48 protein-coding genes, 1 tRNA gene and 1 pseudogene (1 of these 50 running past the window's edge) are annotated in these 57671 nt (G+C 48.8%); 22 read left to right on the top strand and 28 right to left on the bottom strand.

Annotated elements, in window-relative coordinates; genetic code table 11:
* Together pbpC and ACI351_RS00955 are read left to right on the top strand one after the other, a co-directional pair.
* A protein-coding gene (gene pbpC, locus ACI351_RS00960) for a penicillin-binding protein 1C (protein ID WP_439733388.1) crosses the window boundary here: on the top strand, positions 1–645 show its end. It extends 1464 nt beyond the left edge of the window; only the last 645 of its 2109 coding nucleotides appear in the window; its start codon lies beyond the left edge, outside the window; the stop codon is at positions 643–645.
* A gap of 103 nt (positions 646–748) precedes the next feature.
* The gene (locus ACI351_RS00955) at positions 749–1291 is read left to right on the top strand and encodes a type IV pilin protein (RefSeq protein WP_439733387.1); all 543 of its coding nucleotides are present in this window, start codon (positions 749–751) and stop codon (positions 1289–1291) included.
* Between the two features lie 68 nt (positions 1292–1359).
* On the opposite strand, the gene ACI351_RS00950 is transcribed toward ACI351_RS00955, so the two are convergent.
* Positions 1360–2337 carry a class II fructose-bisphosphate aldolase gene (locus ACI351_RS00950; RefSeq protein WP_439733386.1) on the bottom strand — a complete coding sequence of 326 codons (978 nt, stop codon included), beginning with the start codon at positions 2335–2337 and terminating at the stop codon, positions 1360–1362.
* A gap of 164 nt (positions 2338–2501) precedes the next feature.
* On the opposite strand from ACI351_RS00950, the gene ACI351_RS00945 reads away from it, so the two are divergent.
* The 5 genes from ACI351_RS00945 to ACI351_RS00925 all read left to right on the top strand — a co-directional run bounded on the left by ACI351_RS00945 (position 2502) and on the right by ACI351_RS00925 (position 8278).
* Positions 2502–3551: a M42 family metallopeptidase gene (locus tag ACI351_RS00945; protein WP_439733385.1), complete on the top strand. Its 1050-nt coding sequence runs from the start codon at positions 2502–2504 to the stop codon at positions 3549–3551.
* A gap of 18 nt (positions 3552–3569) precedes the next feature.
* Positions 3570–5918 carry a hypothetical protein gene (locus tag ACI351_RS00940; RefSeq protein ID WP_439733384.1) on the top strand — a complete coding sequence of 783 codons (2349 nt, stop codon included), beginning with the start codon at positions 3570–3572 and terminating at the stop codon, positions 5916–5918.
* Positions 5919–5937: 19 nt separating this feature from the next.
* Positions 5938–6366 carry a PPC domain-containing DNA-binding protein gene (locus tag ACI351_RS00935; RefSeq protein WP_439733383.1) on the top strand — a complete coding sequence of 143 codons (429 nt, stop codon included), beginning with the start codon at positions 5938–5940 and terminating at the stop codon, positions 6364–6366.
* Positions 6367–6624: 258 nt separating this feature from the next.
* The gene (locus tag ACI351_RS00930) at positions 6625–7833 is read left to right on the top strand and encodes a hypothetical protein (RefSeq protein ID WP_439733382.1); all 1209 of its coding nucleotides are present in this window, start codon (positions 6625–6627) and stop codon (positions 7831–7833) included.
* A gap of 109 nt (positions 7834–7942) precedes the next feature.
* Positions 7943–8278 (top strand): lipocalin family protein, encoded by a 336-nt coding sequence (locus ACI351_RS00925; protein WP_439733381.1) that lies wholly within the window; start codon positions 7943–7945, stop codon positions 8276–8278.
* A gap of 78 nt (positions 8279–8356) precedes the next feature.
* Here ACI351_RS00925 and ACI351_RS00920 read toward each other — a convergent pair whose 3' ends face one another.
* Complete coding sequence (locus ACI351_RS00920) at positions 8357–9232, bottom strand: hypothetical protein (protein ID WP_439733380.1); 876 nt, start codon at positions 9230–9232, stop codon at positions 8357–8359.
* A 12-nt stretch (positions 9233–9244) separates the two neighbouring features.
* A complete protein-coding gene (locus ACI351_RS00915) occupies positions 9245–9706 on the bottom strand; it encodes a hypothetical protein (RefSeq protein ID WP_439733379.1) in 462 nt (153 codons plus the stop codon).
* Positions 9707–9851: 145 nt separating this feature from the next.
* Here ACI351_RS00915 and pyk point away from each other — a divergent pair, with 145 nt between their 5' ends.
* Entirely contained in the window at positions 9852–11273 is a 1422-nt protein-coding gene (gene pyk / locus ACI351_RS00910) for a pyruvate kinase (RefSeq protein ID WP_439733378.1), read from the top strand.
* A 226-nt stretch (positions 11274–11499) separates the two neighbouring features.
* Here the strand turns inward: pyk and ACI351_RS00905 are convergent, their stop codons facing one another.
* The 20 genes from ACI351_RS00905 to fabG all read right to left on the bottom strand — a co-directional run bounded on the left by ACI351_RS00905 (position 11500) and on the right by fabG (position 32004).
* Positions 11500–12003 (bottom strand): type IV pilin protein, encoded by a 504-nt coding sequence (locus ACI351_RS00905; protein WP_439733377.1) that lies wholly within the window; start codon positions 12001–12003, stop codon positions 11500–11502.
* Between the two features lie 130 nt (positions 12004–12133).
* On the bottom strand, positions 12134–13498 hold the full coding sequence (locus ACI351_RS00900) for an MFS transporter (protein ID WP_439733376.1): 1365 nt from the start codon (positions 13496–13498) through the stop codon (positions 12134–12136).
* A 472-nt stretch (positions 13499–13970) separates the two neighbouring features.
* Positions 13971–18452: a hypothetical protein gene (locus ACI351_RS00895; RefSeq protein WP_439733375.1), complete on the bottom strand. Its 4482-nt coding sequence runs from the start codon at positions 18450–18452 to the stop codon at positions 13971–13973.
* Positions 18453–18676: 224 nt separating this feature from the next.
* Positions 18677–19810, bottom strand: coding sequence for an AMP-binding protein (locus tag ACI351_RS00890; RefSeq protein WP_439733374.1), 1134 nt, complete (start codon positions 19808–19810; stop codon positions 18677–18679).
* Entirely contained in the window at positions 19800–20579 is a 780-nt protein-coding gene (locus ACI351_RS00885; RefSeq protein WP_439733373.1) for a beta-ketoacyl synthase N-terminal-like domain-containing protein, read from the bottom strand. The genes ACI351_RS00890 and ACI351_RS00885 overlap by 11 nt, the downstream gene beginning before the upstream one ends.
* Positions 20572–21771: a beta-ketoacyl synthase N-terminal-like domain-containing protein gene (locus ACI351_RS00880; protein WP_439733372.1), complete on the bottom strand. Its 1200-nt coding sequence runs from the start codon at positions 21769–21771 to the stop codon at positions 20572–20574. The genes ACI351_RS00885 and ACI351_RS00880 overlap by 8 nt, the downstream gene beginning before the upstream one ends.
* On the bottom strand, positions 21771–22031 hold the full coding sequence (locus tag ACI351_RS00875; protein ID WP_439733371.1) for a phosphopantetheine-binding protein: 261 nt from the start codon (positions 22029–22031) through the stop codon (positions 21771–21773). Before ACI351_RS00875 ends, ACI351_RS00880 begins: the two co-directional genes overlap by 1 nt.
* Positions 21998–22924, bottom strand: a complete 927-nt coding sequence (locus tag ACI351_RS00870; protein WP_439733370.1) for an LpxL/LpxP family acyltransferase — start codon at positions 22922–22924, stop codon at positions 21998–22000. The genes ACI351_RS00875 and ACI351_RS00870 overlap by 34 nt, the downstream gene beginning before the upstream one ends.
* Positions 22917–24062: a glycosyltransferase family 2 protein gene (locus ACI351_RS00865; RefSeq protein ID WP_439733369.1), complete on the bottom strand. Its 1146-nt coding sequence runs from the start codon at positions 24060–24062 to the stop codon at positions 22917–22919. Before ACI351_RS00865 ends, ACI351_RS00870 begins: the two co-directional genes overlap by 8 nt.
* Positions 24059–24532 (bottom strand): acyl-CoA thioesterase, encoded by a 474-nt coding sequence (locus ACI351_RS00860; RefSeq protein WP_439733368.1) that lies wholly within the window; start codon positions 24530–24532, stop codon positions 24059–24061. Before ACI351_RS00860 ends, ACI351_RS00865 begins: the two co-directional genes overlap by 4 nt.
* Positions 24529–24885 (bottom strand): hypothetical protein, encoded by a 357-nt coding sequence (locus ACI351_RS00855; protein ID WP_439733367.1) that lies wholly within the window; start codon positions 24883–24885, stop codon positions 24529–24531. The genes ACI351_RS00860 and ACI351_RS00855 overlap by 4 nt, the downstream gene beginning before the upstream one ends.
* Complete coding sequence (locus ACI351_RS00850) at positions 24876–25289, bottom strand: hypothetical protein (protein WP_439733366.1); 414 nt, start codon at positions 25287–25289, stop codon at positions 24876–24878. The genes ACI351_RS00855 and ACI351_RS00850 overlap by 10 nt, the downstream gene beginning before the upstream one ends.
* Positions 25277–27547 carry a hypothetical protein gene (locus ACI351_RS00845; protein ID WP_439733365.1) on the bottom strand — a complete coding sequence of 757 codons (2271 nt, stop codon included), beginning with the start codon at positions 27545–27547 and terminating at the stop codon, positions 25277–25279. The genes ACI351_RS00850 and ACI351_RS00845 overlap by 13 nt, the downstream gene beginning before the upstream one ends.
* The gene (locus tag ACI351_RS00840; protein WP_439733364.1) at positions 27544–28179 is read right to left on the bottom strand and encodes a LolA family protein; all 636 of its coding nucleotides are present in this window, start codon (positions 28177–28179) and stop codon (positions 27544–27546) included. The genes ACI351_RS00845 and ACI351_RS00840 overlap by 4 nt, the downstream gene beginning before the upstream one ends.
* Positions 28176–28631: a hypothetical protein gene (locus tag ACI351_RS00835; protein ID WP_439733363.1), complete on the bottom strand. Its 456-nt coding sequence runs from the start codon at positions 28629–28631 to the stop codon at positions 28176–28178. Before ACI351_RS00835 ends, ACI351_RS00840 begins: the two co-directional genes overlap by 4 nt.
* Entirely contained in the window at positions 28628–29008 is a 381-nt protein-coding gene (locus tag ACI351_RS00830; protein ID WP_439733362.1) for a hypothetical protein, read from the bottom strand. Before ACI351_RS00830 ends, ACI351_RS00835 begins: the two co-directional genes overlap by 4 nt.
* Positions 29005–29733: a lysophospholipid acyltransferase family protein gene (locus ACI351_RS00825; protein ID WP_439733361.1), complete on the bottom strand. Its 729-nt coding sequence runs from the start codon at positions 29731–29733 to the stop codon at positions 29005–29007. The genes ACI351_RS00830 and ACI351_RS00825 overlap by 4 nt, the downstream gene beginning before the upstream one ends.
* A 1-nt stretch (position 29734) precedes the next feature.
* Positions 29735–30001: a phosphopantetheine-binding protein gene (locus ACI351_RS00820; protein ID WP_439733360.1), complete on the bottom strand. Its 267-nt coding sequence runs from the start codon at positions 29999–30001 to the stop codon at positions 29735–29737.
* Positions 29998–31224, bottom strand: a complete 1227-nt coding sequence (locus ACI351_RS00815; RefSeq protein WP_439733359.1) for a beta-ketoacyl-[acyl-carrier-protein] synthase family protein — start codon at positions 31222–31224, stop codon at positions 29998–30000. Before ACI351_RS00815 ends, ACI351_RS00820 begins: the two co-directional genes overlap by 4 nt.
* A gap of 42 nt (positions 31225–31266) precedes the next feature.
* Positions 31267–32004, bottom strand: a complete 738-nt coding sequence (gene fabG / locus ACI351_RS00810; RefSeq protein ID WP_439733358.1) for a 3-oxoacyl-ACP reductase FabG — start codon at positions 32002–32004, stop codon at positions 31267–31269.
* 39 nt (positions 32005–32043) lie between these two features.
* On the opposite strand from fabG, the gene ACI351_RS00805 reads away from it, so the two are divergent.
* The 3 genes from ACI351_RS00805 to ACI351_RS00795 all read left to right on the top strand — a co-directional run bounded on the left by ACI351_RS00805 (position 32044) and on the right by ACI351_RS00795 (position 38485).
* Positions 32044–33135 (top strand): class I SAM-dependent methyltransferase, encoded by a 1092-nt coding sequence (locus ACI351_RS00805; protein ID WP_439733357.1) that lies wholly within the window; start codon positions 32044–32046, stop codon positions 33133–33135.
* Between the two features lies 1 nt (position 33136).
* Positions 33137–34522, top strand: coding sequence for an MFS transporter (locus tag ACI351_RS00800; protein WP_439733356.1), 1386 nt, complete (start codon positions 33137–33139; stop codon positions 34520–34522).
* 153 nt (positions 34523–34675) lie between these two features.
* Positions 34676–38485 (top strand): hypothetical protein, encoded by a 3810-nt coding sequence (locus tag ACI351_RS00795; RefSeq protein WP_439733355.1) that lies wholly within the window; start codon positions 34676–34678, stop codon positions 38483–38485.
* A 66-nt stretch (positions 38486–38551) separates the two neighbouring features.
* On the opposite strand, the gene ACI351_RS00790 is transcribed toward ACI351_RS00795, so the two are convergent.
* Both ACI351_RS00790 and ACI351_RS00785 read right to left on the bottom strand, forming a co-directional pair.
* Positions 38552–38968 (bottom strand): FKBP-type peptidyl-prolyl cis-trans isomerase, encoded by a 417-nt coding sequence (locus tag ACI351_RS00790; protein ID WP_439733354.1) that lies wholly within the window; start codon positions 38966–38968, stop codon positions 38552–38554.
* A 112-nt stretch (positions 38969–39080) separates the two neighbouring features.
* Positions 39081–39620 (bottom strand): LemA family protein, encoded by a 540-nt coding sequence (locus tag ACI351_RS00785; RefSeq protein WP_439733353.1) that lies wholly within the window; start codon positions 39618–39620, stop codon positions 39081–39083.
* Between the two features lie 157 nt (positions 39621–39777).
* On the opposite strand from ACI351_RS00785, the gene ACI351_RS00780 reads away from it, so the two are divergent.
* Together ACI351_RS00780 and ACI351_RS00775 are read left to right on the top strand one after the other, a co-directional pair.
* Positions 39778–41376: a solute:sodium symporter family transporter gene (locus tag ACI351_RS00780; protein ID WP_439733352.1), complete on the top strand. Its 1599-nt coding sequence runs from the start codon at positions 39778–39780 to the stop codon at positions 41374–41376.
* A 221-nt stretch (positions 41377–41597) separates the two neighbouring features.
* Positions 41598–42101: a type IV pilin protein gene (locus tag ACI351_RS00775; RefSeq protein WP_439733351.1), complete on the top strand. Its 504-nt coding sequence runs from the start codon at positions 41598–41600 to the stop codon at positions 42099–42101.
* Between the two features lie 81 nt (positions 42102–42182).
* Here the strand turns inward: ACI351_RS00775 and asnS are convergent, their stop codons facing one another.
* Positions 42183–43481, bottom strand: a complete 1299-nt coding sequence (gene asnS / locus ACI351_RS00770) for an asparagine--tRNA ligase (protein ID WP_439733350.1) — start codon at positions 43479–43481, stop codon at positions 42183–42185.
* 245 nt (positions 43482–43726) lie between these two features.
* Between asnS and ACI351_RS00765 the strand changes: the two genes are divergently transcribed.
* Both ACI351_RS00765 and ACI351_RS00760 read left to right on the top strand, forming a co-directional pair.
* Positions 43727–43799 (top strand) — tRNA-Ala (locus ACI351_RS00765).
* A gap of 362 nt (positions 43800–44161) precedes the next feature.
* Positions 44162–44251 (top strand): annotated as a pseudogene (locus tag ACI351_RS00760) (type II secretion system protein); the annotation flags it as partial.
* Between the two features lie 99 nt (positions 44252–44350).
* Here ACI351_RS00760 and ACI351_RS00755 read toward each other — a convergent pair.
* On the bottom strand, positions 44351–45517 hold the full coding sequence (locus tag ACI351_RS00755) for an aminotransferase class V-fold PLP-dependent enzyme (protein WP_439733349.1): 1167 nt from the start codon (positions 45515–45517) through the stop codon (positions 44351–44353).
* 101 nt (positions 45518–45618) lie between these two features.
* On the opposite strand from ACI351_RS00755, the gene ACI351_RS00750 reads away from it, so the two are divergent.
* The 6 genes from ACI351_RS00750 to ACI351_RS00725 all read left to right on the top strand — a co-directional run bounded on the left by ACI351_RS00750 (position 45619) and on the right by ACI351_RS00725 (position 54946).
* Positions 45619–47730: a hypothetical protein gene (locus ACI351_RS00750; protein WP_439733348.1), complete on the top strand. Its 2112-nt coding sequence runs from the start codon at positions 45619–45621 to the stop codon at positions 47728–47730.
* 418 nt (positions 47731–48148) lie between these two features.
* Positions 48149–49378, top strand: coding sequence for a histidine--tRNA ligase (hisS, locus tag ACI351_RS00745; protein ID WP_439733347.1), 1230 nt, complete (start codon positions 48149–48151; stop codon positions 49376–49378).
* Complete coding sequence (gene aspS, locus ACI351_RS00740; protein ID WP_439733346.1) at positions 49375–51123, top strand: aspartate--tRNA ligase; 1749 nt, start codon at positions 49375–49377, stop codon at positions 51121–51123. The genes hisS and aspS overlap by 4 nt, the downstream gene beginning before the upstream one ends.
* Positions 51124–51288: 165 nt before the next feature.
* Positions 51289–52344: a hypothetical protein gene (locus tag ACI351_RS00735; RefSeq protein WP_439733345.1), complete on the top strand. Its 1056-nt coding sequence runs from the start codon at positions 51289–51291 to the stop codon at positions 52342–52344.
* Between the two features lies 1 nt (position 52345).
* A complete protein-coding gene (locus ACI351_RS00730; protein WP_439733344.1) occupies positions 52346–54202 on the top strand; it encodes a hypothetical protein in 1857 nt (618 codons plus the stop codon).
* 186 nt (positions 54203–54388) lie between these two features.
* Positions 54389–54946: a type IV pilin protein gene (locus tag ACI351_RS00725; protein WP_439733343.1), complete on the top strand. Its 558-nt coding sequence runs from the start codon at positions 54389–54391 to the stop codon at positions 54944–54946.
* A gap of 7 nt (positions 54947–54953) precedes the next feature.
* Here ACI351_RS00725 and ACI351_RS00720 read toward each other — a convergent pair whose 3' ends face one another.
* Positions 54954–57032 carry a SpoIID/LytB domain-containing protein gene (locus ACI351_RS00720; protein WP_439733342.1) on the bottom strand — a complete coding sequence of 693 codons (2079 nt, stop codon included), beginning with the start codon at positions 57030–57032 and terminating at the stop codon, positions 54954–54956.
* Positions 57033–57090: 58 nt separating this feature from the next.
* Here ACI351_RS00720 and ACI351_RS00715 point away from each other — a divergent pair.
* A partial coding sequence (locus ACI351_RS00715; RefSeq protein WP_439733341.1) for a lipoyl synthase occupies positions 57091–57671 on the top strand: 581 nt, incomplete at its 3' end.

Raw genomic sequence — 57671 nt, 5'->3', positions numbered from 1 at the left:
AATGCCCGCGCACCTGCGTTCGGACTTAATTCTCCACTGGCTGTTCCGTTCGAACTGGCCGCTAAAACGGGAACTTCCAAGGATTATAAAGATAATTTTACGCTGGCCTATACCCCGCGGTGGACAATTGGCGTGTGGGTGGGGAATTTTGACGCGTCCGCTATGCAAAAAGTTTCCGGCATAACGGGGGCGGGGCCGATTATGCACGATTTAGCCGTGTATCTCAACGAAAAATATCCGTCCGCTCCGTTTAAAACGCCGGAAGGCGTTACGCGCACTTTAACGTGCGTGCAAAGCGGGCTGTTGGCCGGGCCCGCGTGCAAACATACGAAAGAAGAAGTCTTTTTGACGGATAAAATGCCCGCCAAATGCGACGGCAAGCACATATCAGCCGCGCCCGCGCTGCAAATTTTAACGCCCTCGGTGGGCGACGTGTTTAAATGGGATCCTGCCTTTCCTGCGGCCTCCCAGCAAATTAAATTGTCGGCGTCGTGTGCGGAAAATACCTGTAAATGGACAATAGACGGAAAGAATTTATCTGCCCGCACCTGTGAAACGTGGTGGCCGATTGCCGTTGGAAAACACCGTTTATCGGTAACGTGCGGGGGAGAAACGCAAGAAACTCATTTTGAGGTGTTACCGTAATAACTAATGATAAGTTTCCGCTGAAAGCGGGCCGGGCCGAAAGGGCTTGACCCGTTTTTTTTTTTTGATAACATAGGGATATCTTTATAAAAGGATATGAACTGTGAAAAAAAACGCGGGTTTTACCCTTATTGAATTATTAGTTGTCGTGCTTATTATCGGCATTTTATCGGCGGTGGCGCTGCCGCAGTACCAAAAAGCGGTGGAAAAATCCCGCGCGGCGCAGCCGCTTACTTTATTAAAATCTCTGGCGCAGGCCCAGCAAACATATTATATGGCCAATGGCGCGTACGCCACCCAGTTTGACCAACTGGACGTAGAACTTCCCTGGACCGGGAAAGAATACTGGTGTTCGGCTCATAGTTCGATAAAGGATACGCGTTCCAACGGGGATTGGAGTCTGCAATTATATTCCGACGGAAGCATGACAGGAATTTATATGGGGCGTTTGACGGGGGCCTATAAAGGAGCCGGCTGGGTGTATTGGGTGCAACACGGTTCTCTTCCGCCAAACACGTTATATTGTGCCGAGCGGGTGGGAAGTGGGCTTGTCTTTACTAAAACGGCCGGAGATTATTGCCAAAAGATATTTTCCGCTCCCCGTAAAAATTGGTCGGACGGCGGACTCGCCGTATTTGCATTATAAGGATTTTCGGGAAATTAAAACAGCCTCTTTCGGAAAGAAAGAGGCTGTTTTGCGTCAGATTTTAAAACTTATTTCACAACGCCGGCGGAACCAAATACATTCTGATTCTTTTCGGCATACATTTTGATAAGTTCTTCGCGGGCCGGCCCCAAGTATTTGCGCGGGTCAAATTCGCTGGGTTTGGTGGCGAAAATTTTGCGGATGGTGGCGGTCATCACGAGGCGGCCGTCGGAGTCCACATTGATTTTGCACACAGCCATTTTAGCCGCTTTGCGCAGCTGTTCTTCCGGTACACCGGCGGCATCTTCAATTTTTCCGCCGTATTCGTTGATTTGTTTGACGGCCCATTGCGGAACGCTGGAAGAACCGTGCAGCACAATCGGGAAGCCCGGGAGGCGTTTGGAAACTTCTTCCAAAATGTCAAAGCGCAGTTCGGGCAATTTTTCGCCGGGTTTTACTTTAAATTTGTAAGCGCCGTGAGAGGTGCCGATGGAAATGGCCAAGGAATCCACGCCGGTGCGGGTAACGAAATCTTCCACTTGGGCGGGATCAGTATACGTGTGGTGTTCGGCGGAAACTTCATCTTCGATACCGGCCAAAACACCCAGTTCGCCTTCCACGGTCACGTCGTGGGCGTGCGCATATTCCACCACTTTTTTGGTAAGCGCCACGTTTTCTTCGTACGGCAGGTGGGAGCCGTCAATCATTACGGAGGAGAAACCGTTGTCAATGCAGTCTTTGCATAATTCAAAAGAATCGCCGTGGTCTAAGTGCAAGCACAAGGGAACGGGTTTGCCGAGTTCTTTCATCATTTCAACCGCGCCGCGGGCCATCCAGCGCAGCAAGGTGGCGTTGGCGTATTTGCGCGCGCCGCTGGAAACCTGCAGAATTACCGGAGAACCGGTCTGCACGCACGCGGTGACGATCGCCTGCAGTTGTTCCATATTGTTAAAGTTATAAGCCGGAATGGCATAACCGCCGGCCATAGCGTCTTTGAACATTTGGCGGGTGTTTACCAAGCCAAGTTCTTTATAAGAAACGGTCATATACAGCCTCCTAAAGAATATATCTGTCTTCAACATTTTACAATTTTTTGCGCGGAATGTTCTGCGTTTTTCCGCATTGATTGGTCTTTCGTCTGCAAATGCTTGCAAAAAAACGACTTTTGGCGTATAATGTACTTACCTTTAGTGTCTTTTAGAGAGTAATAATGACTTATAAACTTGATTTTTCTATTCTTAAAACCTTAACCGGTTTGGCCGGAGTGTCCGGCCGTGAACACGATGTGCGGGAGTATCTGAAAACCCTGCTTGCGCCATATGCGGATGAAATGCGCACCGATGCGCTAGGCAATTTGATTGTATTTAAAAAAGGTACGTCGGGCAAAAAAATGATGTTGTGCGCGCATACGGATGAGGTCGGACTGATGATTCACCACGTGGACGACCGCGGCTTTGCGCGGTTTATTACGGTGGGGGGAATTGACCCCCGTACGCTTCCGGCGCAGCGGGTGCGCGTGCAGACCCGCAACGGAGAACTGATCGGTGTTATCGGAGTAAAGCCCGCCCATATTACGACGGAAGCCGACCGCGGACGTGCGCTTGGAGTCAAGGAACTTTTTATTGATTTGGGGCTTCCCGCTGAAGAAGCAAGGAAACGTGTAGAAGCGGGTGATTGGGCGGTATTGGACCGCGAATATGTGGAATTTGGGGACGAACGTATTTCAGCCAAAGCGCTTGACAACCGTGCCGGCGTATTTGTGCTGGCGGAACTTATCCGCGCATTAAAACAGCCTTTTTATGATGTGTATGCCGTGTTTACGGTGCAGGAAGAAGTCGGCCTGCGCGGTGCGCAGACGGCGGCTTATGGAATAGATGCAGACATAGCGTTGTGCTTGGACACTACGGGTGCGGCTGATATTCCCTCGGTTGCTCCGCAGGATTATATTACGGCACTCGGCGCAGGAGCGGGCATTACAGCTATAGACGCGCGTACGATTACGCCGCTCTGGCTGTTTGAAGCCTTAAAACAGATTTGTGATAAAAATAACATTCTCCGGCAGGTGCGCGTAGCGCCGCGCGGCGGAAACGACGCGGGGGTGGTGCACTTGTCTAAAACGGGTGTTCCTACGTGCGCCCTGTCTATTCCTACGCGAAACATTCACTCCAATGTAGAAGTAATCAGCAAGCGCGATACGGAAAACGTATTCCGGCTTGCGTTCTTGGCGGCGCAGCAGGGGCTCGGGGAGTGCGCTCACTAAGAGGGGGCGTGTATTTAAATGAACAAAAAATTTGAATGGGGCAAAAAACGCGGCGTGTATATGGACGTAACCGATTACGCCCAAAACCCCGCTTACCAACTTCCGGCGGAAGAGTTAAATGCGTTTGAAAAACTGGACGCGGCTTACCGCGCGTTGGTGGCACTTTTGTATAATTATGTACCCAATTCCGGCCACCCGGGGGGAAGTATTTCCAGCGGACGTATGGTGGAACATCTGTTATATAAAGAAATGGCGTACTCGCTGAAAGAACCTCACAGGGACGACGCAGATATTGTTTCGTATGCTGCCGGACATAAGGCGCTTGGATTGTATGCCATGTGGGCGCTTCGCAGCGAAGCGGCGCGGATTGCGAAGCCGGAGCTGCTGCCGGAAAACGAAAAACTGCAGCTAAGGTTGGAGGATTTACTTGGTTTCCGCCACAACAAAGCGCAGGGGACACCTCTTTTTAAAAAGTTTAATGTAAAACCCTTGGGCGGACATCCTGAGCCGTTTATTCCGTTTGTGCGTACCAGTACGGGTGCGAGTGGAGTGGGAGACGGTTCTGCTGTCGGCCTTGCGTTGGCCGCGGCCGACGCATATGGGGCGAACTGTCCTGCCGTTCATATTATTGAAGGCGAGGGAGGACTGACCGCCGGACGTGTCAGCGAAGCCGCTGCCACTGCCGCTACTGCACAGTTGAAAAATGTTGTTTTTCATATTGACTGGAACGAAGCGTCTATTGAAAGCGAACGCGTGACTGCCGACGGAGAAAACGACGGCGATTATGTGCAGTGGAATCCAATGGAGTTCTTTTTTATCCACGATTTTAACGTCATCCGCGTTCCCAACGGGCACGATTTTAACCAAATCCACGCTGCGCAGAAACTGGCGGCGGAAATTTCCAACCACCAGCCGACGGCGATTGTGTACCGTACGGTAAAAGGGTGGCGTTACGGCATTGAGGGCAAGGCTTCCCACGGCAGCGGACACAAATTCGCTTCCGAAGGGTTTTACGCGGCTCTCTCGGAATTTGAGCAACTCTTCGGCGTGTCGTTCCCGCGTTTTTCGGGCGACAAAACCGAAGAAAACGTAGAGAAATTTTATTGGGAATCGTTGCTGACTATGCGCCGTGCGTTGGAAGGGGATAAATCCTTGTGCGCGTTTTTGGCGCAGCGGTTGGCGGAGGCGGCCGCGCGGCTGGACGACAAAAAACGTTCTGTTCGTACGGATTTGGGCGATTGTGCCAAACTTTATACGTTTAATCCGTCTGATGTTCCCGCGGAATTCGTTTTTGAAAAAGGAAAGCCGTATACTACCCGCGGGGTGCTTGGCAATGTGCTGGCATATCTTAATAAACAAACGGGCGGAACGCTTTTAACCGCATCGGCTGATTTGTACGGTTCTACCGGCGCGGGGGCAGTTTCCAAAGATTTCCCGGACGGTTTTTTTAATGCCGTTTCCAATCCGCAATCCCGTCGTCTGTCAGCCGGAGGCATTTGCGAGGACGGAATGTCCGCCGTTTGTACGGGGATTTCCGCTTTCGGCAAGCACGCGGGCGTGGCGGCTTCGTATGGTGCGTTTTTGGCGTTTGAACACGTAGCCGCACGCTTGCACGCCATCGGCGTACAGAGTGCGCGCGAAGCGGGGCTGTGCCCCAATACGTTTATTATGTTTAACGGCCACGCCGGACTCCCGACGGGGGAGGACGGCCCGACGCACGCCGATCCGCAGTCGCTGCAGCTTTTGCAGGGGAATTTCCCTAAAGGCGCGTGCATTACGGCGGTGCCGCTTGAGGTGGATGAAATTTGGCCGCTTGTCACCAAATCGCTTTCTTTAAAACCCGCCGTGTTCGCGCCGTTTGTTGTGCGTCCTTCTTATGCGTTTTTGGACCGCGAAGCGCTCGGTATGGAACCGGCGCAAAATGCGGTAAACGGCGTATATTATATGCGCCGCGCCAAAGGCAAAGCGGAAGGCACTCTTATTGTGCAAGGGGCGGGTATCGGGCGCATTGTGGCGGAGGAACTGCTGCCCGCGCTGAATGCAAACGGGCCGGACGTTAATGTGGTGTACGCCGCCAGCCGTGAACTTTTTGAACTCTTGTCCGAAGAAGAACAAGAAAAAATCCTGCCGCTTGAATATCGTCATACGGCTATGGGCATTACGGATTTTACGCTGCCTGCGCTGGAGGGCTGGCTTTTGAGCCAATCTGGCCGCAGACATACGCTGTTTCCACACAAAAACGACGTTTATCTCGGAAGCGCGTCGGCTGCCAAAGTATATGCCGAGGCGGGATTGGATGGAAAATCCCTGCTTAAAGCGGTACGCGCTTACGCACAAGATTTAAAACGGGATACTGCTTGGCGGTAGACCCGAACAGGAGAATAAAATGGCAGAAGAAAAACCTTACTTAACCGGACGGACCTATCTTTTCAAACTTCCTAAAGGCAAGGATTTGTTGGAGTCCCTTGCTGATTTTTGCCACGATAACCAAGTGAAATGCGGTGTAGTGAGCGTGGTTGGATCAGTTTCCAACGCTACCGTCGGTTATTATGACCAGTCCAAAAAGAAATATGAGAAAAAAGTAATTAACGAAGAAATGGAACTTTTAAGCTTAACGGGCAACGTCAGCATTCAGGATAACCGCCCTCAAGTACATGCGCACGTAGTATTTGCCGGAAAGGATTTTAACGCCGTCGGTGGACACTTAATGCCCGGTACTAAAATCTATGTTTGTGAAGCCTATGTACAGGAACTTGTGGGTGAGCCGAAAGTAAGACGTATGGATAAAGTAACCAAACTTTCTTTGTGGGCTTAAGTTATCTTATTAACATTCCCGTCCGCTCCGTTTGGGGCGGACGGATTTTTATACGGAACATTTCCGCTTTTACGGAATGCGGAAGAAATTCCCGAAGGAGAAACTCTTTTTTGCAGAGAAGAAAAATACGCGAGTCAGATATAATAACACTTCTGTTTTTCTGTGTCAAGCAGGATTTGTAAAAAAGCTTGAAATCAGTTTTTTAATTAGTTTTAATGAGTAAGTAGGGTAGTTAAATTATACAGGAGGAAATGCTGAATGAAGAAACTATTAGGCTTGCTGTTGGCTATGGCTGTAGCCTTTCCGGCGAGCGCCGACATACTTAAAAACGTGACCCTCAAAGGCGAAATCCAGACGATAGCCTCTGATGTGCGCCATAATGATGTGGTGGCAGATGCCCGATACAATTCCGGTACCAATGCCCGCGCTTTGGCCGGTCTTTCTTTTGACCTTGTTGAAGATGTACGTGCCAATGTACTCTTTCAATACGGTTATGCATGGGGTAGCAACAATACCGCCAACGAAGGTTTCGACAATGCCGACGGTATGAAATTGGTGGAAGCGAATGTGGTTCTCTCTAATTTATTCTGCTGCTTGGAAGCCTCGATAGGCCGCCAATTCTACGGTGATGAAAACAGCGCCGTAATGTATTTCGGTCCCACCCACTACAACGCCGAGGGGATCAACTTGGCTCGCGCGTTGGACGCCGCTAAAATTTCTTACAGCGACGATTTCAAATCCTTCACGATGATTGCCGGTAAAGTGGCCGATTTGGGCTATGACGCTTCTGCCACCGACGGAACCGCCATCTACGGCGCGGATTTGAAACTTAACCTGACCGATGTGGTTTCTTTGCAAGCCTACGGTTATGATTTGCGCAATGTTAAAGTTTGGGACGGAACCGCTTATGTGGCTTCGGAAGACAACAACGTCGGCTTCTACGGCGCCAAATTGGCCTTCAATCCTGAAGCCGCGCTGTTGAGCGTGGAATACGCGCGCAACTTTGAAGGCAACAGACTCGTCAAAGAACACAAGGATACCGGCTATATGGTAAAAGCGGACGGCGCGATTGACTTTGAAGCCGTTACCGCCCGCGCCGCGTTCCTGTACTCCAACGGCAATTTCTTTGCCTTTGGCAATTATAGACCTGGTCTTTTAATCGGCGATCCGATGAAAGGCGGAATTTTTGACTATACCGAAGATGGCGTGCGTATGTTTAACGTCGGTTTTGACTTTAAACCCTACGAAAAATGGACCGTGTCTCTGGACGGATACACTTTCCAGAGCCGCTTCGCGCATCATACCGCCACCTTTGAAGCTGACCTTACGGCCAAATATGCCCATAACGAATATGTGGAATTGTTTGCCGGCGTCGGTTATGCCAAATACGGCAACGAAGACGAATACAAAGCTGAATTTGGCAAAGACAACACCAAAGGCCAGCTGGGTATGTTGATTAAGTTCTAAAATCGTCTAACCGCGATAAAACCCCGCTCTTTGGAGCGGGGTTTTTTGCGTCAAGACAAGGTTCCAAAGAATAATTTATAATACTGGTATATCTTATTTTGGGGAATTGATGAAGAAAATTATTTTTTCGTTGTTATGTGCAGCCTGCGTATTTGGCTGTTGTAAAGAAAGTAACTATCTGGGGGAATGGGTGGAACCGATTCCAGGAATGGACGGATTCCAAGGCGTATTGCTGGAAAAAGACGGCAAAGCGTCTTCCGTCAATATGCAAACGTTGGTTTATGAAACGTGGGCGTTGCGGGGGGATTCGCTGGTGCTGACGGGCAAGAGCGTCGGAAACGGGCAGACGATTGAGTTTGCGGAGAATTTTACGCTTGAAAAATCAGACGGCGAATGGGTATTGCGCGCAGCGGATGGCAGCGTAACCTACCGCCGGAGAAAATAAATCTTTTATAGTGGCGGTTTTCGTAAAAAACGCGTCTGCGGTGATTACACCGCAGACGCGTTTTGGATAAATTAACCGTTACTGTGCCGCGTGAAACAAGTGGCTGAAGGATAACGATACGCCCACATACACGTTTTCGCCGCGTTTGGCAACGTATTTCCCTTTAGCTGTATAGTACGACACAAAAGGCGCCAAATAGAGGTTTTTGTAAAGTTGTACGTCTAGGCGTGCGTCGGCTTCAAACTCATAGTTTAAATCGGTCGCGCGTTTTTCGGACGTGCTTACATACTTGCGGTATAAGGCGGAATACTTGGCCGTTACACCTTCGCGTACGGGTTGTTCTATTTTGAAACCGGCTTCCCACGCTAATTTGCTGGCGGCGGGGTTATAGGTGTAATCCCGCTCGCCTACGACTGCGGCAAACAAGCTTTTGAGGTATTTCCCTTCAAACAGTTTAATGCCGGCCGTACCGCGCAGAATTTTTTTGCGCGGGGAATGGTCGGGTTTGGTAAACTCGGTTTCGTAGCCTAAATTGGCGAACGGACCCACTTCAAAACCGCCTAAAATATCGTCTACCTTCCATAACCGTTGGGTGTATCCGGTGGTAAGCAAAATGGTGTCGGCGTTTTCGTTGGTAATTTTTTCGCCGTTTACGGGGCGCACTTTCGTGCGTCCGTAATCCATTAACAGTTCGTTGGTCCACAGGTAGTGCTGGGCGTGATAGTCCGAAATCATATCAAAAAGGCCGCGTACGGCGCTTTGCGAGTCGGACGTTAGGCGGGCTTCCGAAAAGTCCTGATATACGTTGGCGTTTTTTACTTCGGTGGAGGTAACGTCAAACGCCAGTTTTTTCAGCTCAATCTGCCAGCCGCGTTTACCGTCTTGGGCGTGCAGCAGGCCGGCCGCCAAAAATAGGGCCAGCGTAAGGAATGCTTTGTTGCGCAAGTGTTGCATAATTTCTCCTAATTAATTTTCCAATTTAAAGCGGATGCGCAGCCTGCCGTCCGCATAATCGTAACTGATGATTTTAAACCGTCCGATCTCTGCCGTGTTCTCCACGTGTTTTCCAATGCAGGGGCATACGTCGTATGCGCCTACGTACACCAGTCGTACTTGGTCGCCCGCTTCCGGAGGGAGGGAGGATAAATCAATGCGTTTTTCCGCCTCCGCACGTGTCAATACTTCTGCCCGTACGGAAACTCGGGAAGAGATGACCTCGTTGACCAACTGTTCAACTTCGTGCATTTGTTCTTTAGACGGAGCGGTGGGGAGAAAATAATCGCACTTGGATTTATTTTTCTCAATATGGTTGGTTTTGCTCCGTGCACAGCCGAAAACGCGCACCATTGTTTGGTTTAAAATGTGCTCGGCGGTATGCATGGGGGCAAAATAATCTTTTTTGGGAGATAGAGACGATGTTTCAATCATATTTATATTGTATGGATTTTAGTTTTTGTTGTAAAGATTTAATGACAAATCTCTCCCAAAAATAATAAAATAATAATAGAAGGGGGAAAATGGCGAAGAGCCGGCCCCTTACTCCAAGAAGTAAACTGAGGAAAAGAAATAAATTATGCCGAAAAATACTGACTTTTGTAAAATTGTCGCGACCATCGGTCCCGATACCAGCAATGAACAAGCTATCGAAAAATTGGTTTTAGCCGGAGTTTCCGTATTCCGCTGCAACTGCAGCCACGGCTCTTTACCCGAATATCAGGAAAGAGTCACCAACATCCGCAAAATGGAAAAAAAATACAACTGCACGTTGGGTATTTTGTTTGACTTGCAAGGCCCGAAACTCCGCATCGGCACTTTTAAAGATTACCGCATTAAACTCGCCGAAGGCGACAAATTCCGCTTGGATATGAATCCGGAACCCGGCGACCAGACCCGCGTCTGCCTGCCCCATAAAGAAATTTTCGCCGCGATAAAAGACGGGCTGGAGCTTTTGCTTAACGACGGCGTCGTCCGCTTACGTGTGGATTCCCACACCGCCGATACCGCCGACTGCACCGTTATCGCCGGCGGCGAATTATCCAACAAAAAAGGCGTAAATGTGCCCGGGGTAAAATTGCCGCTCTCCGCGCTGACCGCCAAAGATAAAGAAGATTTGAAAATCGCCGAAATGTTGGGAGCCGATTTTATCGGCCTTTCCTTCGTACAGGAACCCGAAGATATCATTGAGCTTCGCAGCTTAATGAAATCCAAAGCCCACATTATCGCCAAAATTGAAAAACCCTCCGCAATTGAACACTTGCGCGAAATTATTGATTTGACCGATGTCATCATGGTTGCTCGCGGCGACTTGGGCGTGGAAACCAGCCCCGAACTCGTGCCGGTACTCCAGAAAAAAATCGTTTCCGGCTGCCGCAAAGCGGGTAAACCGGTCATCGTGGCTACGCAGATGTTGGAATCTATGATTCACAACATTATGCCGACCCGCGCCGAAGCTTCCGACGTCGCTACCGCCGTTTATGACGGTGTGGACGCCGTCATGCTGTCCGCCGAAACGGCTCAGGGAGATCATCCGTATGAAGCCGTCGCCACGATGCGCCGTATTATTGAAACCGTGGAAAGAGACCACCGTTACCGCAAAGGCCTTTCCTTGTTGGAACGCAAGAACGATTCCACCAAAGAAGGCGCCATTACCACGGCGGCCGGTGTAGTGGCTACTAATATGGATACGGCAAACGTTATCGTTACGTTTACTGATTCCGGTTCCACTACTCTGCGCGCTTCCCAACAGCGTGCCGGCGGATTGCCGATTTTGGGCTTGACGCCTAATATCACCACCGCCCGCCAGCTAACCGTGGTATGGGGGGTAACGCCGATCGTCATTGAAAACTTAAAGAACTTTGAGGATATGACGGCCGAAGCAAAGAAAGCGGTACTCGCGGAAAAACTCGCCAAAGAAGGCGATAACGTCGTGGTAACCGCCGGTATTCCCTACGGCAAAGCCGGTACTACCAATATGTTATATGTGCTTTCCATCTAATTAGAAAGTACGAATGTTTTAAACGCCTCCGTCATCAAGACGGGGGCGTTTTTGATGTAGAAGGCAATCCCCCAGATAGGCCGGAGATATTTGTTGCTCTAGCCCCTGCTGTACGGGGCGTGTCTTTATCTCCACAAAAAAACTCCCCTCGTACGTGAAGGGAGTTTTTTAGACATAAACCAATAAATCGCACTCTGCCTAACGCAAGTAACAACTGATTGTGTCATTACGGCATTGAATAGGCACCACCTCCGGCATCCACGGTAAAACCGATTGCCTTACAATCAGCGGCTGTGCCGCTTCCCTCGGCGCGGCAAATGGTTTTTTGATAGGCAGGGCGGCCTTGATACGCCGGCGCTGCGGTTGTAGTTAAGTAGAGCTTCCCGTTGGTTCTATGTGCTTCAATAAAAGCATTTGATATTTGGAATCTCCAATTTTTTGTCTCAGGCCCACATCCTGAACAAGTGCGCGGAGTTCCTCCAATAGTAACAGAAGAGGAATTAAATAAGTTATTTCCGCTTGAGTCTTGACTGGTACAAATAGCAGTACCAATACCGTTTTCCATAAAACAAATCTCCTGCGCATCGCGCAAAGATTTTAAGGTAGTTATAGCTTCGGCCGCGCGGCTCTTTTCTACGGCTTTTGTATATTGCGGCAGCGCTACGGAAGATAAAATACCGATAATCAGTACAACAACAAGTAATTCTATTAATGTGAAACCTTTTTTCATAGGTATACCTCCAAACAGATGCTATTCTCAGTATACTATCATTTGGTCAGAAAATCAAGCGTGAAAACAGTTGTAGATGAGAACAATCAAAAACCCCGCTCCTGTGAGCGGGGTTTGCTTTTGGAAATAATTATTTCTTTACGCCGGCTGATTCTTTCTTCCACGTGGTAGCGATACAAGCCATAGCGATCATACACGCAAATATGCAGGAAACATATACGCCTTTCCAACCATAATTAACGCTGATAAATGCTGCGCCCTTACTGGAGAGCATTGCGCCAAAGTAGCCAAACATACCGGTAAAACCGCACGCTGCAGAAACGGATTCCTGTACCGTTACGCGTGAAGCCTGCACGCCGCCGGCCAAGTTCTGCGGGCCGTCTACAAAGAAGCCGATAAAGGCCGCGAAAATAGCCGTCAGCATAAAGGCGTCTACAGAGGCAACTTTATAGAAACACCAGCAGCTGGCGGCCAAAATGACGAGGTAAATCAAGTTCATTTGCGTGCAGCGTCCTTGGAAAAATTTATCCGCCAAGTAACCCGCTACAATGCCGCCTGGCATTCCCAAAAAGGGCATAGCCGAAGCCGCGGAAGCGGCGGCCGCTTGCGTGAAACCGCGGTCCTGCACCAAGAAAGTGGTCGCCCAGTCCAACGTGGCAAAACGTACGTAATAAATAAATACGTACGAAACGGCCAAGGCCCATAGAAAAGGGTTAGTCAGTACGTATTTTTTGACGATTTCCCATTGAGACATATCACTTTTTTCTTTGGTAACAGGCATTTTGTCATTTCGGTAAATTTCAATGGCGGGAAGTCCTACAGTAGCAGGTTTGTCGGTCATTGCCCAAAGCATAAACAAGCTGTAAGCAATACCCATACAGGCCGGCACGATAAAGGACATCTGCCACCCGCATTTCATCCACGCCAATAAGGAGATTAGTTGCGCCACAAAGAATGCACCAAATGTATGGGAAGAGGACCACAATGTCCATTTTGTGGCTCTTTCAGAAGGGGAGAACCAGTATACCAACCCTTTGGCTACAGGCGGAAAGCCCATCGATTGGGCAACGCCGTTCAAACCCCATAAAAAAGCCGCTAAGAAAGTGGCGGACAGCGGTAGAATTCCAGCCAACTGTGGGATAAACGCAAACAAAATGTTAATAACGGAAGAAGTGAACAATCCGACAGCCATTACGGAACGGATATTGCATTTGTCTGCAATGATACCGCTGACAAATTTACCGATACCGTATGTCAGATAAATAATCATACCGATGGTACCCAGCTGTTCTACCGTAAAGAGGTTATTTTCAATTAAGGTAGGTTTGATAATATCCAAGTTTTTGCGGGTAAAGTAGAACAAAGCATACCCAAAATACATAGAGAAGAACATCTTAATACGCCACGAACGGTACAACTTTTTGATTTCCTGTTCATCCGATAATGGAGCGGCGTCCGGAAGCGGTTTGAACCAATTTACAATTTTTGCGAACATATAATCTCCTGTTTAGAAATCAAACAGAAACTTTTCTTCCTCCTTTCCGGCGCCGGCTTCCCGCCAAAACGCTCACTCGTTAGAAAGAGGGGAAGAATAATCCCCGTTTGTTTGTGAATAATTCGACACTACAATTATAACAAAATTAATTCGGTTTATCATCTGAAATTTTTGGATAGTATACGTCCAGCGGATAAATGGAACTTCCCGTACTGCCGCCTATAGATTTTCGCTGCACGTGTTTAAAACGGCCAAGCTCTTTGGCGGGGCCGACTACAAAGAAAAATCTATGATTTTTAGCGCACCATTGTCTCTTCGCTATAGTTTTTTGCCTATAGTGCCCCCGTAAAAAGAAAATTCCGTTTTCTTGCTGGGCTACGGATATTCATCCCTTGCTAAAGTAGGGGGTATTCTGTAAAATCCCAAATAAAATCCCCGATGTTTTTACATCGGGGATTTTTGATAAATTACCTTATTCGACGTATCCGGCAAGCACGCCGCGTAATTCTTGAATATCTTGCTGGCTGGTGGGGCCGGCGTTCCGCTCCAGAATATTGAACGAAGCATCTTGATCTTTTAATCCTTTAACAATTCGATTTAGCTTGTTCAACTGTTTAAGCACACGGGGAGAATCAGCCGGATTTACCTCGGTATATTGCATAAACAAATCGTTTGCGCGCGCCTGATAGGTAATAAACAAGCGATAGGTGTCCTTGCTTACGCTGTCTTGTACAATTTGACCGGCCAACTGGTCCAGTTCCGAAATTAACTGAGTGGCGTCCTCATACTTTTCATAGTCTTGTGGCATTGTATAAGCGCCTTCAGGCACATAGGTGATGTCTGTTCTCAAGGTTTGTAAGGTTGTACCGTCTATGCACAGCGCATTAGCAAGTGCGTTAAATTCATTCTGAAGCATAATGGACGGATCGTTGCGTTGCATCAGGTTCTGGTATTTTATGAGAACATTTCTCAGGTGCTCAAAATCAGCTGCCAAAGCAGACGACGGCTCCTTGCCCGCGTCTTTTTCCAACTTTTGGGCAGCAGTTAAGCGGTTGTGCACATTAATTAAGGTCAGCAAGTGTTTCGTCATCTTGCGTTCGGAGTTGATGCCGTAGTCCACTAATTCGTCTTCTACTTTCTGCAGGTTTTTGCGTACGCCGACAAGCTGACGCTCCATTGTTTCGGCCGTCAATCCGAAATCTTTGGGTGTTATTTCGCCGGAAGCGATGTTTTTCTCGGTTATTTTCTTCTTATTAAACAGCGAGAAGAAATCTTTGGTTAAACCACGGTTTTTATAGGCCAGCCACGCGGCAACTCCCGTAGAATAACCTAGTACCAAACGGTTTAACGTAATGAGGGAGGATTCGTCTCCGAGGAAAGAACCTACATAATCCAGTAGGTCTTTTGTCCACTGCGGGCCAAGATCGGCAAACAGATAACCCGCTCCGGCGGCCGTCACAATACCGGCCAATCCTACACCGTTAAAGTAGGAATAGTCGCGCGAGGCTTTACTGGCCCACGATTTTTCAATTTGGTCTAGCAAATCCGTCCGTTCTTTTTTCGTCTTTTTAGCATATACAAACTGGTCTAATTCATCCCATGTCTGTTGTACGGCGGTTTGTTGTTCGGGTGTCATTGTTTCATAATCGATGACCGCTTGTTTGCGTCTAGCCATTTCGGCAGATACCAAATTTTGTAAACGCGCAGCATCTAACTGACCGGGCACGGCAGTAGCTACATAATGGAGAATACCTAACGTTCCAAACAAAGCAATCAAAGGCCCTGTGGTAGGCACCAGAGTCAGTCCTGCGGCAGTTATGGCCAAAAGCGGAAGCGACATCCCCGTCAGCTGGTTATCCGTCATTTTATTGGAGGAAACCATTTTGGAGGCAAATCTTCGCATCAAAGCGGTGGCCAGCATAAATCCGCCTACCAAGAACTGTCCGGCAGTGGGCCCCAACAATTCGGTAGAGGTTTGCCCCAACATCATTAAACTGGCTGCATAACTGGCATATACGCTTCTGACGCGGAAAGCAATACTTTTTACTTCATCTTTGGCGCGGAAAATATTTTTGTAAAACTGATTCAAAAATTTTCCTTCTTGTTTCTGCAGTAGTGCGGCTTCTCTGCGCGCTAGTTCTTCGACGGCACGCTGTTGCGGTGTCAAGGCTGCTAAACGCGCTTGTTCATCCGCTTGTGCTGCCTTGCGTGCGGCCATATCGGCCATAAATTTCCGGTATACAGGGGTATTAAACAACAAGAGAGTGGAAACTGTTACCAAACTTAAAGCGACGGGCACTACAATACTCCAATTTGCATCTAGCGCGAACCCTAACCCGGCCGTACCGGCTACTAATCCCAGACGAGACCATTGCTTTGTTTCCGCAAACCCCAAATGGGCGGAGGTTCGGGCAACGGGATCTTTAAAATAGTTCAAAAATACATTCATTTGGGTACCGAGCAAACTTCCTGCGAATACTGCGGTAACCATCGGAAGCGCCATCAAGGCAAGCGGAATAGCTTTTAATGATTCCGTGGACTGAAAGCCGGTCATACCCAAACCGAACAAAGAATAACCTAAACCTAATATGGACGCACCAAACAAAATTTGAAGTGTTCTAATAGAGCCGATTTTTGTCATTAAGCCTTGGGCCGCACCGCCTGCCCACGGAGACATATAACCCACACCGCCGACAAGGTTTCCCATCATATTGGCTACGCCTTGTAAACCTTTTAACGTGGCTTTAAAGGGACCGGTTAAGGCACCGGCGGAGTCTAAGCCAATATAACTGCCTAAGACTTTGAGAAACAAATTAAGCGAGTGCGGCGCACTCATAACAAGTTCCAAGTTTAAATCGTGGTTATGCTCCAACAGATTGGCTATAGCCAATAGATCGGAAGAAGAATAAGGCGTATCCACGGCAACTTGTTTAGAGCCATTTTTCTGAATTTCTTCCCACAGCTTTTTGGATTTCGGATTAGATTCTACAACCGCACGTTTTCCATTGGGCATTATAAATTTCCATTGGCCCATTTCGTCCAAAGCGAGTACAAACCCGTCGGGAATAGACAACCCTGGTTGAGCAGCCAGATGAAAAGTGGAAAGTAATTGTCCGTACCAGTTGGGCTGTTCTTGGGTTAATACTCCTATTGGCTTGCTGCTTAATGTGCCGTCGGCATAGCGGTAATAGAACGGAATATGATTTTTATAATAGATTTCTTCGTTCCTTTTTATGTAATCCCCTTGACTTTGAACTGCCCAGTCTACCGGACGGAAAGTGGCTAGAATTTCGTCTTTCTTAATTTCAGGCATAGGGGGAACTACACCCGAAAAATTGGAGGGAAGAACGGTAATTTCGTTGTATGCGGCTCTAGCGCGTTCAGTCCAATCCGGACTGGCGACCATACGATCCAATTGCTGTAGCAGCGATTCCTGTTTTATCGCGTTGGTAATGCGGGTCATTCCGTCAGAGATAATGCCGGCGTTGTATAATTCTAAGAGGCGTTTTCCCAGTTCTTGGTTGCCGTACCAAGCTTTAATTTTTTGTTGGGTAGCTTTCGGCAGGTCGGCAATAATATCTTGCAATACGCCTTGTTCATACAGGCGCACAAATGCCTCTTCTTTAAAGTGGTCTGCCGCGTGCCCTTCAATAATTTGTTTTAAGAATGTGGGCAGCGGATAAGTTTGAGATAAAGTCCGTCTCGCCGAGATATTGGCCGCCGAGATTCTAAACTGGTTTGTAAAGCGGGCGAAAAATCCGGTCGGTTGTTTTAAGAGAGGTTTCGGCTGTTCCACTAGATTTGACAATGAAGTTCCGGTCGTTACATCGGCATCTTGTGCAGCGACTTGCGGTGCGGGCGCGTCCTTTGCGAGCATTTCCGTTGGGGCTAAGGCCAAACTGGCTTCGGAATGCGGGGGAATGTATAAAGATTTCTGTGGGGCGGGAATGGTAACGGGACGCTCCGCCCTAGCGGCGGCTTGGGTGTCAACCACGTAAGACGCGTGTTGACGTAACCCCAGCCAATCTTCTGTGGCTTGGGCAGAGAAATCCTTATGATACGCGTTTAACGCATTCCATTCTTTTAAACTGTCGAGGACATCTGTCGGCATAGCGGGCAGTTGTCCGGCGGAAATCTCCGGCAATTGCAAAGGCAGCGAGTGATCGGCTGCATACTGTGCAATACCTTGCCAATGTGCCTCTAACTTACCGTTACCCGCGCGGGCTTTGGCAAAGTTTCCAAGTGCATCATAGGCTTCTAGAGTCAGTAAAGCGCGCGCGGTAATGATGTCGGTGTAGGGTATTAAATATGGGGGTACGTCGGTGGCGGCCGATACAATCAATTCCGCGTCTGCCTGCGTACCGTATAGTCCTAAATTGGAAATGGCAGCCATCTTACGACCCCATCCGTACATAATTATCTCGCGGGATTTACTGGGGACAGGATTACTTAGGGAAACGGTCAGTAGCCTTTGATAAAAATGTACCGCTTGCTCATACTGAACGGGCGTAAGCGGATGTCCTTGCACAAGGTGCAATTGGGGAAGTCCATTCAAAAATAGTTGGGGTCTGTCGGTAAGAGGTGCGGTGGCAAAATTATCAATGGTTTCTGTCGCCGAGCGGGTGGTAAATTGAACTTGTGTAAAATCTATGCGTGTTTGAGCTAGTTGATGTTGGGCTTGTACGGTCTGTTCTACTTTTTGGTTTAATGTTCCTGAAACGGTTATCTGTCCTGCTCTGTATTGGACTCGCAAGGCGGCGGCAAGATAGCGGGAAGGCAACATAACGGAAGATGCTGTTTTGCTGAAAACCCGTTGTACTTGGGCTGTCATTATTGGTTTGATGGCGGAGGTAGCGCGAATGCCTGCAGAAAGGGGGTTCTTTTGGGCAAGGGAAGGGGCAACGCTTCCAAAAATAAGACAAAAACTAAGAAAAATGGATAGAATTTTGGTCATAATCTCTCTTAAAATATCAAAAATTATACTACGTATACTTTTAATTTAATACAAAACCATACAACTGGCAAGGGTCAAAAGACCTAAAAAACAAATAGAACCTTTTGACCCCTACCCAAATTTGAAACGTATGAAGCTTGTTTCCTCTTTTATTGTATCACAAGCCCGATTTTTTTGCACGGGGAAAATGGCGAGGCAAAATTTCCGTCGGAAGATAAAGCGGGTTACCAGTCGGAATCCTTGCCCAAGTGTGATACAGGAAGATGTTCCCCAAACGTAAACGTGCGCGGCAGTTCGTGCACCGTCAGCTTTTGCGCCAGATAGGTGCGGATAATGCCCAAGTGTTCTTGCGAATATCCCTCATTAAATACGATAAACGCTTTTAGGCGGTTTCCTTCTTCGGGGCGCATCAAGCGTACGCGGCATTCCTTTATGGCGGGGTGGGCGGACAGCACTTCCTCAACTCGTTTGGGATAGACATTGATTCCCGCCACTTGTACCCCTTCGTCTGTACGTTTAAGCGGAATCAAAAAGCGTTCGCCTTTGAGTTCCACTTGATCAGGCAATCGTTTCCATTCTCCTCCCGAAATGCGGCGGATTTTAGGCGTTGGGGCGTTAAGCGTTTCCCAAAACGGCAGGATTTCAAACGGTACGGCGGGTAAATGCCTGTGTGCAATGGAACCCGTTTCACTGGCTCCGTAGATTTCGGTAAAACCGGCAGTTCCGGCATCCAACAGGCCTTGTATGGTTTCGTCCTTGCACGGCGAGGTAGACGAAAGCGTGTAAATTCCTGGGGGAAAACGGTTTCCGCATCGCAGCCAATAGTTCCAAAACAGCGGAAATCCTACCATCACATCGCCCTCTTCCAGTAATTTTTCCCACGGTTGGGTAGGCAGTGCAGGTAGGGTAACGACGGGTACATTAAGCGTCCGCGGCAGCGCGACGGTAAAAGAAAATCCATACAAATGGCTGGACGGCACCAACGAGACCACGCGCCGTACCTTGGGAAATAAGAATTTCAACCCGCAGGCTTCTTCCTGTATCATTGAATTGGAGTGAAAGCATTTTTTAGGCGTGCTGGTGCTTCCGGAGGTTAAAAAAGTTACTCCGCCCGTTTTAATATAAGAGGCAAATGAAAAATCCGTCATTAAATCCAAATTGGAAAACGTGCGCGGTTCAAAACCGAAAACAGCTGCTGTATGGATAAACACGTTTTGCAGCAATTCCTGCGGCATACGAACGAACACTTCGTCGATATCGTCCGATTCAAAAACAGCCAGTGCGTCCACCCTTTTTCGGGCAAGTTCGGTACGCATCAAATCGCCCAGCATACGTTTAATATCTGCTTTACTTAACATATGGAATCACCTCCAACGTCATTTCCGCTCCTCCAAACACGTCTTTTAGTGTGAAAGCACTGCCTTGTTCCAAACGGCGTACGGCCTCCAGTGCAGGGGCAGCAGCGGAAGAAAGATTAGAGCACGGCGCGGCGGGCGCGTCCGTGCGAAAAAAATGAAAGTCAGTTACAGAAAACAGCGTTTTTTCTGTTGGTTCGTCGGAAATGACGAATGCGGCTGCCGCGCGCATAAAAGGACCTTTCGGACCGCGCAATACAGGAGCAAATAACGACGGGTGTTCCGGCGCCATATACGCGGCTGCGGGGTTAATGTCCTCGGTCACGGCCACGAGGGCTTCTTTACACATTTTACGTTTTAAGAATTCGCGCGCGGTAAGCAGCGCACCCGCGAAGGAAAAATCAAACTGTCCCGTCGTCAGGCAGGGGCCGTTTAGGCATAAGAATATGGAAAGGGTCAGTCCGGTAGAATTATGGACCGAGCCGGCAAAAGCGGTGGGGGAGGATAATTCGTCTCCGTCATCAATAATCGTGTCCATAAATTTACACGTGCTTTCTAATGACCCCGCTCCAACGGCGACGCTGAGTCCCGTGTCTTTGGGAGCATGAAGATCCGCCCCTGCCTGTTCAAGTGCGCGGCACGAACATAAAAGCACGTTTTTTGCGATAGCTTCCATACGGCGCAGCCTGCGTGCTTCAAAGTAAGGCACAAAGGAGGCCGCATCCGCGTCACCCGTTAAGCTAGAAAATCCGTTGATGTAAAAATCAGCCATAGTAATCCTCCGCGCCTAAAATGACCGCCGCATTACATCCGCCGAATGCCAGCGAATCGGAGAGAGCGGCCTTTTTTGTCAGCGGAAGCGGTTTTATAGACGGCGTAACCCCGATTGCTTCATCTAGCTGCGAGAATCCGGCGGTAGACGGCAGTATTTTTTTGTTTAAAGCGCTAATCGTCAACACCGCTTCCACGGCTCCCGCCGCTCCAAGTGTATGCCCCGTTACTCCTTTGGAACCCCATACGGGAACCCCTTTTAAAAGGGTGTTAAACGCCGCCGCTTCGGCCGCATCGTTGGCTAGGCTGGCGGTGCCGTGCGCATTGACAAACGCAAGATCTGCCGGTGCAAGGGCTGCATCCTGCAGAGCAAAACAGACGGCTTTTTGCAAGCCTTTGGCTTCGGGATCGGGCGCCGTGGGGTGATATGCGTCACAGGCGTTACCGTATCCCAGCACGTAGCCTTTAGGGCGGACGGAAAATTCTCGTGCGGTTTCTTCGTTCATTAACAGGAGTGCTCCTGCACCTTCGCCGATATTAATACCGCAGCGGGTTTTGTCGAACGGGCGGCAACGTTCTTTGGACGCAATCATCAGGCGGATAAAACCATTGTAGGGAATTAAATTGATTTCATCGGTTCCGCCGCACAGTACCGCGTCGCATAGAGCGGATAAAATCCAACTGCGCGCAAGGCCTATGGCATCCGTCCCGCTTGCACAAGCAGTAACTACGGTTTGAAACGGCCCGTTAAACCCGTAACAGCGGCTGACGGCAAGTGCGGTAGAGGAAGCAAAATAATGCGCCAGTTCTTGTTCGCTTGCGGGGGAAGATTTTCCTACCCGACGGCTTTTGTACAAATCAAAACAATGGAATGAAGCGTCTACTGAAGTTCCCACAATTACGCCCACGCGTTTTTTTGCGGATAGTTCGGCGGGAAATACACCTGCGTCCAAAAATGCTTCGTTGGCGGCAGTTAAAAAATAGTGTAAACTTAAACTTTCTTCCGGAGGTCGGGCGTTTACGATTTCGTCTGCTGCCAAAAAGACCGGATACGAAGCGGCATAGGTGCTTTCCACCCGTCCTTGCGGAAGCGCAAACCGCGCGCTTCCGCTAAGCGCGCCCTTAAAACAATCTTCCGATGAATTCCCGCAAGCACAAAGGCATCCGGTGCCGGCTATCACGGCGGAGTTCATTATTTTTTCCGGTTTTGTTCGATGTAGGCAGCTAGGGTGCCCAAGTTTTTGAAAATTTCACGGCCCTGCTGCATATTTTCAATAGTAATGCCGTATTTTTTTTGAATGAGCATAATCAGTTCTACGGCGTCTAGACTGTCAAGACCGAGGCCTTGGTCGCCAAAAATGGCGTCCGCCGCACCGAATTTGGACAAGTCGGCGCCGCCCAAATCAATGCCGGAGGAAATCAGTTGTTTGATTTCATCGATGGTTTCTTGCATAAGGACTCCTCCCAAAGGTCAAAATAATTAAAAAACTGATACGGATATTTTATACAAAATTCTTCTAAAGCGTCTACGAATTGTTGTGCAAAATGGGCGTACGAGTCCTTGGCAGAGCCGGAATCAGGCACGGAAAAATGGGCAGCCGTCCACGTGGTAAATTCTCCCGCTCCCACCCGCGGGAAAAACATCGCTGCCACGGGTGCGCCCGTAGCCGCCGCCAGACGATAAAAGCTATAAGGCACGCGTATTTTTCCGCCTAAAAAGTCTGCCTCCACGGTATTTTTTGGATTTCCGAAAACGCGGTCCGCCATTGCACATACGGCTTCGCCTTTTTCCAGTGCGGCCATCATTTCCATAATTCCGCCCAACGGTCCCGCCGGATTGATAAATGAAAACCGTGCTTGCCGGCCGGAATGTTCGGCGACGGTTTTATCATTATCCTGCGGGTTTTTGTAGTAAAGCACGTGGATTTTTGCGGGTATAAAATCAAGCAAATTAACCGCCGCGTGCCACGCGCCGCAATGGGCGGTAAGCAAAATGAGGCCCTTTCCTTTTGCATAGAGATTTTGGCAGAGCCGCCGTTCTTCTTCTGTAGAATTTACTTTAACCGTTCCCAAAATTCCCAATGCGGCGCGGTCTACCAAAGTACGCCCAAAATTTAAGTTTAAAAGATATGTATGTTTAAAAAAATCCCATTTGGAGCGCGGTTTGAAACGGCGCGTAATATACGCGCGGGATTTTTGGCTGATGGCGGGAGAGAGTGAATAAAAAAATACCACAATATATAAAAACGCATAGGCAAGCCTGCGGCCTCCCACTGAAATGAGGGTGTACATAAAGCGGTGCTTGAGCTTGGACCCCAAACTGCGGCCCATAGTTTCTTTAGGCATGTTCACGCAAACTCCTGTGCAGCATTAGCCCGATGATCCATACCCCGCCGAACGTTACGGCGGCGAGGACCGGTGCGATGATAAGCGAGCCGAGCACCCACTCCCACACGCGTTGTAAAAACTGGCGGCCAAGGGTGGTCATATTAAACTCGGTTAAAAAATGTCCATACCGCAGAAAATATCCCGCTTCAATGCATAGGGCGGGTACAATTGGGCCGATGCAAAATTTTTCAAATGAAATGCTCAAAATTTTATTTAAATTCCACCACCCTGCGCCGAAGAAGAGCATTACTTGGCGTACCGCAGGAAGCGCAATAGAGCCGCAAAAAATACCCCAAGCGGCGGAAAACGCGTTTTTGGTAATGCTGTCCGGCTGTTTTAAATTTTCAATCATTACTTCCCAATACCCGCGTTTGACTGGTTCTCCGGTCGTTTTATTTGGGGCGTACTGGCGGTGGGGAATCGGCAGCATTGCGCGTACGGTAAGATACGTATTTAATATGCTTAAACGAAAATTGTCTTGAAATACGCTGAAATGGGAAATGCGGTTCGGCGGATAAATAACGCCAACGGGAACTTCTTGTACGCCGAACCCGCTCCACAATGCTTTGACTGCTGCTTCTACTTCAAACGAATAGCGTTTGCACCAAAACCGCTGGCAGAGGAGCATTTCCACGGGATAACAACGGTAGCCGCTTTGAATATCAGACACTTTTTTGCCCGTCTGAAGATGTACCCAAAAACCACCGAATTTACGTCCGAAACGGGAGGAAAAAGGCACTTGCTTTTTGTTAAACCTCCGCGCGCCGATAATCAGCGCGTGCGGGTTTTGGCGCGCCGCTTTGATAAGTAGGGGAATATCGGCGGCGTTGTGCTGGCCGTCGGCGTCTATAGTGATAATGTGGGTAAACCCGCGCGCTTTGGCGTAACGGGCCGCGTCTAAAATAACGGCCCCCTTGCCGCGGTTTTTTTCAAATCGAATGAACGAAACGGGTATCCCTTCCAAAAGCGGGGCGGGATTTATATCGCTGCCGTCATCAAATACCGTTGCGTCTGTCATATAGCGCAAAACGTCTTGCGCCACGCTTTTAAGCGTGCGGGCGTGATTATAATGCGGAATGACAGTAAGAAATTTCATTTTAGATTAATTTTTCCTTCTTTCCATTTGTGTAGAAATTGATGCGTAAATTCCGGCCATTCAAACAGCAGGTTTTTGTCCTTTTCGTTAATCATTAACTGCACACTGTAGCCGCGCGCCATTATACGGCCGTTTTCGTCTAAAAATGTGAAATCGTAATTCAGCCGCGCCGCTTCGCTGTAAAAAAGCCGCGCTTTGATTTCGTAACGTTTTCCGTAAGTTAAAGACGATAAATAATCCACGTGAAACTGCCGCACGGGAATCACTATGCCGTGTTCATAAAAATCTTGGTATCCGATACCCAGCGCATTGCCCAACGCCACGCGTGCATCCTCGATAAAACCGGCGTAATGGCCGTGCCACATAATGCCCATCGGGTCCACTTCGTTAAAGCGCACCGTGCGGAAAACAGACATTTCTAGCGGCGCGGGCGCGCCTTCGGGCGTGGTAAAATAAGTAATTTTTTTCATTTGTCGCGCTCCTGAAATGAAAGAATCATTTGGCTGAATTTTTGTCCGTCTTTGGGTTCCGCCAATTCGCAGAGCGTTTTGCCGTCTGCGCGCGGCGTAAGTGTAAGGTGCAAATAGGTGCGGGGAAGCAGCGGGCGCATAAATTTGGCGCGCGCGACGCTTTTTACTTCCAAGCGTTTGCCCGTTTGGCGCGAAGCCGCGTCCGCGCATAGGCTTATTTGGCAGACTGCGGGCAGCAGCGGATTATTGGGAAAGTGCCCTTCAAATGCCGGAAAATTTTCCGGAATGAAATAAACGAATGCTGCTCCCTCTGTGTGTTTAAAACAGGCTTGCAAAGACGTTTCTAAAGACATATTTTCGCTCCTTGTACGGACGCTTCAAATACCGCGCGGGTGTGCGGATCCGTAAACGATAAATTTTTCGGCGGGCAGGGTTGCAATAAAGTTTTGCGTGCAAACCGCCCAAACGCTGCTGCTGCCGCGGCGGGCAGTTTTTTAAATTTGTAATAGACGGCGGTTTCTTCGGGCGTGACATTTATGTCAAGTAATTTAAATCCAATTTCAGACAGGACAATCAGGCGTACCGCGCCGCCGTCAACCTGCGCAATTGCCGTAAAATATAATCCCCACGGGCGCACTTCTCCCGTTAGGCGGGCGGTACGCGCAGGACTTAGTTTATCCGCCTGAGCGGTTTTGTACACGAGACCTGACGAACATCCCATAAACAGAAAAAGTGCGGTAAAAATTAGCGGACGCATTTTTTATTCTCCAAAAAAGCGGGTAAAATAAACTGCGCGGCCAGTATCGCCCCGCCAATTCCCAAAAAGGACGACATTCCCATAATAAATAGTACGCCGTGGCGCGCAAACGCCAATACGCCAAAACCAGCTAAGGTGGAAAGCGCGGCCGTCCATAAGGCAGCGGGGGGATATATGATGCGCTCTCCCTTTGCCGCGCGGAATTTCATCACTTGAAAAATACCGTAATCTATTCCTAATCCGGTTAGGAGCGGCAAGAATACCAGCACAAACAGATTGACTTTGACGCCAAAGGCCCAAAAGCATCCGAACGTAAACCCTCCTGCCAGTATGACGGGGATAAAGCATAACAGCGTTTCGCGCACGTTTCTAAACACCAGCAGTACCGCCAGAAAATTAAACACAATCGACAGAAAAACAATTTTTACGGCTTCCCCGCGTACACTTGCAAGAAGTTCTTTTTTTAATCCCGATCCCGATACAAATACCGCGCCCGCCTGTTTGGCGGATGCTTCATATTCCGCCGTATTGGGCACCACGTTGACGACGGCGAACGCGCCGTTTGAAAGCTGTACGGCGGGGTTGTAAATTTGCGTAAAATCAAAGGCGTCCGGCGCGGGATTTTTCAGCTGTTGCCAAAACGGTGCAAAAGCGGACGGATTTAAGCCGAGTTTGGCGGATTCTTCTTCGATAAGCAGCCGCGCGTACTGCGTGCGGTTGGCGTTCCAGAACGCTTTCCACCGTGCGGTGTTTTCTGCGCGTTGTTTAGTGGATGGAAATACTCCGCAGGCAGCCAATGGGACGGGAAAGAAAGCGGAGGCTTGTTCGTTGTTTTCAAGCGCGTTTTCTAAGGAGGCGCCTTTTACGAACACAAGTGCATTGTCCGTAGCTGCTTGGGAAAAGGCTTCGTCAAACACGGCTTTATGGGTTTTAAAGGAGGCGGAAGTGGAGTTTAAATCTTCTATATTCCCTGAAAAATTCGTATGTGTTACGCCCCACGCTCCAAAGAGAAGTGTTAGGCTGATTGTCCATACGGACCATTTTTTTGAAAGGGCGCGTACAGAAAAAACGGGAACGGAAACTTTGGCGTTCGTATTCGTCCAGAACGGGGGAAAAACGTATAGAGCCAACAATAACGCAAACGTCAAGCCGGTTATTGAAAAAACAGCAATTTGTTTAAAGAGTTCCACAGACGAACAAAAAAGCGCAGTAAAACACAATGCGGACGTCATAAAATTGCAAAGAAGGTGTCCGCGCAGGAGCCGCACGGTTTGCTGCGGGGAGCGGCGGTCTTTTTGGAGCGCAAAAAACAGGTAAATGGAATAATCGGCCGACAGGCCCGCCACCACACTGCCAAAACCGAGTGTGATGCCGGAAATTCCGCCGAAAACCGCATACGTAACGAGCGCGGCGGGCGGTAGAATGATAAAGGGCAAAAGATAAATTAAGAGTGCGCTTTTGCGCCGTAAAAATATAAAAAATACCGATGCCAGTGCGGCCAGCGCCAGTGTGGTGACGCGCCATAAGTCTGCGCGGATAACGGAAATATTTTCTACCGTATAGCGCAGCCCGCCCAAATAAAAGGCCTGAATGTTGTTCCCTAACTTGGCGGCAAGCGTATGAAATTGGCGGGAAAAATCTTCAGCTCCTTTAAAACTTTCTTCTCCCGTGCCGTCATACAGCGCAATCAGCGTTTTCCCATCGGAGGAAGATAAAAAACCGTCCTTAAAATCAAGCCCCGTTCCCGCGCCGAGCGCGGCCAGTTTGTGCGTAACAAGACCCGTCAGCCCCAGCGGATCGGACGCGATAAGAGGTTTTAAGAGTAAGCCTTCCATAGAAAGTAAGTGCTCGTAATTTTCACGCATTTTTTGCGAAACATATTCGGGTGATAGGGTAGTTTGTGCGGCGGACGCGTCCGCTTGCGTGAACCGTGTGGGAAGTGCGTGAAAAAGCGTTAGGGCAAAGTCCGGCGAGGGAGAAAACGGCGCGCGAACGAGCTTAGCGTCCGTTAATTTTTGGCGTAATTGGTCGGCGGCTTCGGCCGCACTCGCGGCGGTGTCCGCTCGCACGACGGCAAAGATTTTTTTATTTAGTGGGGAATGTTCAAATAGCTCCACTTTTTCCCGCACGGCAGCGGGAATCATTGTGTGGATATTTTCCTCCGGCTTTATGTGCGTGAGGAGTGCCCCGCTAGCGGCGGCACACGCCAGTACAGCACAAAGACACAGTATTTTACGCCGCAGAAAAATTGTTTTCACAAAAAAGCGTCCTTGGGAAGCTGCTGGTTGATTTGCGTATCCGAGAATTTTAAAAGCGTATAATCTCCCCCGTTTTCGTCCAAACGGATTTCGGAGAGCGCCTGCGGGTTGTCTTTGGCGAACCAAACGGTAATTTTATCAAGCAGACGGTTGTCGTTGTTTTTTGGCGTAAGGGTTACGCCTCCTTCAAAAAACGAAATATCGTACGTTTCTGCCAGCGTTTTTAAATCAAACGTCAGCCACACAAGCATTTGTGCGGCCACATTGCGTGACATTATCCCCTTGACCGCTTTTTTGACGCCTTTTTCCAAACGGTATGTTTTATCCCCGTCCATTAAAAAACCGTTTTGGAAAGGCTCCGTATATTCCCAACGCAGCCGCGCCGGATTTTTTTCAAACGAAAAAACGCCTTGGCTTTCCACGGGTTCGGCCAGTAAGGTAAGATGTTTTTCCTGCGTAAAACGGCTGTGCAGCGTATTTACCGCGCCGAAACGGACGATAATTTCCCGCGCGTACGTGTCGTCCGCAGCCGTTTGGGCCGCGTCGGTATTTTGGGGCGGCGTTTGGGGGGCTTGCTGAGCCCTAAGCGCGGCAGAAACCAAAAGCAACAGCGCGCATAACAGGTGTTTCATAAGATTCCTCCTTCGGGGGGATTTTTTCCTTCCCACATAAAAATATAGACGGTTCCCTCCGCCACTTTTTCTTCCCCGCGAAACACTTCACCCGCCACAATGCGCGTACCCATAAAATCGTCCTTTAACGTAACACGGGTAACCAGTTCGTCCCCCGCGCGCACAGGAAGAAAAACCTCAAATTCCCGTACGGAAGCCATATATCCGCCGCCGTCGGTGGACAGCCCGGCGAGTTCCCGCCGTTGCGCTTCGCACGCGGCAAAGCTCTGCGCCACAATTTCGATTAATGCTTCAGGCGCCAGCGTGCCGTCCGCGCGCAAAAACAGATGATCCGGCCGGACGACGCTTTTGACGCGTGCGTCCGGCTCGGTAACGGACAAAATTTCGTCCACCAAAAGCATCGGCTTTTTGTGCGGAACGAGGGTGTCTACGGGGGAAAATGAAATCGTCATTTACTTTTTTGCGCGAAGCGGGAAATGTTTAAATCCAAATTACGCACCCATTGGTTGTATTTAGGGTGGATACGGTTCTTTTTCGCGTTGTATCTCATATTTTGGCTGTTCGCATATTCGATGGCATAGGAATTCCCGGTATACGGGATTTTGACTTCCACGATATGTCCGCGCAAGGTCAGCCGGCCCGTGATGACGTCGGGGGCCGTTTCGCTCATTACCCACCGGCGTCCTTCGCCGCCCTGTAAAATAGCTTCGCGCATTGTTTTGCCTTCAGCCAAAGCGACCGTGTGCTGGGGCACGTTATACACCTGCGGCAGGCTTCTGCACCCCGCCAGTACGGCTAAAAAAGCCGCCAAAACTAACATTTTTTTCATTGTAAGTCCTCCTGTAAAGACTGCATAATGCGGTTTTTTGTCTCGCGCGCCATTTCCAAGTGGGCCAGTTCGCCTTGAAAGTCTTTCGGGTAAACGGCGGGCAGTGATTTTAAAACGATTTTTGCGGGGTGGAGTGTAATAGACTCCGCCGGAAGCATTTCTCCTGTTCCGCCAATGGCTACGGGCACTATGGGAGCACCCGTTTTTTCGGCTAGATAGAATGCGCCGCTTTTAAAACGCGCGTTCGGGTTTTTTCGCGATCCTTGCGGAAACAGCACGATGTCACACCCGTTTTGCAGGGCTTCTTGGCATTTGGCAAGCATTTTTTCGGGCGGTGTTTTTTCTGCGTCCAAATATCCCGCGCCGTTCATTACATAGCGGAAGAAAGGCAGTTTAAATACCCAGCCTTTGGTAATGTAGACTACATTGTCAAACCCCAGCGCAGCCACGCAGTACAAATCTAACGACGAGGCGTGGTTGGCCGCCACAATGCACGGTTCTTTCGGTCTTGCCGTTTGCTGCGTTTTCCAACCGGAAGAACAGAGCCGCATACAAAATAAAATTCCGCGTGACTGCCAGTAAACGAACTTGCGTACGTTACGGCCCTTGGTACCGGAAAACAGCCACAAAAACGGTCCGGCAACGAGGCCGGAAACAAAAAGCCATAATATGGCCGAGGAACCAATTATGGCGGTGTTAAAGAGTGTACGCAGCGCGTGCATCATTTTATTTTCCGGATTCGTGTTCGCGGGCGAGTTTTTCGATAAAATCGTACAAATCGTTTAACGTCACGATAGAGCGGATATCGTAGCCTTGGCGCAGCGTCATACCGAATTTCTGTTCCAGCACAACCACCATATCCACGGCGTCGAGGCTGTCTAGCCCCACGTCGTTTTGCAGGTGGGCTGTAGGAACAAGCTGCTCATCTGTCAGTTCAAATTCTTTTTTAAGGGCGTCGTTGGTCAGTTTAATAATTTCTTCTCTTGTAATCACAGGGGTCTCCTTAAAACTAAAGAGCAGTTGTTTCCGCCGATGGCGAAGCTGTTCTTTAAAATCAGGTTGAGCGGACGCTCTTCTTTTTGGGTAACGTACGCAAGTGGCGCGCACCGTTCGTCCGCCGTATGTAAATTTTGGGTGGGCAGCACCGTTTGGCGTTTAAGCATTTCTATGCAGGCGATGGTTTCTAAACTGCCGCTGGCACCCATTGCGTGACCGAGGTGTCCTTTCAAACTGCTGATGCTGAGGGCCGGCCCGAATATGGCTGCGGCTGCGTGCGTTTCGGCAATGTCGCCCACCACGGTGCCCGTGGCGTGCGCGTTTAACAAATCCACTTCTTCGGGTTTTATGTGGGCGTCCTCCAGCGTGGCCAGCATGCAGGCGCGCAGCGTTTCGGCCGACGGATAGGCCATGTTTTCCGTTTCCGTGTTGGACGCAAAACCCGCAATCTCGGCTAAAATAGTTGCCCCGCGCGCTTTGGCGTTTTCTTCCGCTTCAATAAATAAGAGGCCGCACCCTTCGGAGCAGACAAGCCCCGTGCGGTCCTTATCAAACGGGCGGCAGGCTTCATTCGGGTGTTTATTAAAATTGTGCGAGGTGGCCTGCATAATATCAAAACACGCGCTAAACATCGGGTGGTATTCTTCTGTCCCGCCGCAGAGCGCCTGCTTCACAAGCCCCGTTTTTACGGCTAAATAGGCTAGGCCGATGTTCATGAGTCCCGTGGCGCACGCGTCGGACGCGCCCACGCAGGGACCGTTAATTTTAAGCGCCTGGGAAACCGTCGCCAAAGGCGAGTGGTTCATAATTTGCAGAAAATCGGATGTTTTGACGAGTTCCAGGTGTCCTTCGTGGCAGTTTTTGCTGATTTCCAGCCATACGGAAATGCTGTTAAGCGTGGAACCCATAAAGAAACCCAGCCCCTGCGGGGCGGTTTCATATCCGGCGGATTTTAACGCTTCCTGCGCGGCGGCGTAGGCGTATTTGGCCATACGGCTCATGGAGCGGCGGTCCCGCCGCGGAATATACGAAAAATCCATTTCCGGCACGGTGGCCGCCACCTTGGTTTTTACCATGGATAAGGCTTCCAGCTCCGGCACGGTGTGCATGCAGCCGCGACCTTCAAATAATCCGTCCGTAAGCGCGGTTACTCCCGCACCGTAGGGGGAAACGGCTCCCGCTCCGGTAATGACGATTTTCGTATGCTTGGGCGTGTTCATAAATTTAATTATACTATTTTACGCGTGCGCTTCGCGCGGAGGCTACATACAAACGCCGCCGTTGACCTGAAAAGATTGTCCGGTAATGTAGCCGGCTTTGTCCGAGCATAAAAAAGACACCATATCCGCTACTTCCTGCGGGCGCCCCAAACGGCGTAAGGGAATGAGCGGCAGAATTTTGTCCATAGGCAAGCCGTCAAGCATTTCCGTTTCGATAAACCCTGGTGAAACAGCATTTACCAAAATGTTGCGTTTGGCAACTTCTAACGCCAAACTGCGTGTGGCTCCCACGATACCCGCTTTGGCCGCCGAATAATTGGTTTGCCCGGGAACGGGCGCGTGCGCGGCGGCAGAAGCGATGTTAATAATGCGCCCCTGTTTGGCGTGAATCATCGCCGCGAGTACCGTTTTGGTTACGTTGTGAAATCCGCCGAGTACGGTGGAAATCACTTTCGTCCATTCGTCGTCCTGCATCCAAATTAAAAGGTTGTCTTTGCGTACGCCCGCGTTGTTGACGAGCGCGTACGGCGTTTGGGTTTCCAAAAGCGGGTTTAACGCCGCGCGCACGGCGGCCACGTCGGCCACGTCAAACGGAAGAAGCGTACACGCCGCACCGAGGGCTTCGATTTCGGCCTTGGCTTTTTTGGCGGCCGCGTGGTTGGAGTGATAGTTCAGCCAAATATCAAAACCGTCTTTGGCAAGCTGTTTGGCGACGGCCAAGCCAATCCCGCGGCTGCCGCCCGTGACGAGCGCGATTTTGCGCGCAGAGGTGTCATTCATTTGTAAACTCTCTCTAAAAAAAATAAAATTTATAGGAATATGATAACTAAAAACAACGCAAAACACAACACTCCCTACCGCCGCCCGCGCAAAGAAGCGCGTACGATGGCGGATGTGGCATTTGAAGCGCAAAAAATTGCTTTTGCACCGATCAGCTTTCAAGCCGCTTTGGCCCTGCGCGATTTGGGAATTTTAGAATATTTGAATAATACTCCGTCAGATGATAAAACGCTTGCCAAAAAGCTAAAACTCTCCCTTTACGCCGTGCAGACGCTTTTAGAAAACGGCGTGGCGCTGGAGCTTGTGTCCCAAGATGAAAACAGTCTTTATTCTTTAACCAAAACGGGCTGGTTCTTGCTGTGCGACCCAATGACCCGCGCCAATATGGATTTTATAAACGACGTTTGCTATTTGGGAATGCACTCGCTCCAAGAGTCCTTAAAAAAGGGCAAACCCACGGGGTTAAAAGTGTTCGGCAAATGGAAAACGGTATATGAGGGATTATCCAAACTGCCCGCCAAAAACCGCAAAAGCTGGTTTGCGTTTGATCATTTCTATTCCGATATTGCGTTTGCGGAAATTCTGCCGCTTGTTTTTGAGTTGTCGCCCAAGCGCATAATGGACATCGGGGCCAATACGGGCAAGTGGGCCAAAAAATGTTTGGAGTACGATAAAAACGTCCAAATGACGCTGGTCGACTTGGCCGGCCAGTTAAACGTGGCCAAAAAGAACCTTAAAAAGTACGGCGCGCGGGCGGAGTTCTGCGCCGCCAACGTACTGGACGAAAAAACCGTGCTGCCCAAAGGGGCCGATGCTGTGCTGATGAGCCAGTTTTTGGACTGTTTTTCCGAAGAGCAAATCGTTTCTGTTTTAAAGAAAGTTAAGACCGCTTGCGGCAAAAATACGCGTATTTACATTTTGGAACCGCTGTGGGACAGACAGGAATATGAGGCCGCCTCGTTCTGTTTAAAGCATACATCGTTGTATTTTACCAACATTGCCAACGGTAACAGCAAAATGTACAGCGCGGCGCAAATGGAAGCTTGCATTAAAAAAGCAGGACTGAAGGTGGAAAAAATGTTTGACGGTGTAGGCCGTTTCTCGTATACCTTAATACGCTGTGTGAAATGAAATGAAATTGAGAGCTCCGCATCTGTCCAGAAAATGGATGATTTTTTCCGTTACTGCTAACGGAACGTTTATGTCTACGCTGTCGGCGGGAATTGTAAATATTGCGTTGCCCACGATGTCGGGTGAGTTTAGCGTGTCCTTGGAGCATATTCAGCTGGTGGTCAGCCTGTATCTTTTGGTGTTGACGTGCTTTTTGCCCGTTTTTGGAAAACTTTCCGACTTGTACAGCCGCAAATGGATGTATTTGGGCGGATTTATTGTGTTTGGCGTGGGAGCGTTATTGGGTGCGGTTTCGGGCAGCTTGGGTATGATGCTTTGTGCCCGCGCGGTGCAGGGGCTGGGTTCCTCGGCAATGATGGCGACTTCGCAGGCACTTGTCGCCCAAGTGTTTCACGGCGCGTCGCGCGGTAAGGCGTTTGGGGCAATCGGGGCCGTGGTAGCCAGCGGTACGCTCGCCGGTCCTGCCGTTGGCGGGGCGCTTATTCAAATGTGGGGGTGGACGTCCGTATTCTGGCTATCTATTCCCATCTGTATTTTGGGCGTTTGGCGCGGAATTTATTTAATCCCGCGGTTTAGACCTGTCAAACGAATGAAAATGGATTATCTCGGCGCGGTCTATTACACGATTACCAGTTTTGCTTTTCTGTATGCGCTAAATACGGCGTCGGCTAATGGGTGGACTTCTCCGAAAATTTTGGGCGGGTTTGCGTTTTCCGTGGTGTTTTTTGTGCTGTTTATGCGGAGGGAGAAAACGTCTAAAAATCCGTTTATAGGGCTTTCTATTTTTAGTATTCCGGCTATTTCCTACGGTTGCGCCGTAGCAGTGTTAGGGTTTACCTCCCTGTTTACCAATTCCGTTTTGCTTCCGTTTTATCTGACCGATATTATGGGAATGGACCCCATTAAAATCGGTATGCTTATTTTGCCGTTTCCGGTGACGCTCGCCATTGCGTCGGCCGTGTCCGGCGCGCTGTGCGCCAAGTGGCCCGCGCGGATTATTACGACAGCGGGATTTGTTTTTTTGTTGATTTCCTCGCTGATGTTTGCCTTCATCGGGGATTCGCCTAGCATTTCCTATATTATTTTGGCGCAGCTGATTATGGGGGCGGGCAGCGGTACGTTTCAGGTGCCTAATAACAATACAGTCATCAGCGCGGCTCCAAAAGAGAAACTAGGTGTAGTGGCCAGCGTCAACGCGCTTTCGCGTAACGTGGGAACGATTATGGGAATTGCCCTTTCCGTTGCCGTATTTTCTTTGCTGCAAGAACATTTTTTATCTTTGGGGCTTTCCGCGCACGAAGCATTTATCGGCGGATACAAATGGGCGCTTTTATTTGGGGCGTTTTGTGCGGCAGCGGGGGGAATTTTATCTGTTCAACGCGATTAAGTTGTATTCTGTTCGGTGATGAAAAGACCTAGAAATATTGTAGGTCTTTGTTTTGATGAAACTGGGACTTTTTTTAACTTGTATTTACGTACATTCTTCTCTATAATAAAAATATAATTATTTTCTTTTACTGGAGTATATAGGAGTATATATATGTATATGTGGATATCCCGCCTGATGGCTGTTGTATTTCTGTTGAATATACTTAGCCCCGCTTATGCGCAGGTGCCTGCGGCTCCGCGTCGTTCGGTTGGAACGGAGCATCCTGCTGTTACTGAAGCTCGGCAGCAGGCCGAGATCGCGCGAAAAGTTGTGGAGTCCTTTGAAGCGTCTCATCAACAATATTTAGAAAGTGTTGTGCCTGTTCAGGATGCTGCCCATAATGACTTTCTTAATTCTTCCACTTTTGCAGCGATGAGCGAGTCTTATAAAAGATTAGATAAACTCCGCAGCGAGGGTTCCCGGCGCTTGCGTGATTACCAATCCCAGATTAGAGATGCGGAGAACGACGCTCTTCACGCTTCAGGAAATGTTATGTTTGAGCATTATCGGCAAAACCCCCACGTAGCTCCGGACGCTATCAGCCAGACGCTGGGATATGACGCTCGTTTCGGTTCCAATCCCAAAGACTGGCTAGTGCGGGCTGATGAATATTCCAGTAAGTTTGCGGGATATGGATGTCCCTCGGCAGCTGATTTTTTGGAAAACTTAAAAAACAATCAATTTGAAGCGCCGGAAGAATTGTTGGAGTACATTGACCCGTTAGGTTTTAACTGCGCCAACTTTCTTGCCATAGCATACGCGGCCGAAACGCTGTATTATATGTTGGAAGAGTTTACCCGTCCGGATTCTATTTCGGAAGAAGAACGTGAAGAAATGACGGTTTTCTTTTCCCACGTGCGCTACCGTGCGGTTGCTTCATTAGAACATTTGAACGAATCGACGTTTAATGATGAAACGTTATATATGGCGCGCGGTACAGTGCGTATTTTGCTTGCGCAGTTGGAACACGCCGCTGCCGCCAATAAGCTTCAATTATTGGAAAAGCAGGTTTATGTGCTTACGCCTACTAGAAAACTGTGGCAGACTCAATATCCGAAGCCAACCAAGGATGGCTTCCAATGGATTGGGACTTCATACAAAGATTTTGTCAAAAATAATACGAGGGTAGTAGAAGAACTTTCGCCCAAGCTGGAAAGCGCGCGTGCTAAAGGCAATGTGACTATTCAGGCAGTAACTTATTCAGATTATCGGAAAAATACGGCTATTCAAGGCGTTTTTTCCGAAGAAGAATTCCCTTCTTTGCGCGAGGGAATCCCGGGTGATTTAGGCACGGAATTTTATAATGAGCTGAAGGAACTAAAAAGCAACGCCTCCGGAGAGGAATCAAAAGAATTTACCCTGCTTCAGTTAGTTGTCCAATATGCCGCCCAGTTTGCCGTATTGACGGGGGACGAAAAATTACTGAAAGATATACTTGCTTTGTTTGAGGACAAGCCGGGGAGCGATATGAAAACCACCTATTCCGAGGTGCTTGCCGCTCTTTTTAACAGTATATACGAAACGTTGCGTAATTTTAACGTAAGTGACCACTATGTCCCTGCGATAATGTTTTTACTTGATGCAGCAAAGGATACTCACGCCACGAATACACGCGTGCTTGCCTTAGCGGTGTTGGGCCGTCTTACGGAAAAGACGGATTCCATTGAGAATACGCCTATGAGGGCTGATTTTTCGGTTACGGAAGCGGGGGAAGTTGTTAATAAATACTGGTTGTCTTATGAAGACAGGTTTTATTTGGCTCAATCTGTAGCAACCTTGTATGAGCCGTTGCAAAATACGACTTCTGGTATGAAAGATTACGGCTTAAACTCGGACGAAATGCTTTCTTTATCGAATGAGTTAGCAGGTATTTATATGCAATTTTTGCCTATGGAAGCGCCTACGGTTACGTTAGGCCGTTGCGGCCGCATTGAAAAGGTTGATACGGAAAACCGTACAATAATTACCGTGGCGGCCTTACAACAGACAAAACAAGGAACAATTTTTGATGGGGATTGCCCATATCAGTATACCAACGGCGGTATATTTGTCTTTGGCGGCCGTACCGGTATAGTGGAAATGACGGCCCTTAATTACCGCAACAGCCGTAAATATACAGCAGAAATTACCAATATAGGTATGGAACTCTTTGGCGAGGCATTGATGTGGGTGTTTGGCGGTGCGTTGATTGGCGGTGCTTTCTGCGGGCTGCGTTTGTTGGCCGGCGTGGCAAAGAGCCTGCCTCGCGCCATTCGCTCCGGCAAATTGGTTTATAAGGCCACTGCGGGGACGCGCATCTATCGATTTACGGCGGGTGCCAAACGGGCACAGGCCAGTATGAAAGTGGGTGCTAAATATATGAGCAGTTTTAATTTTAACGCACATTTAGCCAAAAACGGAATGGCGTATACAACAGCTACTGAAGCAGCCTCCCCCGGTTTAGTGAAAACCTCCACCGCCGTCCAACATGGAGGAGATGCAGCCCGTATTTCGTCTCCCTCTACGCGTGTAACGATTACGGCGGCAGACGCTCCCAGCGGGCTTGCTTATCAAGGCACTTTTGGGGTAAGCCCCAATATCGGACGTTGGTCTCTTCCCGTTCAGCGTGCTCAGCTTTTGCGTTTTGCCCAACAACGCGGTTTACGTAACGAGTGGAGTGCTGCGGATAGATGGATGTTCCAAGAGAATATTATGTGGAGAAATGCCTTTAATAAACTGTGGGATCCGAAGAGTGCGCAATTGTCATATTATCCGGGGGCTATCATATCAGAACATCCGTGGGTGAATGCGGGATTGAGCGCTTACGGAAAAACATTGCGTTTCTTTGCTTGGTGGAAAGCAGGCGATATTTTTACCGGAATAGTATACAGAGACAAATTTAATAATTGGATGATGGAAAAGCAGGAGGCTGCCGTAGCCGCCGAAGCGGCGAAATATGGGGAATCTCTGTCAGAGAAGGCTCTCGCGGATGTGAGCGCACAAAATTCCGATGCGCCGGAATCACAGCCGGGGGATGTATTAACCCGCGTGGGCGGTACTTCTAAAGAATCTTTTAGTTGGATGGATGTACTTACCTTTCCCAGCTATGTGTGGCAGCGTATTGCTCCTACTGAAATGAATATGACGGACGGCTCTTTAATTTTACCGCCGTTTATGTTTGTGCGCTCGGGATTGGCAGAGGCGGGCGTAACTTCCAATCCTTTTATTAGCGATGCTGTTAAACAGCAAATGGCCATTAGTGCACACCGTATGGATTTATCTCGTGCTCAAATTGCCAAAGCCAATCATCTTTCATCTACTGCAACAGAAAATAATATCAATGATTTGGCGCAGGTGCGTGAATCCCTGAAAAAGAGTATAGCGGTCTTTAAAGCAGATTTTCCCGAGGTTAACTGGGCGGAGGATGAACAGGCGTTGATGACGGTGCTGGATGACTATGAACAGGCCTTACGCTCGGCTGAAAAAATTACCAATATCGGGGAGCGCACCAAACAGAAAGCCGCGGTTGTACAGCAATACGACCAGCAATTTCAGGCTAAGTATACACAGATAGAGTCTAAGTATATACAACTTTGCGATAGACAGTTTAACACTACTGTGGAAGAGCAAATTACTCTTTTCGAGCGGTCTCGATACAATGATTTACTCTCTTTTAAAGAGGTAGGGCTTGACCTTTCTCATCCGGAGATATATGAACGTTTAGATGGTATCTATCAGGAAGCGATTTCTGAACTGAAGAATCTGCATAATCCATCTGTTCCAAGTCAGGTAAGAGTGGATAAATTGAATAGATGTATACAAAAAATTGTCTCAGAAAGAGAGAAGATCTTGGACGAGGCCAATAACTTGTTATGGTCGGAGCAGGAGAGAGCGGAGTTGTACCCTGACGAAACACCACAAGTTTCTTCGCAGACGTATTAGTTTACATACAAAAAACCCCGTTCTTCGGAACGGGGTTTTTTGTATGTTGTTGCATTTAAGGAAAGATTAGTTGATTTCTTTAATTTCTACGTCAAATGTTAATTCTTTTCCGGCGAGTGGGTGGTTAAAATCAAGTACTATTTCTTTATCGGTAATTTCTTTCACTAGCGCGCGGAAAGTGTGTCCCGCGTTGCTGGCGCCCACCATATCGCCCACTTTTAAGTTTTCGGCACCGCCGACGGCTTCTTTTGGTACGCGGCGGATAGCTTCTTCCAACACTTTGCCATAGCCTTTTTCCGGTGCGACTTTGACGGTTTTTTTGTCACCCACTTTCATTCCAAGCAGTTCTTCTTCCAGTCCGGGGATAATGTGTCCTGCGCCGTGCGTGTATTCCAGCGGGCCGCGTCCGGAGGAGGTATCGGCTACTTTGCCGTCAACCGTCAGCGTATAATCAAATTTAACTTTGGAACCTTCTTTAATCATTTTTTTCTCCTTTATATGCCCGCTTGTGTTGGGCGAGTATGTTATATTGTAACAGTTTTCGTCCGCCGTGTATAGAATGACAACCGTATTGCGGGCATAGCTTCCAAGCAGACTACTTTTTTATATTGTCTACGCTGGGATCGAAATCGAAATAATCATAAGGTTTAAATTCAAACATTTGGGCAATCAAATTTAGCGGGATGATAGATGTTATGGTATTAAAATCACGCGCGGCACTATTGTATTTCTTTTTGGATCGCTGCACTTTGCTTTCCGCTTGAATGATATTTTCCCGCAATTTTGAAAAATGTTCGTTTTGTTCCATTTCAGGGTGGTGCATAGCGGCGGTAAACACTTTTTTAAATTTTTTGGTGATTTCGTTTTCGCATTTTACGCGCTCCTGCAACGAAACTGCTTGGCGGCAGGCATCTTTTAAAGCGGAAAGTTCGTAAATAAACGTTCGGTCTAACTCTTCAAATGCGGCGGCCGAAAGCGCCAAGCTGGGAATTAATTCCGCGCGGTTTTTCATATTAAAATCCAATTTCTGCCACGCAGCGGATGCTGCCTTGTTTAAGGAAACAAATTTAAGGTAAGCCAACATCAAAAGAATGACCAGCGTACACATCGCTCCGAAGATAAACCAAATAAGCATTTTTTCCTCCCCGCTGTTGACTAACGGCTGGATTATAATTAGAATAAAAGTAGCGGTGTCACTACTGTAAAGTATAAGAATTAAGCGCTGGGAAATCAAGCACCGCTTCCGGCCCGCAAAAGCCGGAGAGCCGTATAAAAATTAACTTGGAGGACTTATGGTACTGACGATTACGTCGTTTGTCGCTTTTACGGCGCTGGTTTTGGGCTTGTCGTATTACCTAACCAGAAAAAAGGACGCATCGTCTTCGGAAGGCTATTTTTTGGCCGGAAGAGGACTGACCGGATGGGTGATTGCGGCTTCGCTGCTTTTAACAAACCTGTCTACCGAACAGATGGTGGGCCTAAACGGCCAAGGATATATGTTTAATATGTCCGGTATGGGCTACGAAGTGGGAGCGTCTTTGGCTCTTATTATCGTAGCTTTTTTCTTTTTACCCCGCTATTTAAAAAAAGGTTACGCTACTATTCCAGATTTTGTGGGAGAACGCTACGATTCCGCCACGAAACAGTTTGTAAACTTTTTGTTTTTGGCCGGTTACGTGCTGATTTTACTGCCCACGGTGCTTTATTCCGGCGCAATTGGTATGGGCGGCATTTTCGATATTATGGGAACCTTCAACCTCTCTCCGATGATGGCGATTATTGTAGTGGTGGTGGCCATCGGCATTTTGGGCTGTTTGTATACGGTTTTCGGCGGCCTTCGCATTATGGCGATTGCTGATACGCTTAACGGTATCGGGTTGATTATCGGCGGGCTGATGGTGCCGCTTTTTGCGCTTGCGTATGTGGGCGGCGGCGATATTTTAGGGGGTTTAAACGAAGTGATTCAATCCCACCCCGAAAAATTTAATGCCATCGGCGGGCCGGCGGATCCCGTTCCGTTCGCCACCATGTTTACGGGGATGTTCCTCGTCAACTTGTTCTACTGGGGCTGCAACCAGACGATTATCCAGCGCGCGTTGGCGGCCAAAAATTTAAAAGAAGGCCAAAAAGGCCTGTTGTTTGCGGCTATTTTTAAATTGTTCGGCCCGCTTTATTTGATTATCCCCGGGATTGTGGCATTCCATATTTTCCGCGAAACGCCGCTGGCCGTAGGGGATATGGCCTACCCGATGTTGGTTAATAAGGTGCTGCCCTTCTACTTAATCGGCTTTTTTGCCGCGGTGTTGTTTGGGGCGATTTTAAGCTCGTTTAACGCGGCTTTGAACTCCACCTCTACGCTGTTTATGTTAAACGTCTACAAACCGCTTATTAAACCGACGGCTACGGATCACGAACTGGTAACCAAAGGCAAGTACGTGGGTATTTTGCTGGCGGTATTCTCGATGTGCGTGGCGCCGCTGATTGCGATGGCTCCGTCGGGCCTTTTTAACTACTTGCAGATGGTAAACGGTTTCTACAATGTGCCGATTTTTACGCTGATTATTTTCGGTATGCTTAATAAAACCGCGCCCGCGTGGTCGGCCAAAGTAACGCTTATCTTCTTTATGGTCGGTTACGGGCTGACGCAGCTAGGCGTTATCAAAACCAACTTGCATTTCCTGCATATTTTGGCTATTTTGTTTGCGGTGTCGGTGGTATTTATGTACATTACGGGCAAACTGTGGCCGGCGCAAAACAAATATGACGACGGGAAAAATTTAAATGTAGTGGACGTAACGCCGTGGAACCTGCGCGTAGCGGTAAGTATCGCTATTGTGCTGTGCGTATTTGGCGTATATGTGTTATTCTCTTCGTTAGGCATTGCCGCGTAAGTGTATTTTATTTAAAACGGGCGGACGGAATTGTTTTTCCGTCCGCCTTTTTTGCGGTTCGGGCGCGTTAAAGGGGCCTTGACCCGTTTTTTTTTTTTGATACGATAAGGATATTCCGTAGGGTTTCTAAACGGGATATCCCGATTGCGGTTTATTCCGTCAAAATTGGTAGATGCTGCGCAGAAACCCAACAAGATGATTTTTTAATAGGAAAAATGAATATGAAAGGTTTTACGCTAATTGAATTGTTGGTGGTTGTGTTAATCATCGGTATCTTAGCCGCCGTGGCGGTACCGCAGTACCAGTTGGCAGTGGATAAAAGCCGCTTGATGCCTTATCTGCAAACGGCGCATTCTATCTGCCGTGCAGAAGAAGTTTATTATCTTGCCAATGGTTCCTATACTTCCGATTTAGGCTCGCTGGATATTGACCATCGTACCGGGTGCACTTCCGTTAACAGTTTGAATAATGAATGGCAATGTCCAAACGGATTTTTTATCGATTTGGTTTCCGGGGCTGGGCAGCCGTACGGGGCGGTGCGAGTGGCTTTGTGCCCGGAAAATAATACGGGCTCCACCGCATGTTACCATAATACAGAAGTAGCCGTGACGTTACGTTTTGAGCACAGCACGATTACTCCCTCTCAGGTGCCGTGTGGCTGTTTCGGCTCAACTGCACGCGGAAAACGTCTTTGTAAAGCATTGAATCCGGAGTTGCTGAAATAATCCAAAACCCCGCGCCTAAATATAAGACGCGGGGTAAATTTTTGCGTTTTTGCCGCCAGAAACTGCAGAGTCGGCGTTGGGTTACGGATGAATTTTGTCCATCATGCGCGGGAACGGAATCGTTTCGCGCACGTGTTGGAGTCCGCAAATCCAGCGCACCATACGTTCAATGCCCATCCCAAAGCCGGAGTGGGGAACGCTGCCGTAGCGGCGCAAGTCCAGGTACCAGCCGTAACCTTCGGGGTCGAGGCCTTGTTCTTTAATGCGGGCCAAAAGCGCATCGTAATCGGCTTCTCTTTCACTGCCGCCGATAATTTCGCCTGCGCCTTCGGGGCCGATAACGTCCACAGCCAACACCACTTTGGGGTTTTTCGGGTCGCGTTTCATATAGAAGGCTTTGATGGCGGCGGGGTAGCGGTGAATCATAATCGGCGTATCGTAATCTTCGCCCAGTAAGGTTTCTTCGTCGCCGCCGATATCTCCGCCCCATTCGGTATTGTTTCCTTTTTTGTGCAGAATTTCAATCGCGTCCGTGTAATCAATGCGCGGAAATTTCTTTTCTACGGTGGCTTGGAGTTTGCTGGTGTCGCGCTCCAAGGTTTTTAAATCGTCCGCGCGGTTTTTTAACACTTGTCCGACGATGTATTTGATAAAATCTTCCGCCAAATCCATATTATCGTCCAAATCGTTATACGCCACTTCAGGCTCCACCATCCAGAATTCGGTCAAATGGCGGCGTGTTTTGCTTTTTTCGGCACGGAACGTGGGGCCGAAGCAGAACGTTTTGCCAAGCGCCATAGCCGAGGCTTCCCCATAGAGCTGTCCGCTTTGCGAGAGGAATGCTTTTTCGCCGAAGTAGTCGGTTTCAAACAATGTGCTGGTGCCTTCGCAGGCGGCGGGGGTTAAAATTGGCGAGTCGGAAAGGACAAAGCCGTTTTTATGAAAGTATTCGCGAATGGCGAAGATAATTTCATCTCGGATTCTTAAAATAGCCGTCTGTTTGGCCGAGCGCAGCCACAAATGGCGGTGCTGCATCAAAAATTCCGGCCCGTGCTCTTTGGGAGAAATGGGATAATCCTTCGCCAGCTGCACGACTTCCAAGTTGGTAACGCCAAGCTCAAAGCCCAAGGGGGAGCGTTTGTCCTCCCGCACGGTGCCGGTAACAATAATGGAAGATTCCTGCGTTACTTTATCGGCCAGTTCAAACAGTTCGGGGGAAACGTCTCCTTTAAACATTACGCATTGGATGATACCGCTGCCGTCGCGCAGCTGTAAAAAGTGGAGTTTGCCGCTGGAGCGTTTGTTATACAGCCAGCCTTTTAACGTAATTTCTTGGCCCAAGTATTGGCCCACGTCTTTAACGCGAATTTTGCTAGACATATATTCCTCTTAACGATAAGAAATAGGGTACTTATTTATTTTATCTTTTTACGGGGGAAAAGGGAAATTTTACCCTTTTCGTTTTTGTAAAATCAAACAGAAGGGGAGAAATACGACGGACGATATCCGTATGGTGTATGCCCATTAACGACGGAAAAATAAAAAATATTTTTCTTTTTGTTTTTTATTATGCTATAATAAATATGTCTGAAGTAAGCCCAGCAATAAAAAAATACCGATTTTTCGGGCGTGTAGCTCAGCTGGGAGAGCGCCTCGTTCGCAACGAGGAGGTCGTCGGTTCGATCCCGATCACGTCCAAAATTTTAAAACCTCACGTCAGTGGGGTTTTTAAATTTTATACCGTGTTGCGAGCGAGGCGCGTTTCGCTTCCGAAGTAAAGTAAGGAGGAGGTCAGCTCTGCCGTCCGCAGGACTCCCGATCACGTCCACCATTTAAAACCCTGCGAAAGCGGGGTTTTTAAATTTTATACCGTGTTGCGAGCGAGGCGCGCTTCGCAGGGGGCGGCGGGGGCGCATTAAGGGGGTGACTTTTTTTGATACGTTAGGGGTATTCCATAGGGTTTCTGTACGAGAGCTCCCGATTGCGGTTTATTTCCTTCAAAACGGTAGAATCTGAACGGAAACAACTTGGGGTAACTTTATTTGATAGGAGAAATCAAAATGAAAGGTTGTATATTTAGCCGTCATTCTGAACTTGTTTCAGAATCTAGTAAAAAAGGTTTTACGCTAATTGAATTATTAGTCGTTGTTTTAATCATTGGTATTTTGGCAAGTGTTGCGCTTCCGCAGTACCAAAAAGCGGTGCTCAAACGCCGCGCGCCGCCAACGCTTTCAGCATCGCTCTTTTTGCTATTTTTTGGCACGCAGTTGGCGGACGATTTCGTCCACCGTCCGCGTCAGTTTTTCATATTCGCCCGTGCCGTTGATATCCACAAACGGAAAGCAGGCGATGCGGACGGAGTTTTGCGCCACCGAGGAATACTTTTTGATTCCGTCGGCCAAATTGGGCAGGCCGGTACTGTGCAGGGCGGCGGAAATGTCGGAATCTTTTACGGCGGGATCGGTAATTTCCAGGGTTAAACTGGTAAACGAACGCAATTTTTCGTCTTTGATGAGCGGGGCCAAATAGTCCGTTTGGGCGGCCCAGTCCAACAGATATTGGGCGTGTTGTTTGCATAACGCTTCCATTGCCGGCAGACCGCCGCAGGAGAGCATCCATTTGCACGCCTCGTTAAACATCCAGATATTGGTGGTATTTGGCGTGTTTGACGTTTGGTATTTGTTTTTTGCAAAGCGTACGGCTGTTTTTAAGTCAAGCGAATACGGCACGGCGCGGTAATTTTTTGTTTCTTCCAATCGTTTGACGGCGGCCGGACTGAGAATCAGTACGCTGGAACCTCCTCCCGTGCCGAAGCATTTTTGCATTCCAAAAAGCATTACGTCAAATTTTCCGGCGGGAAGCACGCGCCCTCCGGCGCAAGAGGTACAATCCCAAGCGATAAGCGTATCCCGCCCGCGCAAACTCCACGCTTCTTCCAAATAATCGTTTGGCATTTGTACGCCTGTGGAGGTTTCGTTGGGCGTCAGTACGACTAGGCTTGCTTGGTAATCCGGTTTTTGGCGGGGGAAAAATTCTCCCGCTTCGGTTTCGCGGACAGAAAGCCGCAGCGTATTTTCCAGTCGGGCGGCCATTTCGTGCGTCCACCGTTTGCTGAAAGCCCCGAAAGCGAGGCCGGATAAAGAATCTTTGGTCAAATTCCAAAGCACCGCATCCATTGCGGGGGTGGCTCCGCCTAAAAAGAAAAGAACAGTATAATCCGGAGGAACAGAAAGCAGCGCGCGCGCGTTTTCCGCCGCTTCTTTATACAAGCCTTCGGCGGAAATGTCCGCCGCGCGGTGGCTGCGTTCAAAAAGGGTTTGGTCAAGCGGGGTATGGCGTAAGGACGGGTGGCCTTGCGCAGGGCCGCAGGCGAAAGTGGAAGAAGGAAGAATGTCCGGATTTAAGAGGATTTTCATCTTTTTATTGTAGCAAAAAATTGATTTTGATCGTTCTCCCCTTGTTTTTAGGGATTTAATGGATTATAATAAAATATACTATTTTATTTTGGAGCCCTTATATGCACAAACTTACTTTTATCTTATTAGCGTGTGTATTATGTCCATCTCTTGCCGGTGCGTGGGGATTGCTGCCCCAATGTGTAACCCGCGGCCCGAACGGAGAAAATAAGCCGTCGTGTTTGGGGGAGTCTTTCGTAACGGCGGGGGCCGTGCCGTGTTTGGAGGTAAAAGTGATCGATGAGCAAAAGCGTTCAGGCTATGAAGGCGCCGAGCTTCGGCGCAATTTGCGCGAGTCGGTTCAAACAGCATTTAATTCGTGGATAAACACTGTCCGCGGGACGATAGCGTCTTCCGAAGACCACGCCAAATTTGACGATTTTTTAAAGTCTTTTCCTATCGCTTTAGAGGTTCGCGTTCCGGGTGCCGCACGGGAGCAAACAACCGAACGCCGCCGTAAAAAAGAGTCGGTGCCGTCCCCCGTTTCTACGGATAAAACCTGTATGAACTTAACGTTGAGGATCGGTGGTGATGGTGGTAAAAGCTGTGCGCAGGCTTTTGTGGTAGATAGCGAGATTAAATGGTATAAACATTACATTGCTGATCCCAGCAGCGGTAGTAGGACTCCGTTGGAAAACGCGTGCCCTGCTGAATCCGTGCTTGCCCACGAAATCGGGCACTTGTTGGGCTTGGCTGATTTATATGAGAATAAATTGGAAGGGCTCGCCAAAGACATGGTAATTACGCAGGATTTTTCACTTTTGAGGACGGGGATTGAGATCAGCACTATGGAACGGTTTTCTATGATGGGTAAACGTTCCATCGGCTGCGACGATGTGGACGGCATTATTAATATGGCGGATTTCATGGCTGTCAAACGAGGTGAGGTTTCTGATCGCGTTAAAAACGGGTGGAAAAGTTTTTGCCCCGCCTATTCCTCTGTTCACTATGCTTATGGACAGCCCTATAGAACGACGGTTGAACTTGAGGAAAACAAAGAACGTATTGATGCGGTGTTATTTTTTGAACAATCTTACTCAAAATGGAATGCAGAATATAATCGGTTGAACGCAGAAATACAGACGTTGAACGCCCGTGTGGATACTGCGCCTCTCCCGTTAAAAACTGCTAATTTGATGGATTCTGCCAAGGTAAACTATTTAGAGGATCTTCGCTCGAAAGTTCGGGCGTTGGCTAACAAGTTGGAGCGTCAGGACCCCACAAAACCTATTTTGGAAGAATATAAGCAACTGTTGAAGGATAACGAGGAGGAAAAACTAAACTCTTTTGCCAACCAAGCAGTGTTGGACAACTATACACCCTACCAAGTGCATTTAGAAGCATCCGAAGCCAAACCGCGCCATCGCTGCATAAAGTGTGATGATCCGATTCCGCCGGAAGAGGAGGTGGTGCGCACGGTAGAGGAATATATCCTTTATCAGCACTCTAAATGTCGAAAAAAGCCTTTGTACAAGTCAAAAGTAGAAGCTTATGCCAACAAATACGGATACGACCGAGAAAAGATTCCCGCGCCGACATATAGCCAACTTCGTGCCCAAGCTATAGCTGAGGGCATCCACTTGGAATCTACTTCCCAGAATCTTGATTTGCCACTCCCAACGAGGGAACAGAGCGGATCGGCTTCAAGGCAGGGTGCTTCCTCTGTGGTTTCGCGCACTTCTGAAAAACATAAGAACGCAACAGGGACTAAACCGGCGGGAAATTCGTCAAAGACGTCAGGGTTCAAACCAGTAACTCCGTCCGAAGCGGATCAATTTTCGGAAGCTGCTCTTGTGGGCCGTCCGCGCGCAAAGGTACAATCTCTTCCCAGTTCGCCTACGGCAACTTCTGCGTCAACGGCGACAGCTTCGGCCAAGCCTGCGGCACTGGTCTGCTCCGTGTGCGGTCAAAAAATTGCAAACGAAGCGGACGCATATATCCCTCTGAAAAGAGGCTACGGCCCCGTACATAAACATTCGGAATGTGCATTTAAGTATTTTTCGCGTTTCTATTCGGTGGACAATACCAGTTTGGAGCAGTATAACAAGTCTTATTGGTTTGGGAACGAACCCCGCGACGTAACCGCAGCAAAAGGGTTGATGAAGAAGCTGGGCCTTACGCCGGAAGAAGTAAAAATGTATACTGTTAATTCGCGCCGACAGGCACAACAATAACGTGAGGCTTTGGAACGCGCCAAAAAGAGCGATTAGTTAAAGGCCGCTTATAAGCGGGTCTGTGCGGAGGTATACGTAAAAGTATCGCAATCGGATAAAGAGAAATTTCTCTTAGATCATCGCGTGGCACTCAATTCTATCCGCAGGAAACAGAAAGACAATAAAAAGCTGAGCAAGAAAGAGCAGCGTGTATGGCAGCGGTATCAAAATATGATGGCGAATGTGGAAAAACAAAAAAATGTGATGAAGCCGTTGCGAAGTGGAAAACTTTTAATGGAAAATAAAAGTATTTGATAAAAACGCCCCGCAGTAAGCGGGGCGTTTTGCATAGGGCGACCTGTTTCACCTTTGCAGATGCAAGATAATTGCCCGAGGATGGGTCAGTGTCAAACGCATTTTAAAATGCTAAAATAACAATATGGCTAAATTAGTAAGAGGGTTCCGCGATATTTTTGAACCCCAATCCAAAAGTTTTACTGAACTGGAAAATTGCGCCCGCGGCGTATTTTCCCTCTACGGTTTTGGCGAACTGCGTCTGCCTACCGTGGAACTTAAAGAGCTTTTTATTAAGTCTACCGGCGAAACAACTGATATCGTGCAAAAAGAAATGTACGCGTTTGAGGATGCCGGTCACCGCCAGTTGGCTATCCGCCCCGAAGGCACCCCCGGGGTGGTGCGCGCATATTTAGAAAATAATTTTACGCAGAACGCACCCGTCCAAAAATTTTATTATATCGGCAATATGTTCCGTGCGGAACGCCCGCAGGCGGGCCGCTACCGCGAGTTTGAACAAATCGGCGCGGAATATCTGGGCAATTCCGCTCCCGCCGCCGATGCGGAAGTAATTTTGATGTTAAAGGATATTGTGTCCGCGTTCGGCGCGAAAAATTACAAAGTAAAAATCAACAGCTTGGGGTGCGACAAATGCCGTCCGATTTATCGTCAAGCGCTTATTGATTTTTTGTCTAAGGAAAAAAATACATTGTGCGAAAACTGCCAAACACGCCTTGAAAAAAATCCCTTACGGGTATTGGACTGTAAAATAGACGGCGCACGTTTTGCGGGCCGTGTTCCTGTGATGACGCTTTGCCCTGACTGTCAGGCCCATTTTGACGAAGTGCAGGCGCTTCTTAAGGGAAAAATCGATTTTGAGGTAGACCCAATGCTGGTGCGCGGACTTGATTATTATTCCCGCACCGTATTCGAGTTTCAGGCGGGCGATGCCTCCCAAAATGCGATTGCCGCCGGCGGACGTTACGATACGCTTGTAAAAAATATGGGCGGCCCCGCTACTCCCGCTATTGGTTGGGCGATGGGGGCCGAACGCGTCATTATGGCCCGCGGTGAGGTTCCAGCCCCGAAAACCAAAAGCGTGTATTTCGTATCTATGGATAAATCCTGCAACGAAACAGCCTTTAACTTGATGCAAGCCCTGCGCGAAGCGGGCGTGCGCACGGAGGGGGGGCTTTTTGATAAAAACATTAAGGGCCAAATGAAACAGGCCGACCGCTGCGGCGCGTCTTATGCGCTGATTTTGGGTACGGACGAAATGGCCGCGTGCGAGATTACTTTAAAAGACTTGCAAAGCGGTGAGCAAAAACGGATTTCTTTTGACGTTTTAACTGATGAGGTAAAAAGACTTGTATGAAAAGAACCAATTATTGCGGTGGGGTTACCGCAGCCCTGTTGGGCACCAAACAAACTTTATGCGGCTGGGTAAACAGTTACCGTAACCACGGCGGAGTATTGTTTATCGACCTGCGTGACCGTACGGGTATCTGCCAAGTGGTGGTAGAACCGTCCAGTCCATTTTTTGAACTGGCTTCTACGCTGCGTCACGAGTATGTGGTGGAAATAACGGGTACGGTCAAACGCCGTGTCGAAGGTGCGGAAAACCCTAATATAAAAACGGGCGAAATCGAAGTATTGGCGGAAGAGTTAAAACTGCTCAATACGTCAATTCCGCTTCCTTTTGATGTGGAAAAATCTCGTTCCGTGGCGGAAGAAATCCGTCTAAAATACCGCTATCTGGATTTGCGTAACCCCAAAATGTTCGCAAATCTCTATTTGCGTCACCGTATTATGCAGGCTGCCCGCCGGTATTTGGACGAAAACGGATTTATTGAGGTGGAAACACCCGTTTTGACGCGTTCCACTCCCGAAGGTGCACGCGATTATTTGGTGCCTTCCCGCATCCACCACGGCGAATTTTACGCGCTCCCGCAAAGTCCTCAGATGTTTAAGCAAACGTTAATGGCCAGCGGCATTGACCGTTATTTCCAGTTGGCGCGCTGCTTTCGCGATGAGGATCTCCGCGCTGACCGCCAGCCCGAACATACGCAAATTGATATGGAAATGTCCTTTGTAACGATTAACGATATTCACGAAATAGTGGAAGGATTGGTAAAAGAAATTTTTAAAACGGCGGGTAAAGAATTAAAAACGCCGTTTGTAAAACTCCCGTTTGATGAAGCAATGGATCGTTTCGGATCTGATAAACCGGATTTGCGTTATGCGTTGGAAATTAAAAACGTGGGTGAAATTTTTGCCAATACCGGTTTTAAAGTATTTAAAGAACTCCTTTCCGCCGGCGGTGCGGTTTACGCTGTACGCGGCGAAAAGGGGGCGGAACACTCCCGCAGTTATTTTGATAAGTTGACTGAACTCGCTAAGAAAAACGGCGCAAAGGGCCTTGTATGGCTAAAAGTAAAAGACGGCGCATTTGAAGGCCCGTCCGCCAAGTTCTTTACCGAGGGCGAAATGAATGCTTTAAAAACTGCGGTCGGCGCACAGGAGGGGGACGCTATTTTTGTCGGCAGTGACATAACCCGCCGCATCTGCCAAGAATTTATGGGCGTCATTCGTAAGGAACTCGTCAAAGGTCTGCCGCAAACGACGGAATGGGCATTTGCGTGGATTACCAACTTTCCGCTCTTGGAATACATTCCGGAAGAGGACCGCTGGGATGCGGCTCACAATCCGTTTACGGCGGCGGTGGAAGAAGATCTGGAAAAACTGGAGTCCGATCCCGCTTCCGTCCGCTCCTACCAGTTTGATTTGGTGCTTAACGGTAACGAGTTGGCTTCCGGTTCTGTGCGCAACTGCCGCCGCGATGTGCAGGAACGCATTTTGGCTTTGATGAAACACTCGAAAGAGGACGCAGCAATCCGCTTTGGTATGCTCTTAAACGCGTTGGAAGCAGGAGCGCCTCCTCACGGAGGAATTGGCCTTGGGTTGGACCGTATTACCGCACTTTTGTGTGGTGAAGATTCCATTCGCGAAGTCATTGCTTTCCCCAAAACAGCTCAGGCCTTCTGTCCGCTGACGGAGTCTCCGAATAGAGTAGACGATTCTCAGTTGAAAGAATTAGGCATTGCGGTTATAAAAGAGTAGTTTAACCAAGTATACTGACAACCCCGCGTCCGGATGGCACGGGGTTGTCGTATTTTGTAAACTCTCCCGCAAAGCCTGCAGCTTACATTCGGTCCTCTAGCGGATTGCTTGAGTATTTATTGTTTTTACGGTGACAAAGTTTTTCTTTTTGGATATAATGAAAGAATGAAAACACTTCTCGGCCGGCTAGCTTTATTTACTGTTATTGCGGGACTGTGCGGTTGTACTCCTTCTGAGGAGGATATCCACCCCAAAAAAAATTCATCCCGTTCTTATAATTTAAGACGCTATATTCCCAAAGGGCAGGAATTGCGCGCTCTTGAACAGTCTCGTTCTAAACCTATAGTGTCGGAACCGTTGCTTCCCTCGGAAGCGTTGCGGGAATTTTTACCGAAATCGCCCGATACGCGCATTTCGCAGGCGGTGGTTTCCCATCGTGCGGCGTTAAAAGAGTCTGTTCGTGCTTCGTTTGCCCGCCGTGCGGCGGATAAAATGTCGGCGTTGGCGGAACAGTTGAAGGAGGAAGTTTCCTCCGCCGCAGCATTGGCGCAGACACCGGAAGAAATGCAAACACGGGTAGCGGAAGTGACGTCGCGTTATGTACAGTCGTTTTCCGCAGTAGGCGAGGAAGAAACCGCGAAAGGTTGGACTCGCGCGAACGCACAGCAGGGACGTTTGTCTGTAGCTGAGTTAAAAAATGCGTTTCAAGAGTTAGCCGTCTTGTTGGAACGCGATTACGGGCCGTTGTGTGCCCGTAAGGCCTTTCCTATTCTACAGAAAGCGGCCGACGATTACGGGTTGGTACTTTCTTCCGTCAAAACGGAGGAAGATTTTGAGCCGCAGTTTGCCCGCGTGGGACACGAAGCCGATCAAGCATTTGCACAAGTGGCTGCGCGTTACGGGGACCCCGCATTAACCTTTTCGCCAGAGGAGGTTTCCGTTCTCACGGCGAGGATGATTTCTGCCCACCAACGAGCGGAACGGATGTTTGAAAAATTATACGGCAAAGAAGCCGTCTTTCAAACACGTGATATTTTTGAAAATTATTTAAATGAGGCGAATAAATTGTTCGCTAAAGCGGGTAGACTGTCTGATTGTCTGGAAAAATTGGACGCATTAAACAGTGCTTACCGCGAAGAAATGACATCTTTGCAAGTGAAATTAAATGAAGAATTAGAACAAAAACTTTTATCGGCGCACCAAATGCGTTCGTTACAATAATATGGAAAAAAAGAATCTTCTGCTGCAGCTGTCTTTTGTGATTGTCGTATTTTTAGCTTTAGGACTTACTTTTATGCGTATGTCCGGTATGGATACTGTGGCAGGATTTCTGTTTCCTTCCCGTAAAAACGAGGACGCTTATAGGGGCCGGTTTATTCCGCCGGAAGTAGCGCACAGAACGTTGGAATCGCTTAAAAATGAAGAGCTGTTGGGGATTGCTCCTTCTACAGCGGAAGGGGGGCTTGGTTTGGCGCCGGAGTCCAAACGAGTGCAATTTGCGCGGCGTTATGGACGGAAAGGCAATGTTTTGGGGGCGGGAGGGGGCTACTCCTCTTCCAGACAAACGAATCATTTGAGGAAGGGAAACCAATCGTCTTACGGCGGGGAGTCCGTGCCCCGCAACGTAGAGGCGCAGTTGCCGTCTTCTGAACGGTATGGCGGACGGGAAGGTGCGCTCCGTTATTCTTCATCTGTATCACGCGCACGCGGTGGGGGCGTTTCTTCTGAGTCAAGTGCTTATGGTGCGCTTAGGCAAAATAGTACGCGCGGCGGGATTACTGGCGTGGCCCGTCCGACTATACAGGAGCAGTCTGCCCATACCTTCTCCCCGTATTTGGCTTCGCTTACGCCCGAAGCCGCCGCGTCTTTAAAACGTCAGCTGACGGGGCTTTCGTCCCGTGTGGAACGCGCCGTATTGCAGGCTATGCTTCCCAAGAGCCGTAAGGATGCTAATATCGAAAAATACCTTAAGCGTAATTCTTCCTATTCTGCTGATGCTGGCCCGTTTGCAAGCGTGGCAAATCAGATGAACGTACAAAAAACGGGCATTATGAATAGTATGAACGGTGCCTTCGGTAAGGAAGCAGCCGATGAAGCCGGCAAGGTAATGGACGCATACCAAAAGGAACTGATGGGCGCGCTTTCGCAGAAAGGATTAACGCAGGAGCTGGCGGCACAAAAGGCGCGTGAGATTGGCCAAAAATATGAAAAAGAATTGGAAAAAGTCGGACAGAAATATGCGTTAAAAGAATTTAAAGAACAGCGCGAAGCAAAAGATAGCACGTTTAAAAACCAATTAGCCCAAGCCTACGGCGCGGATATCGCAGGGCAGGCGGGGGATATTTTGGCATCTTGGCGGGAAAAAGATATGCAGCTTGCGCTGGCTAGGCTTTCGGAAGAAGAGTATTATAAACAACAGTTGGAAAACCAACGCGCCTTACATAAAGATTTAGAACAAATGCTTTTGCAAAACGGTCAATCATTGCAGGGACTTCAAAGCGCCGAGAACGAAATGGAACGCCTCCGCGTAGAGCAGGCCCTGAAAGATGAAGAAGAAGGTAAGACATTGCCGAAAGAACATTATTTTGACGAAAAAACGATTGCAGCCGCGTCTGCAGATTTACAACGGGAACGCAGCGAAAAACTGGAGCTGGCCACGCGTATGTATGGGGAAACGGGCGGTGAAGCCGTCAGCGCCATTTACGACCAGCACGAAGCGCGTATGAGCGAAGTAATGCACAGTAATTTGCCGTTTTCCGCCAAACAGAAGAAGATGATGGAAATCCGCCAAGATACCAATGCGCAAATAGAGGCCTTGCAAAAATCTCCCGAAATGCGCGAAGCGCGCGAGCAAGAACAAGTTAACTCTACAATGGAACAACTGATGAAAGACCCCGGGGTGGTCAATGCGTCCCCCGAAGAAAAAGCGGCGTTTGAACGTCTGGCGCGGCCTGTTTTACAAGATATGTTCCACCGGATTAATGAGGTTTCAGAGTCCGACTTGCCAACCGATGAAAAGAAGCGGCGTATCGCCGCTTTGCAGGAGCGTGCACAGCGGCAGCTCGGCGGAGGGCAATAGATAAGACAACTATAATTATCTTTAGAATGCACCACAAGAACGGGCAGGAGGTACTTTCCTGCCCGTTCTTGTTTTTTTTACTGTTTAAGCTCCAATCCGTGCGGTGAGAAAGGGATAGATAGGGTACCCCTTGACCCGTTTTTTTTTTTTGATAAATTAAGAATAATTCCAAGTAAGGGAGTAAATATGACGAAAAGCCGTTGTGCTGAATTGATGTCAGCATTTAATCAAAGAGGGTTTACCTTAATCGAATTATTGGTTGTTGTTTTGATTATCGGTATTTTGGCGTCTGTTGCGCTGCCGCAGTATCAGACGGCGGTACGCAAGGCGCGGTTAACGGAAATGCAAACGATAGTAAAAGCCGTAAAAGACGCACAGGAAATTTATTATATGTCCAACGGCGAGTATACGTGCGATTTTTATGCTTTAGATATTACTCCTCCCGCCGGAGCGCGGATAGAGGCGAACGGAGATATTACGCTGCCCGGCGGGGGCTTATTAGAGGTGGGTAATGCGTGTGGCAGTACGGGAAATCGCGTATATGCTTATCACGAGCGGGAACATTTGGGATTTGCCGTCTATATGGACCACAGCCCAACGTCGGCGGGAAAGTCCTTTTGCGTGGCGTATGCGGATGCAACCAGCCGTAAGGTATGTTCTTCCGTTAGCGGCGGCGCGCAAGGGTTTTCCGCTTGTAATGGGGACGGCATGTCAGAAGGCTGTATGATGTACGAAATTCCTTAACCTTTTTTTAGTCTTCTTCTTGTGCCGCGCTGGCAAACTCCGCCAGTGGGAAATAGTGGTGTAAAATGGTTTTGTAGTCTTGTCCTGCGTCGGCTCTTCCCGCCGCGCCCGTCTGGCAGAATCCCACGCCGTGGCCCCACCCGCCGCCGTAAAACACAAAGTATTTTAATTCGCGGTTTTCGTAGTGGGGTTCTACAATAAAATAACTGCTTCGGAGCATTCCCAAACTGAGATTATTGCGGATGACGTTTTCTTTATTAAGCGTTACGGTACCTTTGGTTCCTTTTACCAAAAGGCGGCTTACATAACCTGAGCGCCCGCGCCGAAGCGGAATCAAGGCCGTGATTTTACCAATGTCTTTTTTTTGTTTTTTGATAACAGCGCGAAGTTCCTCTTCATCTACCACGCGCGTCCAGCGGTAGGCCGCCATACTGACGTGCTTATCATAACGGCTGTAGGCGTCGTGCGGGTATTGCAAGAGTTCCTTAAAATGATACGGCTGCAGATTGTTAAAATCAAAATCTTTATAGTCTGATACGGGGTTTAAATAGGGCGTTTCATTCCAGCCCGCTTCTTTTGCACTTTGCGTAATGCCGCCGCAGTTAGCCGAAAATACGCTTTCAATCGGCTTGTTTTGGTAGTTTAGCATTTCTCCCATTGTGGATTCTACTGCGGCATTTCCGCGTTCGCTTTCCGCGCTTACGCCGCCGTATACTTGGCAGTTTTGTGTATCGCACACGTCGTATCCGTACGAGCGGTGCTTGCCCAGATGTTTTAATGCGTATGTACGCGCAAGTACGGCTTGGGCGCGCAGTGCATTCATCGGAAATTTGGTCGGCATTTCGGAGGAAATAACACCTTGCAGGTATTCTTCCATATTGACGATGTTGACGGGTACGAGGGTGTTTTGTCGGGGATTATGTAAAATTTGCAGTTTGCCGCGGTATTCTTTATCGTCCACGCTGGCCCACGTCATTCCCGCTCCGCTCATTACGCTTTTAACGATAATCGTATGGCCTTCGCCTTCCGTGTGTGAAACCGGAACGACTGTAACAGATTTGGAGAACGGATATTTTTTGCCGTTGGGAGCCGATAAGTGCGCCTTTCCGCTTTGCAGGACGGCCACCCAGCTTTCCCGCGCTTTTCCTCGGGCGATAACTTTTCCCGCCGCATCCGTTACCGTAAAATCGTGTGACGGAAGAAAGTGTATCTTGTCACGCACGGAGGGCTTGCCGTTTTGGCGCATTCCGAGACCCACTTTTATCTCCCGCGTGCCGGCGGGGGGGATGACGGGTTTTACAAATGTGTGTTTAAGGAGTTCTTTCCCGCCGGTAATTTCTTTTTCGGGGCGTGTTAGCCGCGGACGGAGCCGTTCGAGGGCGCGGGCCACTTCGGGGCTTGATTTGTCGGAGGAGTAAATCATCCGGAACTGGCGGTAGGCTTCGTTGTAATTACCTAATTTTTCTAATGCGGCGCCGTAATGTTTTTTTGCTTCAATAAACTGGTGGTCGTAGACGGAGGCTTTTTTAAACGCTTCGGCGGCGTTTTGATAGTCTTTGTCCTTTTCGTATAAAAGCCCCAATAAATAATTGGACAAAGCCGTGTGCGTTTTGCCGCGTGCGGCCATTTTTAGGTTATATTTGGCAAGATCATTTTCGCCTAAGCCCATTTGTGCGCGGGCCAGATTGATAGATAAAAATTCCGTGCGGGCAGGATCGTCAGGCAGTTCGGAAAGCAGTTTCTCCGCGATTGCGTATTGTCCATCGGCCAAATAGGCTTCGGCGGCGGTTTCAATAATTTCGCGGTCTTGCGGGTGGGCTCGGTAAGCGGCAGTAGCGATATCCACTGTTTTTTTGGGTTCATTTTGCTCCATAGCAATATAGGCCGCATTTAGAAAAGCTTGTTTGTTTTGGGTTTCTTTAGAGAGGTTGATATAAGCGTTTAGCGCCTTTTCGGGTTCATAGGAAAAGTATAAGTCGCCCGCTTCTTTCAGGCGATCTGCTTGCGTTTGGGGCACGTCCGCTGCAGCCGGAATGGCGGGGAAGAAAAAGTAAAAAAATAAAATTTTAAAAAGGAATTTTTTCACACAGTCCGTCCCTTTTTCTCTTATTATATCATAATGCCTTTTTAGTATAATAGGATATATGAATTCGATTCCTCAATGGCTTAAAGAGTTAGTCGGCCGCAACAAGGCGGCCTTGCGAACTTCCGTTGCGCTGGGGGCGGAAGATTCCATTAAGCGCCATACGCTTCATACGGTGTGTCACGCGGCCAAATGCCCCAATAGAGGGGAATGTTTTAATTGCGGGGACGCGACATTTATGGTGCTGGGCGATATCTGTACGCGCGGCTGCCGTTTTTGCGCTGTAGGGCGCGGCAAACCGCTGCCCCCGCAGGACGACGAACCCGCCCGCGTAGCCGCCGCCGTGAAAGAGTGGGGAATCCGCTATGCCGTTTTAACGATGCCCACCCGCGATGATTTGCCCGACGGCGGAGCTGCCCATTTCGCACGCGTGATTGAGTCCATTCATCAAACTACTCCGGACGTAAAAGTGGAACCGCTTATTTCGGATTTACAAGGAAATTTAGAGGCGTTAAAAACTGTGCTGGAGGCCTCGCCGAACGTGCTTGCACATAATGTGGAAACGGTGCCGGAATTGTACGGTTCCGTGCGTATCGGCGCGAAGTATGAGCGAACGCTGAAAGTCTTGGAGTTAAGCAAAAA

The organism is Candidatus Avelusimicrobium sp. (assembly GCF_051874775.1).
GTDB lineage: Bacteria > Elusimicrobiota > Elusimicrobia > Elusimicrobiales > Elusimicrobiaceae > Avelusimicrobium.
Note: the sequence above shows the minus strand (reverse complement) of the source record. Positions and strands in the feature narration are given on the sequence as shown.

Bases quoted from the DNA above. Each gene is read 5' to 3' on its own strand.
- ACI351_RS00730 (WP_439733344.1), top strand. From the start codon at position 52,346: ATGGAAAAAAAGAATCTTCTGCTGCAGCTGTCTTTTGTGATTGTCGTA.
- ACI351_RS00800 (WP_439733356.1), top strand. From the start codon at position 33,137: ATGAAATTGAGAGCTCCGCATCTGTCCAGAAAATGGATGATTTTTTCC.
- ACI351_RS00925 (WP_439733381.1), top strand. From the start codon at position 7,943: ATGAAGAAAATTATTTTTTCGTTGTTATGTGCAGCCTGCGTATTTGGC.
- ACI351_RS00735 (WP_439733345.1), top strand. From the start codon at position 51,289: ATGAAAACACTTCTCGGCCGGCTAGCTTTATTTACTGTTATTGCGGGA.
- ACI351_RS00875 (WP_439733371.1), bottom strand. From the start codon at position 22,031: ATGCAAGAAACCATCGATGAAATCAAACAACTGATTTCCTCCGGCATT.
- ACI351_RS00950 (WP_439733386.1), bottom strand. From the start codon at position 2,337: ATGACCGTTTCTTATAAAGAACTTGGCTTGGTAAACACCCGCCAAATG.
- ACI351_RS00880 (WP_439733372.1), bottom strand. From the start codon at position 21,771: ATGAACTCCGCCGTGATAGCCGGCACCGGATGCCTTTGTGCTTGCGGG.
- ACI351_RS00750 (WP_439733348.1), top strand. From the start codon at position 45,619: ATGCACAAACTTACTTTTATCTTATTAGCGTGTGTATTATGTCCATCT.
- ACI351_RS00930 (WP_439733382.1), top strand. From the start codon at position 6,625: ATGAAGAAACTATTAGGCTTGCTGTTGGCTATGGCTGTAGCCTTTCCG.
- ACI351_RS00860 (WP_439733368.1), bottom strand. From the start codon at position 24,532: ATGAAAAAAATTACTTATTTTACCACGCCCGAAGGCGCGCCCGCGCCG.
- ACI351_RS00920 (WP_439733380.1), bottom strand. From the start codon at position 9,232: ATGCAACACTTGCGCAACAAAGCATTCCTTACGCTGGCCCTATTTTTG.
- ACI351_RS00865 (WP_439733369.1), bottom strand. From the start codon at position 24,062: ATGAAATTTCTTACTGTCATTCCGCATTATAATCACGCCCGCACGCTT.
- ACI351_RS00790 (WP_439733354.1), bottom strand. From the start codon at position 38,968: ATGATTAAAGAAGGTTCCAAAGTTAAATTTGATTATACGCTGACGGTT.
- ACI351_RS00855 (WP_439733367.1), bottom strand. From the start codon at position 24,885: ATGTCTTTAGAAACGTCTTTGCAAGCCTGTTTTAAACACACAGAGGGA.
- hisS (WP_439733347.1), top strand. From the start codon at position 48,149: ATGGCTAAATTAGTAAGAGGGTTCCGCGATATTTTTGAACCCCAATCC.
- ACI351_RS00885 (WP_439733373.1), bottom strand. From the start codon at position 20,579: ATGGCTGATTTTTACATCAACGGATTTTCTAGCTTAACGGGTGACGCG.
- ACI351_RS00805 (WP_439733357.1), top strand. From the start codon at position 32,044: ATGATAACTAAAAACAACGCAAAACACAACACTCCCTACCGCCGCCCG.
- ACI351_RS00850 (WP_439733366.1), bottom strand. From the start codon at position 25,289: ATGCGTCCGCTAATTTTTACCGCACTTTTTCTGTTTATGGGATGTTCG.
- ACI351_RS00815 (WP_439733359.1), bottom strand. From the start codon at position 31,224: ATGAACACGCCCAAGCATACGAAAATCGTCATTACCGGAGCGGGAGCC.
- ACI351_RS00780 (WP_439733352.1), top strand. From the start codon at position 39,778: ATGGTACTGACGATTACGTCGTTTGTCGCTTTTACGGCGCTGGTTTTG.
- ACI351_RS00725 (WP_439733343.1), top strand. From the start codon at position 54,389: ATGACGAAAAGCCGTTGTGCTGAATTGATGTCAGCATTTAATCAAAGA.
- ACI351_RS00945 (WP_439733385.1), top strand. From the start codon at position 2,502: ATGACTTATAAACTTGATTTTTCTATTCTTAAAACCTTAACCGGTTTG.
- ACI351_RS00830 (WP_439733362.1), bottom strand. From the start codon at position 29,008: ATGAAAAAAATGTTAGTTTTGGCGGCTTTTTTAGCCGTACTGGCGGGG.
- ACI351_RS00840 (WP_439733364.1), bottom strand. From the start codon at position 28,179: ATGAAACACCTGTTATGCGCGCTGTTGCTTTTGGTTTCTGCCGCGCTT.
- ACI351_RS00825 (WP_439733361.1), bottom strand. From the start codon at position 29,733: ATGATGCACGCGCTGCGTACACTCTTTAACACCGCCATAATTGGTTCC.
- aspS (WP_439733346.1), top strand. From the start codon at position 49,375: ATGAAAAGAACCAATTATTGCGGTGGGGTTACCGCAGCCCTGTTGGGC.
- ACI351_RS00835 (WP_439733363.1), bottom strand. From the start codon at position 28,631: ATGACGATTTCATTTTCCCCCGTAGACACCCTCGTTCCGCACAAAAAG.
- pyk (WP_439733378.1), top strand. From the start codon at position 9,852: ATGCCGAAAAATACTGACTTTTGTAAAATTGTCGCGACCATCGGTCCC.
- ACI351_RS00870 (WP_439733370.1), bottom strand. From the start codon at position 22,924: ATGCCTAAAGAAACTATGGGCCGCAGTTTGGGGTCCAAGCTCAAGCAC.
- ACI351_RS00890 (WP_439733374.1), bottom strand. From the start codon at position 19,810: ATGTTAAGTAAAGCAGATATTAAACGTATGCTGGGCGATTTGATGCGT.
- fabG (WP_439733358.1), bottom strand. From the start codon at position 32,004: ATGAATGACACCTCTGCGCGCAAAATCGCGCTCGTCACGGGCGGCAGC.
- ACI351_RS00795 (WP_439733355.1), top strand. From the start codon at position 34,676: ATGTATATGTGGATATCCCGCCTGATGGCTGTTGTATTTCTGTTGAAT.
- ACI351_RS00915 (WP_439733379.1), bottom strand. From the start codon at position 9,706: ATGATTGAAACATCGTCTCTATCTCCCAAAAAAGATTATTTTGCCCCC.
- ACI351_RS00935 (WP_439733383.1), top strand. From the start codon at position 5,938: ATGGCAGAAGAAAAACCTTACTTAACCGGACGGACCTATCTTTTCAAA.
- ACI351_RS00785 (WP_439733353.1), bottom strand. From the start codon at position 39,620: ATGCTTATTTGGTTTATCTTCGGAGCGATGTGTACGCTGGTCATTCTT.
- ACI351_RS00940 (WP_439733384.1), top strand. From the start codon at position 3,570: ATGAACAAAAAATTTGAATGGGGCAAAAAACGCGGCGTGTATATGGAC.
- ACI351_RS00755 (WP_439733349.1), bottom strand. From the start codon at position 45,517: ATGAAAATCCTCTTAAATCCGGACATTCTTCCTTCTTCCACTTTCGCC.
- ACI351_RS00900 (WP_439733376.1), bottom strand. From the start codon at position 13,498: ATGTTCGCAAAAATTGTAAATTGGTTCAAACCGCTTCCGGACGCCGCT.
- ACI351_RS00775 (WP_439733351.1), top strand. From the start codon at position 41,598: ATGAAAGGTTTTACGCTAATTGAATTGTTGGTGGTTGTGTTAATCATC.
- asnS (WP_439733350.1), bottom strand. From the start codon at position 43,481: ATGTCTAGCAAAATTCGCGTTAAAGACGTGGGCCAATACTTGGGCCAA.
- ACI351_RS00905 (WP_439733377.1), bottom strand. From the start codon at position 12,003: ATGAAAAAAGGTTTCACATTAATAGAATTACTTGTTGTTGTACTGATT.
- ACI351_RS00895 (WP_439733375.1), bottom strand. From the start codon at position 18,452: ATGACCAAAATTCTATCCATTTTTCTTAGTTTTTGTCTTATTTTTGGA.